52 protein-coding genes and 2 tRNA genes (2 of these 54 running past the window's edge) are annotated in these 56,863 nt (G+C 69.7%); 31 read left to right on the top strand and 23 right to left on the bottom strand.

All coding sequences use genetic code 11. The features are described 5' to 3' along the window. The 3 genes in view from AERO9AM_RS05040 to speB are tightly spaced (at most 13 nt apart) and all read left to right on the top strand, a layout consistent with a single transcriptional unit that may run on beyond the window. Positions 1-1,032, top strand: the 3' portion of a protein-coding gene (locus AERO9AM_RS05040) for an amidohydrolase (RefSeq protein WP_159575163.1). The gene continues 639 nt to the left of window position 1, outside the view; the window shows 1,032 of its 1,671 coding nt (coding positions 640-1,671); the start codon falls outside the window, past its left edge; the stop codon is at positions 1,030-1,032. Between the two features lie 13 nt (positions 1,033-1,045). Further along, positions 1,046-2,677, top strand: a complete 1,632-nt coding sequence (locus AERO9AM_RS05035) for a thiamine pyrophosphate-binding protein (protein ID WP_159575162.1) — start codon at positions 1,046-1,048, stop codon at positions 2,675-2,677. A 2-nt stretch (positions 2,678-2,679) separates the two neighbouring features. Further along, positions 2,680-3,633 carry an agmatinase gene (speB, locus tag AERO9AM_RS05030; RefSeq protein ID WP_159575161.1) on the top strand — a complete coding sequence of 318 codons (954 nt, stop codon included), beginning with the start codon at positions 2,680-2,682 and terminating at the stop codon, positions 3,631-3,633. Positions 3,634-3,647: 14 nt separating this feature from the next. Here speB and AERO9AM_RS05025 read toward each other — a convergent pair whose 3' ends face one another. The 4 genes from AERO9AM_RS05025 to AERO9AM_RS05010 form a co-directional block, all read right to left on the bottom strand. Beyond that, the gene (locus AERO9AM_RS05025) at positions 3,648-4,028 is read right to left on the bottom strand and encodes a DUF779 domain-containing protein (RefSeq protein ID WP_159575160.1); all 381 of its coding nucleotides are present in this window, start codon (positions 4,026-4,028) and stop codon (positions 3,648-3,650) included. A 70-nt stretch (positions 4,029-4,098) separates the two neighbouring features. Beyond that, entirely contained in the window at positions 4,099-5,646 is a 1,548-nt protein-coding gene (gene exaC / locus AERO9AM_RS05020; RefSeq protein WP_159575159.1) for an acetaldehyde dehydrogenase ExaC, read from the bottom strand. Positions 5,647-5,824: 178 nt separating this feature from the next. Then, entirely contained in the window at positions 5,825-7,150 is a 1,326-nt protein-coding gene (locus AERO9AM_RS05015) for a helix-turn-helix domain-containing protein (protein ID WP_159575158.1), read from the bottom strand. 150 nt (positions 7,151-7,300) lie between these two features. Continuing rightward, complete coding sequence (locus tag AERO9AM_RS05010; RefSeq protein WP_159575157.1) at positions 7,301-8,764, bottom strand: MFS transporter; 1,464 nt, start codon at positions 8,762-8,764, stop codon at positions 7,301-7,303. Between the two features lie 131 nt (positions 8,765-8,895). Between AERO9AM_RS05010 and AERO9AM_RS05005 the strand changes: the two genes are divergently transcribed. After that, positions 8,896-9,618, top strand: coding sequence for a TetR/AcrR family transcriptional regulator (locus AERO9AM_RS05005; protein WP_159575156.1), 723 nt, complete (start codon positions 8,896-8,898; stop codon positions 9,616-9,618). Positions 9,619-9,636: 18 nt separating this feature from the next. Here the strand turns inward: AERO9AM_RS05005 and AERO9AM_RS05000 are convergent, their stop codons facing one another. After that, positions 9,637-11,064 carry a CCA tRNA nucleotidyltransferase gene (locus AERO9AM_RS05000; RefSeq protein ID WP_159575155.1) on the bottom strand — a complete coding sequence of 476 codons (1,428 nt, stop codon included), beginning with the start codon at positions 11,062-11,064 and terminating at the stop codon, positions 9,637-9,639. Between the two features lie 68 nt (positions 11,065-11,132). After that, the gene (locus tag AERO9AM_RS04995; protein ID WP_159575154.1) at positions 11,133-11,444 is read right to left on the bottom strand and encodes a hypothetical protein; all 312 of its coding nucleotides are present in this window, start codon (positions 11,442-11,444) and stop codon (positions 11,133-11,135) included. A 110-nt stretch (positions 11,445-11,554) separates the two neighbouring features. Here AERO9AM_RS04995 and AERO9AM_RS04990 point away from each other — a divergent pair, with 110 nt between their 5' ends. After that, the gene (locus AERO9AM_RS04990) at positions 11,555-13,336 is read left to right on the top strand and encodes an alkaline phosphatase family protein (RefSeq protein WP_159575153.1); all 1,782 of its coding nucleotides are present in this window, start codon (positions 11,555-11,557) and stop codon (positions 13,334-13,336) included. 190 nt (positions 13,337-13,526) lie between these two features. On the opposite strand, the gene AERO9AM_RS04985 is transcribed toward AERO9AM_RS04990, so the two are convergent. Next, complete coding sequence (locus AERO9AM_RS04985; RefSeq protein ID WP_159575152.1) at positions 13,527-14,582, bottom strand: LLM class flavin-dependent oxidoreductase; 1,056 nt, start codon at positions 14,580-14,582, stop codon at positions 13,527-13,529. Positions 14,583-14,610: 28 nt separating this feature from the next. Next, positions 14,611-16,161 carry a N5-glutamine methyltransferase family protein gene (locus AERO9AM_RS04980; protein WP_159575151.1) on the bottom strand — a complete coding sequence of 517 codons (1,551 nt, stop codon included), beginning with the start codon at positions 16,159-16,161 and terminating at the stop codon, positions 14,611-14,613. 166 nt (positions 16,162-16,327) lie between these two features. Here AERO9AM_RS04980 and AERO9AM_RS04975 point away from each other — a divergent pair, with 166 nt between their 5' ends. The 5 genes from AERO9AM_RS04975 (at position 16,328) to trxA (ending at position 22,268) form a co-directional block, all read left to right on the top strand. Continuing rightward, on the top strand, positions 16,328-18,544 hold the full coding sequence (locus AERO9AM_RS04975; protein WP_159575150.1) for a DUF6049 family protein: 2,217 nt from the start codon (positions 16,328-16,330) through the stop codon (positions 18,542-18,544). Further along, entirely contained in the window at positions 18,537-20,153 is a 1,617-nt protein-coding gene (gene murJ / locus AERO9AM_RS04970) for a murein biosynthesis integral membrane protein MurJ (RefSeq protein WP_159575149.1), read from the top strand. The genes AERO9AM_RS04975 and murJ overlap by 8 nt, the downstream gene beginning before the upstream one ends. Positions 20,154-20,166: 13 nt before the next feature. Beyond that, positions 20,167-20,814 (top strand): IMPACT family protein, encoded by a 648-nt coding sequence (locus AERO9AM_RS04965; protein ID WP_159575148.1) that lies wholly within the window; start codon positions 20,167-20,169, stop codon positions 20,812-20,814. A gap of 102 nt (positions 20,815-20,916) precedes the next feature. Beyond that, positions 20,917-21,870, top strand: coding sequence for a thioredoxin-disulfide reductase (trxB, locus tag AERO9AM_RS04960; RefSeq protein WP_159575147.1), 954 nt, complete (start codon positions 20,917-20,919; stop codon positions 21,868-21,870). Between the two features lie 74 nt (positions 21,871-21,944). Beyond that, positions 21,945-22,268, top strand: coding sequence for a thioredoxin (gene trxA, locus AERO9AM_RS04955; RefSeq protein WP_159575146.1), 324 nt, complete (start codon positions 21,945-21,947; stop codon positions 22,266-22,268). Between the two features lie 72 nt (positions 22,269-22,340). Here trxA and AERO9AM_RS04950 read toward each other — a convergent pair whose 3' ends face one another. The 11 genes from AERO9AM_RS04950 to rpmH all read right to left on the bottom strand — a co-directional run bounded on the left by AERO9AM_RS04950 (position 22,341) and on the right by rpmH (position 30,721). After that, a complete protein-coding gene (locus AERO9AM_RS04950; protein WP_159575145.1) occupies positions 22,341-22,670 on the bottom strand; it encodes a hypothetical protein in 330 nt (109 codons plus the stop codon). A 301-nt stretch (positions 22,671-22,971) separates the two neighbouring features. Next, positions 22,972-23,310 (bottom strand): tryptophan synthase subunit alpha, encoded by a 339-nt coding sequence (locus AERO9AM_RS04945; RefSeq protein WP_159575144.1) that lies wholly within the window; start codon positions 23,308-23,310, stop codon positions 22,972-22,974. Between the two features lie 97 nt (positions 23,311-23,407). Continuing rightward, positions 23,408-24,385 (bottom strand): ParB/RepB/Spo0J family partition protein, encoded by a 978-nt coding sequence (locus tag AERO9AM_RS04940; protein ID WP_159575143.1) that lies wholly within the window; start codon positions 24,383-24,385, stop codon positions 23,408-23,410. Beyond that, entirely contained in the window at positions 24,385-25,311 is a 927-nt protein-coding gene (locus AERO9AM_RS04935) for a ParA family protein (RefSeq protein ID WP_159577377.1), read from the bottom strand. Before AERO9AM_RS04935 ends, AERO9AM_RS04940 begins: the two co-directional genes overlap by 1 nt. A 1,512-nt stretch (positions 25,312-26,823) precedes the next feature. Then, complete coding sequence (locus AERO9AM_RS04930; protein ID WP_159575142.1) at positions 26,824-27,057, bottom strand: hypothetical protein; 234 nt, start codon at positions 27,055-27,057, stop codon at positions 26,824-26,826. A gap of 597 nt (positions 27,058-27,654) precedes the next feature. Further along, a complete protein-coding gene (gene rsmG / locus AERO9AM_RS04925) occupies positions 27,655-28,302 on the bottom strand; it encodes a 16S rRNA (guanine(527)-N(7))-methyltransferase RsmG (protein WP_159575141.1) in 648 nt (215 codons plus the stop codon). A gap of 15 nt (positions 28,303-28,317) precedes the next feature. After that, a complete protein-coding gene (locus AERO9AM_RS04920; RefSeq protein ID WP_159575140.1) occupies positions 28,318-28,803 on the bottom strand; it encodes a Jag family protein in 486 nt (161 codons plus the stop codon). Then, entirely contained in the window at positions 28,800-29,897 is a 1,098-nt protein-coding gene (gene yidC, locus AERO9AM_RS04915; protein ID WP_159575139.1) for a membrane protein insertase YidC, read from the bottom strand. Before yidC ends, AERO9AM_RS04920 begins: the two co-directional genes overlap by 4 nt. A gap of 3 nt (positions 29,898-29,900) precedes the next feature. After that, positions 29,901-30,251, bottom strand: a complete 351-nt coding sequence (gene yidD, locus AERO9AM_RS04910) for a membrane protein insertion efficiency factor YidD (protein ID WP_159575138.1) — start codon at positions 30,249-30,251, stop codon at positions 29,901-29,903. Further along, positions 30,248-30,580: a ribonuclease P protein component gene (gene rnpA / locus AERO9AM_RS04905; protein ID WP_159575137.1), complete on the bottom strand. Its 333-nt coding sequence runs from the start codon at positions 30,578-30,580 to the stop codon at positions 30,248-30,250. The genes yidD and rnpA overlap by 4 nt, the downstream gene beginning before the upstream one ends. 3 nt (positions 30,581-30,583) lie before the next feature. Continuing rightward, complete coding sequence (rpmH, locus tag AERO9AM_RS04900; RefSeq protein WP_045250217.1) at positions 30,584-30,721, bottom strand: 50S ribosomal protein L34; 138 nt, start codon at positions 30,719-30,721, stop codon at positions 30,584-30,586. Between the two features lie 300 nt (positions 30,722-31,021). On the opposite strand from rpmH, the gene dnaA reads away from it, so the two are divergent. From dnaA to AERO9AM_RS04860, 8 genes are all read left to right on the top strand, one after another. Then, positions 31,022-32,422, top strand: coding sequence for a chromosomal replication initiator protein DnaA (dnaA, locus tag AERO9AM_RS04895; protein WP_159575136.1), 1,401 nt, complete (start codon positions 31,022-31,024; stop codon positions 32,420-32,422). A 545-nt stretch (positions 32,423-32,967) separates the two neighbouring features. Continuing rightward, entirely contained in the window at positions 32,968-34,107 is a 1,140-nt protein-coding gene (gene dnaN / locus AERO9AM_RS04890; RefSeq protein WP_159575135.1) for a DNA polymerase III subunit beta, read from the top strand. Continuing rightward, positions 34,107-34,559 (top strand): GNAT family N-acetyltransferase, encoded by a 453-nt coding sequence (locus AERO9AM_RS04885; protein ID WP_159575134.1) that lies wholly within the window; start codon positions 34,107-34,109, stop codon positions 34,557-34,559. Before dnaN ends, AERO9AM_RS04885 begins: the two co-directional genes overlap by 1 nt. An 85-nt stretch (positions 34,560-34,644) precedes the next feature. Then, positions 34,645-35,913 (top strand): DNA replication/repair protein RecF, encoded by a 1,269-nt coding sequence (recF, locus tag AERO9AM_RS04880; protein ID WP_159575133.1) that lies wholly within the window; start codon positions 34,645-34,647, stop codon positions 35,911-35,913. After that, the gene (locus tag AERO9AM_RS04875) at positions 35,906-36,397 is read left to right on the top strand and encodes a DUF721 domain-containing protein (RefSeq protein WP_159575132.1); all 492 of its coding nucleotides are present in this window, start codon (positions 35,906-35,908) and stop codon (positions 36,395-36,397) included. Before recF ends, AERO9AM_RS04875 begins: the two co-directional genes overlap by 8 nt. A 118-nt stretch (positions 36,398-36,515) precedes the next feature. Next, on the top strand, positions 36,516-38,600 hold the full coding sequence (gene gyrB, locus AERO9AM_RS04870) for a DNA topoisomerase (ATP-hydrolyzing) subunit B (RefSeq protein WP_159575131.1): 2,085 nt from the start codon (positions 36,516-36,518) through the stop codon (positions 38,598-38,600). A 247-nt stretch (positions 38,601-38,847) separates the two neighbouring features. After that, positions 38,848-41,400: a DNA gyrase subunit A gene (gene gyrA / locus AERO9AM_RS04865; RefSeq protein WP_159575130.1), complete on the top strand. Its 2,553-nt coding sequence runs from the start codon at positions 38,848-38,850 to the stop codon at positions 41,398-41,400. Further along, positions 41,397-41,798 carry a DUF3566 domain-containing protein gene (locus AERO9AM_RS04860; RefSeq protein WP_159575129.1) on the top strand — a complete coding sequence of 134 codons (402 nt, stop codon included), beginning with the start codon at positions 41,397-41,399 and terminating at the stop codon, positions 41,796-41,798. Before gyrA ends, AERO9AM_RS04860 begins: the two co-directional genes overlap by 4 nt. 90 nt (positions 41,799-41,888) lie before the next feature. Here the strand turns inward: AERO9AM_RS04860 and AERO9AM_RS04855 are convergent, their stop codons facing one another. Then, positions 41,889-42,635, bottom strand: coding sequence for a VIT1/CCC1 transporter family protein (locus AERO9AM_RS04855; RefSeq protein ID WP_159575128.1), 747 nt, complete (start codon positions 42,633-42,635; stop codon positions 41,889-41,891). Between the two features lie 265 nt (positions 42,636-42,900). Between AERO9AM_RS04855 and AERO9AM_RS04850 the strand changes: the two genes are divergently transcribed. The 5 genes from AERO9AM_RS04850 to AERO9AM_RS04830 all read left to right on the top strand — a co-directional run bounded on the left by AERO9AM_RS04850 (position 42,901) and on the right by AERO9AM_RS04830 (position 46,139). Then, positions 42,901-44,193 (top strand): sensor histidine kinase, encoded by a 1,293-nt coding sequence (locus AERO9AM_RS04850; RefSeq protein WP_159575127.1) that lies wholly within the window; start codon positions 42,901-42,903, stop codon positions 44,191-44,193. 52 nt (positions 44,194-44,245) lie between these two features. Continuing rightward, positions 44,246-44,947: a LuxR C-terminal-related transcriptional regulator gene (locus AERO9AM_RS04845; RefSeq protein WP_159575126.1), complete on the top strand. Its 702-nt coding sequence runs from the start codon at positions 44,246-44,248 to the stop codon at positions 44,945-44,947. Further along, the gene (locus AERO9AM_RS04840; RefSeq protein WP_159575125.1) at positions 44,944-45,870 is read left to right on the top strand and encodes a hypothetical protein; all 927 of its coding nucleotides are present in this window, start codon (positions 44,944-44,946) and stop codon (positions 45,868-45,870) included. The genes AERO9AM_RS04845 and AERO9AM_RS04840 overlap by 4 nt, the downstream gene beginning before the upstream one ends. A gap of 55 nt (positions 45,871-45,925) precedes the next feature. Next, positions 45,926-45,999: transfer RNA gene (locus tag AERO9AM_RS04835), tRNA-Ile, on the top strand. A 67-nt stretch (positions 46,000-46,066) separates the two neighbouring features. Then, positions 46,067-46,139 (top strand) — tRNA-Ala (locus tag AERO9AM_RS04830). A gap of 59 nt (positions 46,140-46,198) precedes the next feature. Here the strand turns inward: AERO9AM_RS04830 and yczR are convergent. Next, on the bottom strand, positions 46,199-47,620 hold the full coding sequence (yczR, locus tag AERO9AM_RS04825; protein WP_159575124.1) for a MocR-like transcription factor YczR: 1,422 nt from the start codon (positions 47,618-47,620) through the stop codon (positions 46,199-46,201). 61 nt (positions 47,621-47,681) lie between these two features. Between yczR and yczE the strand changes: the two genes are divergently transcribed. From yczE to AERO9AM_RS04810, 3 genes are all read left to right on the top strand, one after another. Beyond that, the gene (gene yczE, locus AERO9AM_RS04820; protein ID WP_236602486.1) at positions 47,682-48,422 is read left to right on the top strand and encodes a membrane protein YczE; all 741 of its coding nucleotides are present in this window, start codon (positions 47,682-47,684) and stop codon (positions 48,420-48,422) included. Positions 48,423-48,494: 72 nt separating this feature from the next. Further along, a complete protein-coding gene (locus AERO9AM_RS04815) occupies positions 48,495-49,316 on the top strand; it encodes a phosphatase PAP2 family protein (protein WP_159575123.1) in 822 nt (273 codons plus the stop codon). Between the two features lie 359 nt (positions 49,317-49,675). Continuing rightward, the gene (locus tag AERO9AM_RS04810; RefSeq protein WP_236602485.1) at positions 49,676-50,017 is read left to right on the top strand and encodes a hypothetical protein; all 342 of its coding nucleotides are present in this window, start codon (positions 49,676-49,678) and stop codon (positions 50,015-50,017) included. Between the two features lie 145 nt (positions 50,018-50,162). Here AERO9AM_RS04810 and AERO9AM_RS04805 read toward each other — a convergent pair whose 3' ends face one another. Next, positions 50,163-50,738 (bottom strand): Lrp/AsnC family transcriptional regulator, encoded by a 576-nt coding sequence (locus AERO9AM_RS04805; protein WP_236602484.1) that lies wholly within the window; start codon positions 50,736-50,738, stop codon positions 50,163-50,165. Positions 50,739-50,869: 131 nt separating this feature from the next. On the opposite strand from AERO9AM_RS04805, the gene AERO9AM_RS04800 reads away from it, so the two are divergent. The 5 genes from AERO9AM_RS04800 to AERO9AM_RS04780 all read left to right on the top strand — a co-directional run bounded on the left by AERO9AM_RS04800 (position 50,870) and on the right by AERO9AM_RS04780 (position 56,341). Next, positions 50,870-52,459 (top strand): ABC transporter substrate-binding protein, encoded by a 1,590-nt coding sequence (locus AERO9AM_RS04800; RefSeq protein ID WP_159575122.1) that lies wholly within the window; start codon positions 50,870-50,872, stop codon positions 52,457-52,459. Between the two features lie 91 nt (positions 52,460-52,550). Then, the gene (locus AERO9AM_RS04795) at positions 52,551-53,618 is read left to right on the top strand and encodes an ABC transporter permease (RefSeq protein ID WP_236602483.1); all 1,068 of its coding nucleotides are present in this window, start codon (positions 52,551-52,553) and stop codon (positions 53,616-53,618) included. Next, on the top strand, positions 53,615-54,541 hold the full coding sequence (locus AERO9AM_RS04790) for an ABC transporter permease (RefSeq protein WP_201298588.1): 927 nt from the start codon (positions 53,615-53,617) through the stop codon (positions 54,539-54,541). Before AERO9AM_RS04795 ends, AERO9AM_RS04790 begins: the two co-directional genes overlap by 4 nt. A 31-nt stretch (positions 54,542-54,572) precedes the next feature. Then, positions 54,573-55,490 carry an ABC transporter ATP-binding protein gene (locus AERO9AM_RS04785; RefSeq protein WP_159575121.1) on the top strand — a complete coding sequence of 306 codons (918 nt, stop codon included), beginning with the start codon at positions 54,573-54,575 and terminating at the stop codon, positions 55,488-55,490. Then, positions 55,487-56,341, top strand: a complete 855-nt coding sequence (locus AERO9AM_RS04780; RefSeq protein ID WP_159575120.1) for an ABC transporter ATP-binding protein — start codon at positions 55,487-55,489, stop codon at positions 56,339-56,341. Before AERO9AM_RS04785 ends, AERO9AM_RS04780 begins: the two co-directional genes overlap by 4 nt. A gap of 109 nt (positions 56,342-56,450) precedes the next feature. Here the strand turns inward: AERO9AM_RS04780 and AERO9AM_RS04775 are convergent, their stop codons facing one another. Further along, positions 56,451-56,863, bottom strand: the 3' portion of a protein-coding gene (locus tag AERO9AM_RS04775; protein WP_159575119.1) for a hypothetical protein. It continues 97 nt past the right edge of the window; the window shows 413 of its 510 coding nt (coding positions 98-510); the start codon falls outside the window, past its right edge — the gene reads right to left on this strand; its stop codon occupies positions 56,451-56,453.

Below are 56,863 nucleotides of genomic sequence, written 5' to 3'. Positions count from 1 at the left end.
GTGAAGGTGGGGCACCACGGGCCGAACTTCCACCTCGGCGACGAGCCGGAGGAGCACCTGCGTCAGCTCGACGCGGCGACCTCGCGCTTCCTCGCCGGGGGCGTGACGACGATCGGCGACGCGCAGGTGAGCCGTCGCGAGTTCGACATGTACCTCCGCCTCGCGCAGGCGGGGCGCCTGCAGCTGCGGGTGTCGATGTACCTGCTCTCGCACCTGCTCGACGAGGCGCTGGAGATGGGGCTCGTCGGGCAGTTCGGCAACGCGCACCTGAGCTTCGCGGGCATCAAGTTCTACGCGGACGGCACCCTGGGCGGGTGGACGGCGTACTTCCCCGACGGCTACGTCGGGGACCCCTGCCGCACCGGCCAGCTGTACCACGAGCCCGCCGAGTACGCGGAGCTCATCCGCCGCGCGCACGCCGCGGGCCTGCAGACCGCGACGCACGCGCAGTCCCCCACGGCGATCGAGATGGTCGTGTCGGCGATCGAGAGCGCCCTCGCGGAGAACCCCGACGACGACGCACGCCACCGCATCGAGCACTGCGGCCTGCCCACCCCCGCGCAGATCGAGCGCATGGCGGCCGCGGGCATCCGCCCGGTGAACCAGCCCCAGCACTACTACAACTGGGGCGAGGGGGTCGAGGAGGCGATCGGCACGCCCGGTGAGCGCTTCAACCCCCTCGGCGAGTTCGAGCGCGCCGGGGTGCCGGTCACGATCTCGTCCGATGCACCCGTCGCCGAGCCGATCCCGCTCGAGGCGATCCAGGCGGCCGTGACCCGGGTGACCCGACGTGGGCACCGACTCGGTCCGGACGACCTGCGCATCTCCGCGCTGTCCGCTCTGCGCGCGCACACGATCGAGGGCGCCGTCTCGCTCGGCCGCGAGGACGACCTCGGCAGCCTCGAGGTCGGCAAGCTCGCCGACTTCGTCGTGCTGGACGACGACGTGCTCGAGGCGGATCCTGAGCGGATCGGATCCATCCGCGTGCTGCAGACCTGGGTGGACGGGGAACCCCGTCACCGTGCCGAGTGAGAGAGGGCAGGAGATGACGACCACGGACGCCTACGCGGACACCACGGGTCGCGCCGTTCTGGAGACGATCCGGAACTACGGCGTCTCGGCCGTGTTCGGGATCCCCGGCACGCACAACCTCGAGTTCTACCGCCCCCTCGCCGACCTCGGCTTCCGCGTCGTGACGAACCGGCACGAACAGGGCTCGGGCTACGGCGCCGACGGCTGGTCCCAGCAGACCGGCCTGCCCGGCGTGGTCATCACGACCTCGGGTCCGGGCCTGCAGAACGCGATGAGCGCGGTCGGCACGGCCTTCTGCGAGTCCCGCCCGATGATCGTGCTCTCGCCCGGGGTCGCCCGCGGCGCCGAGTTCGCCGACGTGGGGACGCTGCACGAGACCAAGGACGCATCGGCCATGGTCGCCGCGATCGCCGAATGGTCGCGGCGCGTCGGCTCCGCCGCGGAGGCGGTCGCCGCCGTGCACGACGCGTTCGCGCTGTTCCGGAGCGGCCGACCGCGCCCCGTGCACATCGAGGTGCCCCTCGACGTGCTCGAGAGTGCGGCCGATGTCCCCGCGGCGGACCGCGCCGCCCGTCCGCTGCCCGCACCGGCCGACGGGGAGGACCCCCTGATCGCCGAGGCGGCCGCCGTGCTCAGGACGGCGCAGCGACCCGTCATCGTGGCCGGTGGCGGTGCCACCCGCGCGAGCGCCGAGCTGACCGCGCTCGCGGAGCGGCTCGGTGCACCGGTGCTGACCACGCTGAACGGCAAGGGCGCGGTCGACGAGCACCATCCGCTTTCGCTCGGGGCGAATCTGCGTCTTGCCGCTGCCCGGGAGGTCGCGGAGGACGCCGACGTGCTCCTCGTGGTGGGATCCAAGCTCGGCGAGGCGGAGCTCTGGGCGCCGCGGCTGGCGGCGAAGGGCGGCGTCGTGCGCGTCGACATCTCCCCCGCCCAGCTCGCCAAGAACCTCGAGCCGCGGATCGGCATCGTGGGCGACGCGGCCGCCGTGCTCGCGCGGATCCGCACCGCGCTGCCGGGCGACGCTGCGGCACCACCGGTCCTCGACACGGCCCGGGAGCGCATCCTCCAGGAGATCCGCGACACCGCGCCGTCGACCGTCGCGCTCGCGGAGACGATCGCCGCCGCCATCCCGGAGGACGCGGTCGTGGCCGGCGACTCCTCGCAGATCGTCTATCTGGCGCTCGCGAACGTGCTGCGTCGCTCCCGTCCGCACGCCCTGCTGTACACCCCCACGTACGCGACGCTGGGGTACGGTCTGCCCGCCGCGATCGGCGCGAAGGTCGCCCTGCCGGACCGCCCGGTGGTCGCCGTCGTCGGCGACGGTGCGCTCATGTTCGCCGTCAACGAGATCGCGACCGCGGTCGAGCAGCGCCTCGACCTGACCATCGTCTGCGTCGACAACGGCGGCTATGCCGAGATCCGGCAGAACGAGCTCGATCGCGGGATGCCGCCCATCGGCGTCGACCTGGTGCAGCCCGATTGGGCCGCCCTCGCCCGTGCCTTCGGCGCGCACGGAGTCCGTGTCGACGACGCCGACGACCTCGTGCCCGCCCTCCGCGCCGCGATCTCGGCCGGGGGCGTGCAGCTCGTGCACGTCGCCCCGGAGACCTCCGACCGACCGAACCCCGAAGACAAGGACTGACCATGACGACTCCGATCGGCCCCGTCGACGCCTCCGTGAACCCGCGGTACTCCGGATTCGCGACGTTCGCGCGCCTGCCTCGTCTGGAGGAGGTCGAGCACGCCGACATCGCCGTGGTCGGCGCGCCCTTCGACTCCGGCGTGAGCTACCGTCCCGGCACGCGGTTCGGACCGTCGCACGTGCGCGAGTCCTCGCGCCTGCTGCGCCCGTACAACCCCGCCCAGGACTTCTCGCCGTTCGCCCGCGCCCAGGTCGTGGACGCCGGGGACATCGCCCTCAATCCGTTCGACATCACGGCGGCGGTGGAGGAGACGGACCGCGCCGCCACCGCCCTCGGCGAGCGCGCGTCCCGCCTCGTCACGATCGGGGGCGATCACACCCTCGCGCTGCCGCTGCTGCGCTCGGTCGCCCGTAAGCACGGTCCGGTCGCGGTGCTGCACTTCGACGCGCACCTCGACACCTGGGACACCTACTTCGGCGCCCCGATCACGCACGGCACGCCCTTCCGCCGCGCGAGCGAGGAGGGCCTCATCGACATGACCGCCAGCTGCCACGTCGGCACGCGCGGCCCGCTCTACGACAAGAGCGACCTCGAGGACGACGCGCGCCTGGGCTTCTCCATCGTCACCAGCGAGGCGATCGAGGAGCACGGCGTCGAGGCCGCGATCGAGCGGATCCTCACCCGCATCGGCGACGCGCCCCTCTACGTGTCGATCGACATCGACGTGCTCGACCCGGCCCACGCGCCGGGCACCGGCACCCCGGAGGCCGGTGGCCTCACCAGCCGGGAGCTGCTGCGGATCCTGCGGAGCCTGCGCGACACGAACATCGTCGGCGCGGACGTCGTCGAGGTCTCCCCCGCCTACGACCACGCGCAGATGACCGGCATCGCCGCGAGCCACGTGGTCTACGAGCTCATCACGCTCCTGGCGATGCAGATCGACCGCGACCGCTGAATCACCGGGCTCGATCAGGCCAGGGCGAAGTGCTCGAGCTCGGCCTGATCGAGCATCCGGGAGCGGGTCAGGAACCTCTTCCCCGTCGGCGACTCGACGCTGAACCCGGATCCGCGTCCGTCCACGACGTCGATCGTGAGGTGCGTGTACTTCCAGTACTCGAACTGCGACTCGGACATGTACACCGGCACGGCGTCGTCCAGTCCGATGTCCAGAGCGCCGAGGAGCACGTCCCCCGGCCCGGTGAGGAACATCCCCACCGGGTAGCACATGGGTGCGGATCCGTCGCAGCAGCCGCCGGACTGGTGGAACATCAGGGGTCCGTGCTGCGCGGTCAGCTCGCGCAGCAGCGCCGCCGCCTCCGCGGTGACGTCGACCCGGTGGAACTCGGGCATCGCCCGCTCCTCTCGTGATTCCGGGCGGGCGCCCTTTCGCAGAGCGCCCGCCCGTTCCCTGGGATCCGGATCAGAAGAAGCCCATCGGCCCCTCGGCGTAGGAGACGAGGAGGTTCTTCGTCTGCTGGTAGTGGTCGAGCATCATCCGGTGGTTCTCGCGTCCGACGCCCGACTGCTTGTAGCCGCCGAACGCCGCGTGCGCCGGGTACTGGTGGTAGGTGTTCGTCCAGACCCGGCCGGCCTCGATCGCCCGGCCCGCGCGGTACGCGGTGTCGCCGATGCGGCTCCACACGCCGGCGCCGAGCCCGTAGAGGGTGTCGTTCGCGATCGAGATGGCGTCGTCGAAGTCGGAGAAGCTCGTCACCGACAGCACCGGGCCGAAGATCTCCTCCTGGAAGATCCGCATGTCGTTGGTGCCCTCGAACACCGTCGGCGCGATGTAGTAGCCCTCGCTGAGGTCGCCGCCCAGGTCGACCCGCTCACCGCCGGTGAGCAGGCGCGCACCGCCCTGCTTGCCGATGTCGATGTAGCTGAGGATCTTCTCGAGCTGATCGTTCGAGGCCTGGGCGCCGATCATGGTGTTCAGGTCGAGCGGGTTGCCCTGCACGACCTTCTTCACCCGCTCCAGGCCGTCGGCGAGGAAGCCGTCGTAGATCGAGCGCTGGATGAGTGCGCGCGAGGGGCAGGTGCAGACCTCGCCCTGGTTCAGCGCGAACATCGTGAAGCCCTCGAGCGCCTTGTCGTAGAACGAGTCCTTCGCGGAGGCGACGTCCTCGAAGAAGACGTTCGGGCTCTTGCCGCCGAGCTCGAGGGTCACCGGGATGAGGTTCTGCGACGCGTACTGCATGATGAGGCGCCCCGTGGTGGTCTCTCCCGTGAAGGCGACCTTGCGGATCCGCTTGTGCTGCGCGAGCGGCGCGCCCGCCTCGATGCCGAAGCCGTTCACGATGTTCACGACGCCGGCCGGCAGCAGGTCGCCGATGATCTCGAACAGGAACAGGATCGACGCAGGGGTCTGCTCCGCCGGCTTGATGACGACGCAGTTGCCCGCGGCGAGTGCGGGAGCGAGCTTCCACGTCGCCATGAGGAGGGGGAAGTTCCACGGGATGATCTGCCCGACCACGCCGAGCGGCTCGTGGAAGTGATAGGCGACGGTGTTGTCGTCGAGCTGGCTGATACCGCCCTCCTGCGCGCGCAGGACGCCCGCGAAGTAGCGGAAGTGGTCGACCGCGAGCGGGATGTCGGCCGCGAGCGTCTCGCGGATCGGCTTGCCGTTCTCCCAGGTCTCGGCGATCGCGATGATCTCGAGGTTCTCCTCGATGCGGTCGGCGATCTTGTTCAGGATGTTCGCGCGCTCGGTCGGACTGGTCTTGCCCCAGCTAGCGAAGGCCTTCCAGGCCACGTCGACGGCACGGTCGATGTCCTCGCTCGTGCCGCGGCCGACCTCGGTGAACGGCTTGCCGTTCACGGGGCTGACGTTCTCGAAGTACTGCCCCTTGACGGGTTCGACGAACTCGCCTCCGATGTAGTGCCCGTAGCGCGGGCGGTAGTTCGCGAGCGCGCCCGGCTGCCCCGGCGCCGCGTAGGCGGTCGACACGCTCTCCTCGATGATGGTCATCGCGTCTCCTTCGACGTACCGCGGCTGCGATGCCGCGCGGGTTGATGTGACTCGAAGGTAGGCGCCCGCCCGTTGCACGCCGGTGCGTCACGTTGCATCGGGTTGCACCGGGCCGCACCCCGGCGGGCGGCGCGCCGCACTCCCGGTCCCAGAGCGAGCGACGCGAGACGAAGGGCGGTCAGACCTGCCCGAGCCGCTCGATCCGGCTCACCAGCCCCGCCCGCTTCGGCGAGCGCGCCGGCAGCAGCTCCAGGCAGAGCCGCAGGATCTCGGTGTCATCGGCGCCCTCGGGGATCTCCGCATAGCTCAGCAGCACGTCGATGCTGGCCTCGGTGCGCATGGTCTCGCGCAGAGTCGAGCGGACCGACTCGCGGTACTCCTCCACCCCCGGGGCCATCGAGTCCGGCAGCACGGGGCCGCGGTAGGCGCTCAGCGCCACACGGTGCGCGCCCCGGTCGAGCAGCGACAGCACGTCCTGCGCGTCGGTCTCCAGCGGCACGGTCAGCCGGTAGGGGCGCGACTCCGGCACGAGTGCGGGCCAGATCCGCTCCAGCACCTTGCGCAGGCGCACCATCTCCGGCCGCAGCGTGTCGGCCGACGAGCCTTCGCCGTACACGAGCTCCGCGAGCCGCTCGGCGGACAGCCCCTGTCGGTGCACGGCGAGCAGCAGCAGGATCTCGGCGTGCCGCGCGCTGAGCTCCACGGACCGCTCGCCGCCGTCGCCGGTCACCTCGAGCCGCGCCCGGTCACGGCCCAGCACCCGCAGCGCCGCCCGGTCCGGGGTCTGCCGTCGCCGCGGGACCGACGCGGGAGCCGCCGGCTCCGCCCTGGCACGCAGCCGGGCGACGAGCAGTTCCGCCTCGACCGCCCGCGCGGTGGCGTCCACGAGCATGCGGGCGTGCGGGCTCGCCGCCTCGGATCCGCCCGTCACGTCGATCACCCCGAGGATGCGGCGGTCCTCGGGGTCGAACACCGGCGCGGCCGTGCACGACCACGGCTGGACGAGCCGGTTGTAGTGCTCGGCCCCGTGGATCTGCACGGAGGCGCCGAGCTCGAGCGCAGTGCCGGGTGCGGAGGTGCCGACCGACCGCTCCGACCAGTTCGCGCCCTCGACGAAGCCCATCTCGCCGGACAGGATCCGCTGGTTCAGGTCTCCCTCCACCCACAGCAGCCGCCCGGCGTGGTCGCCGACGGCGACGATGACGCCCGAGTCCTCCGCGGATCCCGGCAGCAGCAGCGCGCGGATCGTGTCCATCGCGCCCGCGAGCGGGTGCGCCAGCCGGTACGCGTCGAGCGCCTCCTGCGTGAAGTCGAGCGGAGGCAGGCCTTCGGCTCCGACGCGCTGCCGCCACGAGCGCTCCCACGACTCGCGCACGAGCGACCGCACGCTCTGCAGCCGGCTGTCGTCGATGTTGCCGGCCACGAGCTCCTCGTGGGCGCGCTCGATGAGCAGGCGCGACGCAGCCGGGGAGGGTTCCCGGGAGGACTGCCAGGGCGAGGACACGAGGCCTCCGATCGTCGGCGACGGAGTGGATCCAGTGTACGGCGACCGGATCGGGCTGTCGCCGTACCGCGGGCAGGGGCAGCGGGAGCTCAGCCCCGCGCCTCCAGAGGTACGCGCCCCGCGCCGCGGCGCCGCGCTCCTCTGGCCGCGTCAGGCCGGAGCCTCGTGCTCGTCGACGGTGCGCGCGTCGGTCAGGCTGAAGGCGCCGATGCCCGCGATGATCCCGACCGCCACCGCGAGCACCGCGAACACGACCTGCTCTCCGTGGAAGAAGGATGCCACGAGCGCAGGACCCCACGCGCCCACGGGAAGAATCACCGTGACGAGCGCGGCGATGAGCGTGCCGACGACGGCGGTGCCGATGCTGGCGCCGAGCTCCTGCGCGGTGTCGTTCATCGCCGCACCCATAGAGGTGCGGTTCTCCGGCATCGCGCCGACGAGCGCGACCGCGCAGATCGTCATGACCGTGCGCAGGCCTGCGGTCATCACCACCATCGCGAGCGCGATCGCGAGGTAGGCCTGCTCGACCGCCCAGGCCATCAGGCCGAGTCCCGTGGCGAGCATCCCCGCGCCGATGAGGCACGCGACACGGTGCCCGAATCTGCGGACCAGCCACTCGGTGAGGGGCGTGGCGAGGATCATCGTCGCGATGAGCGGCAGATTGGCGAGGCCCGCCTGGAGTGGAGACCAGCCCCACGCGTACTGGAAATGCAGGATCAGCGCGAACATCACGCCTGCCATCGCGACGGAGGTGCCGATCTGGGCGATGGCAGCTCCGCGCACGGTCCCGCTGCGGAACAGGGACAGATCGAGCATCGGCGCGGCCGCCCGCCATTCCCGGAGGACGAAGAGCATGAGCGCGATGACGGCGCCGACACCCACCGCCAGGGTGATCGGAGAGGTCCAGCCGTTCTGGATGCCGCTCGTGAGGAGGTAGCAGGCGAGGCCGATCGTGAGGATGCTGAGGGCCGCACCGGGCAGATCCAGCCGGTCCTTGGTGAGGCCGTCCGGCGCGTCGGCGGGCACGCCGAAGTGCACGCCCGCGGCGGCGATGAGCGCGATGGGCGCGTTCACGAGCAGCAGCCATTGCCAGGGCAGGTGGGCGAGCATGGTTCCGCCCAGGAGCGGACCCAGGACGAGGCCCGACATCCCGACGACCATCATGAGCGTGATGGCCCGCATCCGCAGCTTCTCGTCGTCGAACAGGCGGAAGACCAGGGAGTTGGTGATGGGGGCCATCGCGGCGGCGGCGATGCCGAGCAGAGCACGCAGCGCGATCAGCTCGCCGGTGTTGCCGACGAGCAGCACCGCGAGGCTGATCAGCCCGAACAGGCCCAGGCCGATCTGCAGCACACGTCGGCGGCCGAATCGGTCGGCGATCGACCCGGCCGTCAGCAGCAGGCCGCCGAAGGTGAGCGAGTACGCCCCGGTGATCCACTGCAGTGACGTCGTGTCACCGCCCAGCTCCCGTCCGATCGTCGGCAGCGCGATCGACAGCAGCGTGTTGTCGACCATCTCGACGAAGAAGGCGAGACAGAGCGCGGCGAGCGGGATCCAGGCAGCCCGCAGGGAGGAGTAGGTGCGTGAGGGGGCGAGAACGGGTGTGCCGGTCATGGTGATTCCTCTGGTCGACGAGCGAATCGAACAACGTTCGATGATCGAACGCCGTTCGATAGAATAGAACGATGTTCGATGATGCGCAAGCGCCTCCGCCCGCGGCCCGATTCGCATGGTGGGATGGAGCCATGGCAACCACACCGCAGCGGAGCGACGAGCCCTCGAGGTCACGCGGTCCGCGGGGCCGCTCTCGCGCCTCCCACTCGCTCGAGTCCGTCCTCGCCGGCGCGGTGGAGATCCTCGACGAATCGGGCGCGCAGGGCCTGACGATCCGCGCCCTGGCCGCCCGGCTCGGCGGCGGGGTCGCGAGCGTGTACTGGTACGTGTCGGGGCGCGACGAGCTGCTCGATCTCGCCGCCGACTCCGTGCTCGGCGGCGTGCTCGAGGCGACCGCGGACGTGGGCGGCCCGGATCCGATCGAGGACATCCGCACGATCGCGCTCGCCATGTTCGATGCGATCGTCGACCGCCCCTGGCTCGGTGCGTACGCGCTGCGAGACACGGCGAGCCAGATCCATTCGCTGCGGCTCTACGAGCGGATCGGCGAGCACGTGATGCGGCTCGACCTCACCGCGCGCCAGACCTTCCACGCGACCTCGGCCGTGGTGGGCTATGTGATCGGCACAGCCGCGGATCTCGGCCAGGAGCCGCCGGCCGCTGTCGTGTCGGGCGAGGTGAGCCGTGAGCAGTACATGGCCGCGGCCGCCGAGCAGTGGCGCGCGCTCGACGCGGCCGAGTACCCCTTCATCCATCACATCGTCGACGAGTTCGACGGTCACGACGACCGCGACCAGTTCCTCGGCGGGCTCGACCTGCTGCTCGCCGGACTCCGCCTGCAGGCAGGGCGCTAGACACGCCGTCTCCCGGTCTCAGCCGCGCGCGGCCCACCAGTCGCGCAGGCGCTGCTCGGCGGCCTCACGTCCGATGACGCCCTCGTCGAGGCGCAGCTCGAGCAGGAACCGGTACGCCTCGCCGACCTCGCGCCCGGGCGTGATGCCGAGGATCCGCTGCACGTCGTTGCCGTCGAGCTCCGGACGGATCGCGTCGATCTCCTCCTGCTCGCGCAGGGCGGTGATGCGCTGCTCGATGTCGTCGTACGCCGCGGCGAGCCGGGCTGCCTTGCGCTTGTTGCGCGTGGTGACGTCGGCACGGGTGAGGATGTGCAGGCGCTCGAGCTGGTCGCCGGCGTCGCGCACGTAGCGGCGCACGGCGGAGTCCGTCCACGCTCCCTCCGCATAGCCGAAGAAGCGCAGGTGCAGCTCGATGAGCTTCGCCACGGCGTCGGTGGTCTCCTTGTCGAACCGCAGGGCCTGCAGTCGCTTGCGGGCGAGGCGGGATCCGACCACGTCGTGGTGGTGGAAGCTCACCGCACCCCCGGGCTCGAGCTTGCGGGTGCGCGGCTTGCCGATGTCGTGCAGCAGCACCGCGAGGCGCAGGACCGCGTCGGCCGGCTCACCGGGATGCCGCGCGTGCTCCAGGGCGATGGCCTGCTCCAGCGCGGTAAGCGAGTGCTCGTAGACGTCCTTGTGGTGATGGTGCTCGTCGATCTCGAGCTTCAGCGCGCTCACCTCGGGCAGGAACTCGTCGATGAGCCCGGTGTCGACCAGCACGCGGATGCCGCGCACCGGGTCGTCCGACTGGAGCAGGCGGATGAGCTCGGCCTGGATCCGCTCGGGGCTCACGATCGACAGGGTCTGCCGCAGCTCGGCGATCGCGGCGAGGGTTCGCTCCTCGATCCCGAAGCCCAGCTGCGCGCTGAACCGGGCCGCCCGCAGCATGCGCAGCGGGTCGTCGCCGAAGCTCACGTGCGGATCGGTCGGGGTGCGCAGGAGCCCGGCGAGCAGATCCTCCACGCCTCCGGTCGGATCCACGAGCTTCTGCTGTGGAACCAGGAACGCCATCGCGTTCACGCTGAAATCGCGGCGCACCAGGTCGCCGTCGATGTCGTCGCCGAAGGAGACCACGGGCTTGCGGGTCATGCCGTCGTACGCGTCGGCACGGTAGGTCGTGATCTCGACCTGCTCGCCCTGCACCCGGGCGCCGATCGTGCCGAACTCGCGCCCGATGTCCCAGTGCGCGGTCGAGATCGGCATGACGATGCGCAGGATGTCGTCGGGGCGGGCGTTCGTGGTGAAGTCGAGGTCGTGCGTGGCGCGGCCGAGCAGCGCGTCGCGCACCGGACCGCCGACCACCGCGAGGTCGAACCCCGCATCGGCGAAGGCGTCGGCCAGGATCCGGACGACCGGATCCTCGGCGAGGGCGCCCAGGCGCGCAAGGGAATCGGCCATGTTGAGCATGGGTTCCAGGGTACCGGGGCGTCCGGGCCCGCGTCGGGGCGGGGGCACCGGCGGAGGCCGCCCGAGAGTCAGAAGGTCGGGCCGCTCGAAGGCGGGAAGGGCGTCCCGCCGACATCGCGGATGGCCTGCTGCTCGGCCTTGGCGTGGCCGATGATCAGAGCACTCAGGCAGAGCCCGCTGAGCAGGGCCACAGCGAGGATGATCCACAGACCGAACTGCGGATCCACCAGCTTCAGCACGTACACGACCACGATCGCGCCGAGCAGCACGGGTCCCTCGACGCACGCGAAGGCGAGGAACATCCGAGCCCGCCGGCGCGCGAAGTCGGCGGAGATGCGACGCACCTGCGCCTCGGTCGAGTAGTCGGTGGGATCCGTCATGTCCCCGACCCTATCGAGGGGCCGCAGATGGTTCTGCGTGATCCCGCCGGCACTCCGACGATCCGGGCGGCTGCGCGGGTCGCCCTTCGGCGCCTCAGTAGGATCGCGGCATGGCCAGACGACAGAGCTCCCCTGGACCCGGCGACGTGAACGGCAGCGATGCACCGAAGACCGAGGGGCGCTCCCGTCGCGACTTCCTCCGCATCGGCGGGCTGACGGCCGCCGGCGCGGTCGTGGGCGGTGGGGCCGGGGCGGCGGCCGGCTACGCGCTGGGCCAGCGCACCGGGTTCGCCGAGGCGCTGGAGGACTACGGCGCGCTCGCACCGCGGCACGCTCCGGGCTTCGACCACATCGTGGTGGTGATGGGCGAGAACCGCTCCTTCGACAACCTGCTCGGCTACCTGTACACCAAGGAGAACCTGCCCGAGGGCAAGGAGTTCGAGGGACTCGACTTCGGCGAGTACTACAACGAGCTCGACGGCGTGCGCTACGACGCCCATGTCTACGACGGGCCGACGGACCAGATCATGACGTGGCCGGATCCGGATCCGGGCGAGATGTATCCGCACGTCAACACGCAGCTGTACAACACGATCAACCCGGCCGAGAACGCGTTCCTCTACGAGGGCGGCTTCCACCCGCCGTACAACCACCCGGGACCGGGCGAGGAGCCGACCATGAGCGGCTTCGTCACGGACTACCAGGTGAACCTCATGCGCCTCAAGCACGGCATCGAGCCCACCGACGCCGAGCGCAAGCGCATCATGGGCTCCTTCTCGCCGGAGATGCTGCCCACCGTGTCGACCCTGGCGCGCGAGTTCGCCGTGTTCGACCACTGGTTCTGCGCGGTGCCGTCGCAGACGTTCTGCAACCGCACCTTCTTCAACGCGTCGACCTCGCACGGCTTCGTCACCAACCACGAGGGCGGCGACTACGACAAGTGGCTGAACGCGCCGAAGGCGCCCACGATCTTCAACCGCCTGGAAGAGGCCGGCCTGACCTGGAAGGTCTACTTCGACGAGCTGCAGATGGTCTCGTTCACAGGGGTGCTGCACGCGCCGGTGCTGGAGAAGTTCTGGCGCACCGAGCACTTCGGCACCATGGACGACTTCTACGCCGACGTCGAGCACGGCGAACTGCCCGCATACGCGTTCATCGAGCCGCGCATGATCTACAACCACAACGACTTCCACCCGCCGTTCGGGGCGCGCCGGGAGAGCGACGTGGACGGATCCGACATCATCAACAGCGCGTTCTCGGACGTTCGCGCCGGCGACGACCTCATCCACGACATCTACGACGCGATCCGCACCAGCAAGTCGACGAAGGGATCCAATGCGATCAACACGCTACTGCTGATCACCTTCGACGAGCACGGGGGCACCTACGACCACGTCGTCCCGCCGAAGGCTTCGCCGCCCGATGACTCCGGCGCCGGTGAGATGGGGTTCGAGTTCGACCGGCTCGGCTGCCGTGTGCCGGCGATCGCCGTCTCGGCCTACACGCGCAAGGGCACGATCGTCAACGATGAGATGCATCACGGATCCGTGATCGCGACGCTCACCCGGCTGCACGGGCTCAAGCCGCTCACCCGCCGCGACGCGACCGCGAACGACCTGTTCCAGATCATCAACCTGGACAAGCCGCGGCACCCGGCCGATTGGCCGGTGACGACCTCGCTGTACACGCCGCCGAACCCGGAGGCGAAGCCGCCGCATCCCGCGCACGCGCACGCGAACAAGCCGCTGACCCCGCCCGCGCAGGGGCTGCTCGGCCTGCTGCTGGCGCGCTACGGGCTCCCGGAGGACAAGCAGCCGCAGACGTTCATGGACGCGTACAACCTGCTGCACAAGCACGGCAAAGGCCTGTTCGGCCCGCCCGACGAGGACTGACGCCGCCCGGTCGCCCCCTCCGCGCGACGTCTGCAGGACCGCGCGGCGCCTGCAGGACCACGCGACGTCTGCAGGACCACGCGACGTCTGCGGGACCGCGCGACATCTGCACGACTGAACCACGGATCTGATCCTGCCGGCGTCGCCGGATCCTGCATTCGTCGCGGGTTGCGTCCGCGGCGGCGACGTGTCAGACCGGGTCGCCCTGCACGGGTCCTTCGGTGTTCGGCTTCCAGCCCAGGGCCGGCGCGACGTGCTCGGCGAAGGCCTGCAGCACGTGCAGGTTGTACTCCGGACCCAGCTGATTCGGGATCGTCAGCATGAGGGTGTCAGCCGCCATCACGGCCTCGTCCTGCTTCAGCTGCGAGATGAGCACGTCCGGCTCGGCGGCATAGGTCTTGCCGAACGTGGAGCGGAAGCCGTCGATCACGCCGATCTGGTCGTGGTTCTCCTCCGAGCGCAGCCCGAAGTACGCGCGATCCCGATCCGAGACGAGGGGGAACACGCTGCGGCTCACCGAGACCCGGGGCGCGCCGGTGTGGCCCGCCTCCTTGTATGCGGCGCGGAACAGGTCGATCTGCTCCCGCTGCAGCTCGTGGAACGGCTGACCCGTGGCCTCGGTGAGCAGCGTCGAGCTCATCAGGTTCAGGCCCTTGCGCCCGGTCTCCTCCGCCGTGGCGCGGGAACCGGCTCCCCACCAGATGTGGTCTCGCAGCGTCGGCGACTGCGGCTCGATCGCCAGGTACTGCCCCGCGCCTACCATCCGCGGGTCACCGGGAGCCACGCGGGCCCCGTCGATCACCTGGAGGAACAGGTCGAACTTCTCGCGGGCCATCGCGCCGCCGCGCTCCGGATCCTCCTCGTCGTGGAAGCCGAACGTCTCGTAGCCGCGCAGCGCCGTCTCGGGTGAGCCCCGGCTCACGCCGAGCGCGATGCGACCATCGGCGATCCAGTCGAGCGCGGCGGCCTCCTCGGCGAACTGGAACGGGTTCTCGTAGCGCATGTCGATGACGCCGGTGCCCACCTCGATGCGTCGGGTGCGCGCCGCCATCGCCGAGAGCAGCGGCATCGGCGACGCGGCCTGGCGCGCCCAGTGGTGCACGCGCACGTACGCGCCGTTGACGCCGATCTCGTCGGCCCCCTCGGCCAGCTCGATGGTCTGGCGCAGCATGTCGCCGGCCGTGCGCGTGGCGGATCCGGGCACGTCGCCGTAGTGCCCGAAGGAGAGGAATCCGAAAGCCTTCATGATGTATTCGAACGCATAGATCTTGGATCTATTCCGTTCCGCCTCCCGCCGGGATCAGGAAGCCGTCGGTCACCAGACCGCGCAGCCTCGGTTCGAGATCGGCCCAGAGGTCGGCGAGCGGCACCTCGAACAGGTCGGCGAGTGCTGCGGCGATCTGGGTGACCGTGAGCTCGCCGTCGCAGGCGCCGACGAATCCGGCGAGCGCGGGATCCACCGATACGGTGCGGCCGAAGCCGCCGCCCTGGCGCAGCTCGATCACGCTCGGCGCGTCCTGACCCGGCAGGTGGTGACGGGCCTCGGTGACATCGGGGGCCACGAGCAGCACGTCGGGCAGGCCGTCGGCGAGCGCGTCATGTCCGGCGAGCCCGTCGCGGAACGCCCGGCCGACGCTGGTCACGGGCTGGGTGAGCGTCTCGAAGCGACGCAGCGGCGCAGGCGGCGCCCCCTCCGGCTCCGCCACGTCCGGGCGCCGGATCAGCACGTACCCGAACCCGATCTCGGTGACCCCGCGCACGGCGAAGTCGTCGAGCCACGCGTCCAGCAGCGGCTCGAAGCCGGCATCGCGGGGCGTGGTGCCGCCGTCGCGGATCCAGAGCTCCGCGTAGGCGAGCGGCGAGAGCGTCTCGCGCTGCACGACCCAGGCGTCGAGCGCCGGGTCGATCCACGACTCCATCCGGCGCATGCCGAGCTCGGCGCCGATCGACTCCCAATTGCCGAGCAGCTGCGCCGCCCCGCCGGGGACGAGATGCGCGGGCGCCGTGCGCACGAACGCCTCGACGAGCGCATCCCCGATGAGACCGCCGTCGCGATACTCGTACTCGGGCACATCGGCGCCCCGCGGCGTGATCACGAACGGCGGATTCGAGACGATCAGACCGAAGCTCTCGCCCGCCACGGGCTCGAACAGGCTCCCGCAGCGGAACTCGATGTTCTGCACGCCGGCGAGCATCGCGTTCAGCTCGGCGTATGCGAGCGCCCGGGCCGAGATGTCCGTCGCGATGACGGATCCGGCATGCCGCGACACGAGCAGCGCCTGGATCCCGCAGCCCGTGCCGAGATCCAGGGCGCGCTCGACCTCGATCGGCATCACGAGCGACGCGAGCGTGCGCGAGGCACCGCCCACGCCGAGGACGTGGTCGGGCGGAAGCACGCCGTCGGCGTCGAGGTGGTGCAGCGCCAGCTCGTCGAGGTCGCTCGCGATCCACCACTCCCCCACGCCATCGGCATCCACGAAGGACTGCGGACGGATGAGCGCCGCGGGGACGACGAGTCCGCCGTCGCGGTACGCCAGCCCCAGTGCCTCGATGCCGTCCACGCCGGTGCGGGCGAGGGCTGCGGCGACCTCGGCCTCCGGCTGCGGCATCCCGAGGACGAACAGCCGCCCGAGCGTCGCCAGGGCGTCGGTGCGTCCGGCGATCGCCCGCAGCAGCGGGGACCGGACACCGCGGGCGAGCGCGTCGTCGGCCTCCGCACCCCAGGCGGCGCGCAGCGGCTCCGAACGGAGATCGGCGGCGTCCAGGTCGGCGGCGAGCGCCGCGCAGAGCAGCGGGTCGGGGCGGGGCGTGAGGTGTCGGACCACGGCGTCAGCCTACGCGTGCGAGAGAGCGTGCGAGAGAGCAGGCTCCGCCGGTGAGCGCGCCCCTCCTACCGATGCGCACCCTGCCCGCCTCCAGGGATCGGCGGTGCGCGCCGCCTAGAATCTCAGGGCCAGCACTCGCCGCGCCTCGTGCGCCCGACGGATCCCCATGACTGCGACCACGACAGCGAACTCCCCCCTCCGACTGCGCCTCCGCCGCGCCGCAGGGGCCGTCGCCGTCGCCCTGGGGCTGGCGCTGCCGCTCGCGGTGCCGACGCCGGCCGCCGCGGAGAGCACCCCCACCCCGAGCCCTACGCAGACGCCCGAGCACGAGGGAGTGCAGGTCGCGCTGCTTCCCGACGCGAAAGGCTCCTACATCTCCGGCACTCCGCTGAGCGCCACTCTGGCGCTGCGCAACGACGCCACCACGGGCCTCGGCGTCGGCACCGTCCACCTGGAACTGGGCCGCACCGCCCTGGGCGACCGGCACGCCGTGAGCGCGTGGCTGGACGGTTCCGCGGATACGCCGGCACTCAGCCCGATCGGGGATGTCCGCACCACGGCCGTCGGCGCCGAGGGCACGTCCCGCACGCAAGTCGTCGTGCCCGCCGGTGACGTCGGCGCGCTCGCCCCCGGCGTGTACCCGCTGCGCGCGCGCTTCGAGGCGCCCGCCGCGGCCGGCGCCCCCGCCCCCGCGGCCGACTCGCGCACCGTGCTGGTCGTGGCCCAGGGCGCACCCGCGACCGTCATCACGGTGGTGCCGATCACGGCCGCGCCCAAGGGCGACCTGCTGAGCGCCGCGGAGCTCACCGCCCTGACCGCGCCGGAGGGCGCTCTCACCGCGCAGTTGGACGGCGTGGCCGGCACGCCAGCCGTGCTCGCGATCGACCCGTCGATCCCCACGGCGATCCGGGTTCTGGGCACGGCGGCGCCCGCCACCGCGACCGCATGGCTTGCGCGCCTCGAGGCCCTGCCCAACGAGCGCTTCACGCTGCAGTTCGGCGATGCAGACGCGACCGCCCAGGCCGCAGCAGGGCTGACCGCACCACTCACCGTCGACGACTTCGCCCCGTTCCTGGGCCCCGCCGGCAGCCCGCCGTCCACCCCCACGCCGACCCCGACCGCGACGGCGACCACGACGGCGCCCGCCGAGCCTTCGCCCGATGCGATCACCGGAGCGCGCTCCGACATCCTGTGGCCGCGGGGCGAGGTGACGCCGGCGCAGATCGCGACGATGTCGCACTACGGTGAGGCCGGATCCACCACTATCCCGATCCTCCCCTCGACCGCCTTCACCGCGGGCGCGGAGGGTGGCGCGGTCGCGACGCGCGGCACGGTCGGCGGATCCGCCGTGCTCGTCTCGGACGAGGCCGTGTCGGCCGCCCTCAGCGACGTCGCCGCGCAGTCCGATGCGAACGCCCGTGGGAGCGCGCTCACGGCGGCGAACGCGATGCTCTGGTTCGACGCCCCCGGCTCGACCGTTCTCGCGGGTCTCTCCCGCGCGGACAGCCGTCCCGCGCAGGGTCTCGCCGATGCCGTGACCGCGTTCAGCGGAGGGCTGGACGGCCGCCTCGACCGCGTGCTGTCCGCCCCGCCCGTCGAACTGAGCGTGGCGACCGAGTCCGCCGAGGACCGCGCCGCTGCCGTGCTCGCGCTGCAGCAGGACGCCGACCGTCTCGCCCAGTTCGCGACGATCCTCGAGCGCCCGGCCGACCTCACGGTGCGCGAGCGCATCTCGATGATGCGGCTGCTCGGCGTCGGTGTGCACACCACCCCGGAAGACTTCGCCGCCGCACTCAACGGGCACCGCACCGCGACGCAGAAGACCATGGAGGCGGTCGGGATCCAGCCGTCCAACCCGATCCTGATCAGTCCCAAGGTGAACGTTCCGGTGTGGGTGCGCAACGATCTGCCCTACCCCGTGCGCGTGCGGCTGCACGTCGTGCCCAGCGACTCCCGGATCGAAGTGCCGGCGGCGACGGACGTCGAGGCGCTGCCGTCCAGCACCACGCCGGTGCGCCTCCCGCTGGAGTCGCACGTGGCCAACGCCGAGATCACCCTGTCCATGTCGCTGACGAGCCCGACCGGCGTGGCGATCGGACCGCAGCAGACCGCGCGCCTGACGATCCGCGCCGAGTGGGAGACGATCGGTCTCATCGTGTTCGGCACCCTCGGGCTGCTCCTGATCGGCGCCGGCATCTTCCGCACCGTCCGCCGCCGGAAGGCCGTTGCGAAGACGCATGCCGCCGAAGGCATGGAAGGGTCCGTCGGAGGTCAGCAACAGGATGATGCGCCGCCGTCCGAGGCGATGGAGAGGTCCGGATCCGCTTCGGCGTCATCCGCTTCGGCAGAACCCGAATCGTCTCGCGAGGAGGCGCATGAGTAGTCTCGGCCGCGCGAGCGCCGTCCTCGCCGCCGGAACCATGGTGTCGCGGATCACAGGTCTGCTCCGCACGATCGTGCTGGTGGGCGTGATCGGCGCCGTCGGCAAGGCTCCGGACGCGTTCAGCATCGCGAATCAGCTGCCGAACGACGTCTTCTCACTGATCTCCGTCGGCGTGCTCACCGCAGTCCTCGTCCCGCAGATCGTGCGGGCCGTCGCCGGCGAGGACGGCGGCAGCGCCTTCATCTCGAAGATCTTCACCGCCGGCACCGTCGTGCTGGTCGGCGCGACCGTGATCGCGACGCTGGCCACGCCCGCACTGGTCTCGCTGATCATCCCACCCGAGTTCTCCGAGGCGCAGCAGGCGCTCGCCATCGCGTTCGGGTACTGGTGCATGCCGCAGATCCTGTTCTACGGCCTTTACGCGCTCATCGGCGAGACACTGAATGCGCGCAGGATCTTCGGCCCGTTCACCTGGGCTCCCGTCGTGAACAACCTCATCTCGATCGCCGGGTTCCTGGTGATCGGGGCGATGTTCGGCTCGCCCCTCAGCGACATCTCCGACTGGACCCCCGATCGCATCGCCTGGCTCGGCGGCACCGCCACGCTCGGCATAGCGCTCCAGGCGGCCGTCCTGCTCGCGTTCTGGCCGCGCACCCGGCTGGCGCTGCGCATCGATTTCCGCTGGCGTGGAGTGGGGCTGGGCAACATCGTGAAGCTCGCCGGGTGGACCATGCTGATGGCCCTCTCCAGCCTGGCCGCGGGCTTCTACCAGCACCGGATCGCGATCAACGCCTCGGGCCACGATCCGTCGATCACGGTCATGAACAACGCCTGGCTGATCTTCATGCTCCCGTACTCGGTGATCGTACTCTCGATCGGCACGCCCTACTTCACCCAGCTCAGCGAGCACGCCCATGCGGGGCGGATTGCGGAGGTGCGCGCCGACATCGCGCGCAGCATCCGCACGCTCGGGTTCTTCCTCATGGGCGCGCTGGCGGCGGTCCTCGCCGCCGCCGTGCCTGCGTCCCGCATCTTCACCGATGACCGCGACGAAGCGCAGATGGCCGCCCCCGTGCTGATCGGCTACCTCGTGGCTCTGGTCCCGCTCGCCGTGCTGTTCATCGTCCAGCGCACGTTCTATGCACTCGGCGACACCCGCACACCATTCTTCTTCACGATTTTCCAATGCGTGCTCATCGTCGCCACAGCGTTCGGCGCGCAGCTGCTGAACCACACCGGTGTCGTGCCGCTCTCCCTGCTCGCGGCCACCATCGCCCTCGGACAGTCGATCTCGAGCATCCTGCAGACGATCGTCGCGAGCGCGCTGCTGTCGCGCCGCCTCGGTGGAATCGGGGCCGGTGACTGGATCCCTGCCCTGCTCCGCTTTCTCGGTGCCGCGCTTCCCGCATCCGCAGCGGGCTGGGGGGTCTTCGTGCTGCTCGGCGGCGCAAGTGGATGGACGGCGGTCGACCGGATCCCCGCCGCGATCGGCTGCCTGATCATCGCCACGGTGGTTCTCGCCGTCTACATCGGCGTCCTCGCCGTCTTCCGCGCTCCCGAGCTCGACGCGCTCAAGGGCCTCGCACGCCGGTTCGTGCCGAGCCGCTGAGCGCATCCTCGTCATGACGCGTTCCTACCCCGACACCCTCGCCGCGCCGATCGTCCGCGAGCTCGTCGTCAAGAAGTCGCGCTTCATCGCTCGCATCGCACCGGTTCGCTCCGTCGACGAGGCCGAAGCCGTCATCGCCGCGGTGCGGCGCCAGTATTGGGACGCCCGCCACAACTGCACCGCGATGGTGACGGGGCTCGCCGGCGATCAGGCGCGATCCTCGGACGACGGCGAGCCGTCCGGCACTGCAGGGATGCCCATGCTGGAGGTGCTGCGCCGGCGCGGTCTCACCGACGTCGTCGCCGTGGTGACCCGCTACTTCGGCGGCGTGAAGCTCGGGGCGGGCGGTCTCATCCGCGCGTACTCGACCGCGGTCTCCGAGGCGCTGGACGAAGCGGCGCTGCTGCACCGGCGGGAGCTGCTCGAGGCGCGGGTCGAGGTGCCGCACGGCGAAGCGGGACGCATCGACAACGCCCTGCGGGACTGGGCCGCCGCGCACGGATCGACCTTCGGCGACGTCGCCTACGGGGCGTCCGCCTCGTTCACCCTGTGGATCCCGTCCGCCGACCGGGACGCGCTGGTCGATGACGTCGCCGCCCTCTCGGCCGGCGCCCTCTCGCCCGTCTTCGGCAACACGCGCGTCGTCGACGTCCCCGCCTGAGACGCGGGGCCGGCCTGCCGCCGTGAGGCGCCGGCGACCTCCAGGTCCGCGGAATGCCGCGCCGGTACCATGTGTTGAAGCGTGCGACAGCAAGGAGAAGCAATGCGACAGGTCATCATCATCGGTTCGGGACCTGCGGGGTTCACCGCGGCGATCTACGCGGCCCGCGCGAACCTGAACCCGGTGCTCGTGGCGAGCTCGGTCGAGGTCGGCGGCGAGCTGATGAAGACCACCGAGGTCGAGAACTTCCCCGGCTTCCCCGAAGGCATCCAGGGCCCCGACCTGATGGCCAAGATGCAGGAGCAGGCCGAGCGCTTCGGCACCGAGGTGCTCTACGACGACGTCACGGAGCTGGACCTCGATGGCGACGTCAAGAAGGTGACTCTCGGCAGCGGCACCGTGCTCGAGGCCGCCTCCATCATCTACGCCACCGGATCCGCCTACCGCACGCTCGGCATCCCCGGTGAGGAGCGCCTCTCCGGTCACGGCGTCTCGTGGTGCGCGACCTGTGACGGCTTCTTCTTCCGCGACCGCACGATCGCGGTCGTCGGGGGCGGCGACTCGGCCATGGAGGAGGCCACCTTCCTGACGAAGTTCGCGTCCAAGGTGTACGTCATCCACCGCAAGGACACGCTGCGCGCCTCGAAGATCATGCAGGAGCGCGCGTTCGCGAACGACAAGATCGAGTTCATCTGGAACAGCGCGGTCGAGGAGGTCCTCGGCGAGGATGCCACCACCGGCGTGCGCCTGCGCAACACGGTCGACGGCACCGTCACCGACCTTCCTGTCGACGGCCTCTTCATCGCGATCGGCAACGACCCCCGTACGCACCTCGTGCACGGCAAGCTCGACCTCACGCCCGAGGGCACGATCTGGGTCGACGGCCGCAGCTCCCGCACCTCCGTGCCCGGAGTCTTCGCCGCCGGCGACGTCATCGACCCGACGTACCGGCAGGCCGTCACTGCTGCTGGATCCGGGACCGTCGCCGCCCTCGACGTCGAGCACTTCCTGGCCGCGCTGTCGGACGGAACCGCGGCGGAAGCTGCCCTCGCCTGATCGGCGGGAACAGTTCAGGCCTCATCGCTGTTGACCTCACCGAGCGTCTCGCGCTCACACGAACAAGGAGAATCATGACTGCCAAGGCAACCAGCCAGGCGACCTGGGAGCAGGACGTGCTTCAGGCCGAAGGCCCCGTTCTGGTCGACTTCTGGGCCGCGTGGTGCGGACCGTGTCGCATGGTCGCGCCCGTGCTGGACGAGATCCAGTCGGAGAACCCGGACAAGATCACCATCCTCAAGCTCAACGTGGACGAGAATCCGGATCTGGCGATGAAGTACCAGATCACGTCGATTCCGGCCATGAAGGTCTTCCAGGGCGGCGAGGTCAAGACCACGATCATCGGCGCCAAGCCGAAGTTCGCGCTCGAGCAGGATCTGGCCGCGTTCCTCGGCTGACGACACGCTGACGAAGCCCGCCCTCGCCACGGAGGGCGGGCTTTTTCGTGCTCTGCAGTCCATCCCGGCTTGCTACTCCCCTGCTTCGGATGCGTCATCCTCCGGATCGGCGTGCGCGGACAAGGCCGGAGACGGGTCGCTCGGCGGGGTCCCGACCGCGCTGTGCGTGCCGCCCTCCGCGACGTAGGTCACCACGACCCGTGACCAGCTTTCGACGAGGCTCCCGGCAGGGGCGTCCTGGGATGTCACCCAGAACAACCCTGGCCACGTTCGCGCAAGCAGACTCGGACCGTCGAGGTCGTCGCTCGTGAGGAGGATGCGCTTCTCAGCGGCCTCGTCACTCGCCACGTGGACTGCCTTACCGACGAAGTCCGGCACGACGACCCGGTCCTGCTCCGGCATGTCGTCGTCCTCCCTTTTGGCCCAAACATGGAGGATCCTTCTCTCGCCCCCATTTCGCACTCTACGCCCCCGTTTCACGTGAAACATCCCTGCAGTCAGCCTCGCAGTGCCACCTCGTGGCTCGCGGCCGCGCATCGGGCTGAGGGCGGAGGGGTGCCTACTTCGGGTGCATCGGGAGGGTCCCCTGAAGCGGGAAGGAACCCGCTCTGCACCTGAAGACAGCACCCCGGAGCCCGGCCGCACTACGCGGTACCGACCACGTTTCACGTGAAACCACGACGCGCTGGGGAACGTGCGCGTTCTAGGAACGTGCTTCGTCGGCGAGGAGATCCCAGCGACGGTACTTCGGGCCATCGCCGAGCAGCCCCCACACGATCGGTGTCAGCTCCGGGTAGTCCAGGGCGATACGGCGCAGAACCTCGAAGTTGCGGGCGTCGTCGGGACGGACGCCGCCGCTCTCGACGATCTCGTCGGCGCGCAGCAGGAAGACCACGAGCTCGTCGACGCTGGGCAGCTCTTCCATGAACGCCCAGGGATCCTCTCCCCCGAGCAGCCGCTCCTGGACGAGGACGGCCAGCTCGTCCGCCGCTTCCGCGCGCAGCACTTCCAGGCTTGCGCGTCGCGTCGGGGATTCACTCACCTGCCAAGCCTACGCGGGACCGGGGACACGAAGGCCCGGACGGGATCCGCTTTCAGCGAATGCCTTCCGGGCCGGTGTGCACGTCGGTGCTCGGACGTCAGGCGCCGAAACCTTCCTGCCCGATCTCCGCGAGGATCCGGTTCAGATCCTGAATCGACGCGAATTCGATCTTGACCTGGCCTTTCCTTGCCCCGAGAGCGATCTGGACGCGGGTGTTGAGGCGGTCTCCGAGCTTGCCCGCGACGTCGTCGAGGTAGGCGCGGCGCGCTCCTGCCTGCGGCTTGGGCGACTTCGTGACCGTGCCCGCGGCGGCGATGGTCTTCGCCGCCTCCTCGGTGGCCCGCACGGAGAGGTCCTCATTCACGACCTTGTCCGCGAGCCGCTGCATGAGCTCGGGGTCGTCGAGTGAGAGGATCGCACGCGCGTGACCGGCGGTCAGGACGCCGGCCGCGACCCGCTGCTGCACAGGGACGGGCAGCCGCAGCAGCCGGATGGTGTTGCTCACCTGGGGGCGTGAACGCCCGATCCGCGCTGCGAGCGCCTCCTGAGTGATCCCGAAGTCCTCGAGCAGCTGCTGGTAGGCCGATGCCTCCTCCAGCGGGTTCAGCTGCGAGCGGTGCAGGTTCTCGAGAAGCGCGTCGCGCAGCAGATCCTCGTCGGCGGTCTCACGGAGGATGGCGGGAATGGAGTCGAGGCCGGCCTCGCGGGCGGCGCGCGTGCGCCGCTCCCCCATGATCAGCTCGTACTGACCCTCGGCGTTCTCGCGCACCACGACGGGCTGCAGCACGCCGAACTCCCGCACGCTGTGCACCAGCTCGGCCAGATCGTCCTCGTTGAAGTGGGTGCGCGGCTGGCGCGGGTTCGGGACGATATCCCGCGGATCGACGCGGATGAGGCGAGCACCCGGAACCGCGACGAGATCCGCTTCTTCCTCGGCGGTCACCGCCGGGGCGGACTCCTTCACCGCCTCAGCGACGCGTGCACCGGGGAAGAAGACGTCGACGGGACGCTCCGCTGCATCCGAAGTGGGGATGAGCGCCCCGATCCCCCGGCCGAGTCCCGTGCGTTTGGCCATCAGTGCCCCTTCTCGTTGTCGTCGGTCGCCCGGCGGGCGATCTCCACTGCTGCTTCGCGGTAGGCGACGGCGCCCACCGACTGTCCGTCATACGCGATCACCGTCTGGCCGAAGCTGGGCGCCTCCGATACGCGGACGGAACGCGGGATCACGGTGTCCAGCACCTCGCGCGGGAAGTGACCGCGCACCTCCTCGGCGACCTGCTGCGCAAGACGAGTCCGACCGTCGAACATGGTCAGGAGGATGGTGGACATCGTGAGCTGCGGATTGAGGTGCTTCTGGATCATCCGGATGTTCCCGAGAAGCTGGCTCAGCCCCTCGAGGGCGTAATACTCGCACTGGATCGGGATCATCACCTCGGTCGCGGCCGTGAAGGCGTTGATGGTCAGCAGCCCCAGCGACGGTGGGCAGTCGATGATGACGATGTCAATGGGGTGCGCGGCGAGATAGTCGTTCAGCGCGGTGCGAAGCCGATGCTCCCGAGCGACTTGGGAGACCAGTTCGATCTCCGCGCCGGCGAGGTGGATGGTGCTCGGTGCGCACAGGAGATTCGGGGACTCCGGGCTCACCTGCACCACATCAGCAAGGGGCACGTCGCTGATGAGTACGTCGTAGATGCTCTGCAGGTCCGCCGTGTGAGGTACCCCGAGAGCTGTGGATGCGTTTCCCTGCGGATCCAGGTCGATCACGAGGACCTTCGCGCCGAGTTCCGCCATCGCTGACGCGACGTTCACCGCCGTCGTCGTCTTACCGACGCCGCCCTTCTGGTTCGAGATCGTGAAGATGCGCGTAGGGCCATCGAAGGAGACAGTGACCGCCTCCAATGCCTTGCGGCGAGCGGCCAGATCCGCGATCTCCCGAGCCAGAGGGGTGTCCACGCCGTAATCAGCAGTCGAGGTGTTCGAGGACTGTTTCACGTGAAACATCCACTCCTTTCGACGATCTCCGACGGGGGAACGACGGAATCTCCACTCTAACCGGCGCGGCTGACAATCCCGTCCCTCATGCCCCGATCTGCGTGATGTTTCACGTGAAACCTGCTTGTGTGGACCGATCACCCACCCGCGCCCGGAGAGCCCCCGTGCGCGTCTGCCGCGGGCGGCAGGACGGTGCGCCGTCAACGAGCTGAACGTGCCCCTCCCGTCGGCTGTCCACTCCGCATTGCCAGGCGCGTCACTGAATGAGCCGTAATGGAGCCTCTTCGGCTTCGTTCATGCTGCGAGCGATCCCGCCGATCGCTACCACCTGCACACCCGCCGTCCGCAGGCAACGGAAGCGCAGGGGTGGCTACTACACGGTCCGCAGGGTCTGCCTCCCTTTGTCCCTCAGCCTGGCGTGCGACGGATGTTTCACGTGAAACACCCTGTGCGGTGGCCCATGGGGGAAGCGCAGTGCTCGTTGGTGGAGGTGCAGTGCTCGTTGGGGATGGGTAGGCAGGTGGACCACGGTTGACCGCGAGTTTTGAGCGCCCAGCTGATGACGAACGAGGACTCGGCGCGCCGGAACCACCCGTCATCGCCGCCGCACCCGGCTCCACCCGCGTGGCCGAGGGATCTTGACAGTACGCGCGTAGTCGCCGCAGCGAGTGCGGACTCCCCTGCGCCTGTCACACTGCCTGCAGGTACCGCCCAGCTCGCGCCTACACCTTGCGGGGGCTCAACCCGCGACAAGGCGGCAAGTAGACTCCGTCGCGGGACACTCGCACGAGCTCAGCCTCGTGACAGGCAACGGCTCACCATCGGCGTATCCGCGCAGCTCATCTCAGAGCGTCTTCTGAACCTCGGAGCCCGCCGAAGAACCGATGGAGCACTGACTCCTGTGTATCTTCCGCCGACCGTCGCGTGAATCGGCTCTCCCTGCATCCGAAGCGGCTCCGTTCTGTTCTGTTCTGCGATGCACACTCGACTCGGCGCTGCTGTGCTCTGCGATGCTCGGCTCGGCCGTGCTCGGCCGTGCTGCGCTGTGCGATTCTCGACTCTGCTCTGCGATGCTCGGCGCTGCATTGCGATGCTCGACTGCGCTCTACGAAGCTCGGCTCGGCTCCGCTGGAGCGAGCAAGAGCTCCGACGGGCCACTGGCGCGATCCGGACCCGTGCGGCGTCGCAAATGGCGGGTCTTCCGCCGATCCGCTCGAGCCGCGCAGTGCTCGTCAAATCGGTCAAACACCCGTCGTCGTCTAGGAACCCCTAGTCATCCTTACGACTTGGTACAGCCTTCGGCTCTCGCGCTCCGTTTCACGTGAAACATCCGCGCCTCACGCTCCACCAGTCACGGAATGCGATCCCCACGTGCCTCCGTCGCCCACCACACGACGCAGCAACACGGGCCACTCGATCGATCCAGCGGAACGGATCAGGTCGACCACTCACGCAAGGCGCGAGCGTCTCCGTACCAAAGCCGCGACTAAGCACTCATTCCACACCAGGCCAACGCAGACATCAATCCAGCCTCGACACCCACCCCGCGCGGACACCACCCAGCGTGAGCACCAAGAACGGCGGAAGCACCAGACCCGGCGCAACCACCAGATCCAGCGCAACCACCAGATCCAGCGCAACCACCAGATCCAGCGCAACCACCAGATCCAGCGTGAGCACCCGATTGCGGGCGCTAGCATCAGAACCCAGCGCGCGCACCAAACCCAGCGCGCGAACAGGACCCAGCGTGAGCACCAGAACCAGCGGCAGCCGTGACCCACAGCGTGAGCCAGTCCCAGCACCAGCCACACGCCGTTTCACGTGAAACATCCGCTGGAACGACGCTGCGCGGAATGGATAGCCCGACAAACGGCTCACTAGCGCGACACACGTGAGCTTTCCGCCGCTCCGCGGATCAGCAGAAGGTAGCAGCATCACGACGTCGGGAACATCGGGAGCCTCTCGGCAAGGCGCGGGAGGTCACGTGCTGAGCGCCCACATCGCGACGCAGGGCCCGACTCATCGACATAGACGAACACGGATGCGCTCGCAAGCCGGCACGGAAGTACGCCAGCGACGTCAGTGAGAGCGAATCACGAGGAAGACGAAGGCGGTCTGACCTCAGAAGACGATTGCCCGTGCGTCACGAAGCGGGCCGGACCCGCCTACTCCTCCGAAGCCGCATCGCGCCGGCCAGAGGTTGTGTCTACAGGATCGGCGAGGACTACCGGTAGCCGCAGGATCCGACGATGCGGCTCCCGCGACTGCCCGATCTTCCGACACGACGTCGGTCACGGCAGTACCCCACACGGGGACACGCGGGTCAGGCGCGAACGGCAGGGGACACGCGGGTCAGGCGCGAACGGTAGCGCGGAAGACGCGCGTCGTCTCGGCGAGCACGCCCTCCCCCAGGGTCTCCACGCGCACATCGCTGAGCAGGAACTTGCGGATCTGTTTCTGCGCCGCGCTGATCTCGTTCTCCGCGTTGGCACCCTTCAGGAGGGCCAACTCTCCCCCGTTGCGGACCAGGGGCGCGGTCCACGGCAGCAGGGTGCGCAGTGCACTCACCGCGCGGGCGGTCACCATGTCGAAACGCGCGCTAAGGCCGACCTCCTCAGCCCGGCCACGCACCACCGTGACGTTCGAAAGGCCGAGCGCGGCCACCTGCTCATCGAGCCACGCGACGCGGCGCTCCATCGGCTCGATGAGCGTCCAGCTCACGTCCGGGCGTGCGATCGCGAGGACGATACCGGGCAGCCCTGCCCCGGAGCCGACGTCCGCGACCTCCCCGCGGAAGAGCGGGGCGGCGATCGCGCTGTTGAGGATATGGCGGGTCCACAGTCGCGGGACCTCCAGGGGGCCGATCAGCCCGCGCTCTTCACCCTGCTCCGCGAGCGCCGAGGTGAAAGCACGTGCGAGCTCGATGCGGTCGCCGAACAGCGCCGCGGCGGCCGCGGGTTCCGGTTCGAGCCCCGAGGCACCGGTCGCGAGATCAGCCATGTTTCACGTGAAACGTCAGTGCCGACGGATGACCGTGTGGCGCGCCGGTCCGTCGCCGTACGACTCGGAGACGAGGCCGCGCTCAGCCACGATGTCGTGGACCAGCTTGCGCTCATAGCTCGACATCGACGGCAGCGACGCCTGGGACGCGCCCTCGTCGAGCTTCGCCACGGCGGAATCCACCAGACGCTCGAGCTGCGAGCGCCGTGCATCACGCGAGCCGGCCACGTCCAGGATCACGCGGGAGAACGTGCCGGTGCTGGTCTGCACCGCGAGGCGCGTCAGCTCCTGCAGAGCCTGGACCGTCTCGGGCGCGGAGAGCAGGCGCAGACCGTCACCCTCGGCCTCGACCGACACGTAAGCCCGGCCCTGCTTGACGTCGAGCGTCAGATCGCCGTCGATGTCGGCGATGTCCAGCAGCCCCTCGATGAAGTCGGCCGCGACGTCGCCCTCATGCTCGAGGTCCGAGACGGTCGGCTCAGACAGGCTCTGCTCGCTCATGACTGATCTCCGCTCTGGGGCTTGGTCCCCTGTTCCTTCTTGGCACGCTTGGCGCTCTTCGGCTGCTGCCTCTTGGGCTGCTGCGCGCGCAGACGCTCCGCGTCCTCGAGCATCTTCTGCTGCTCCGCCTCGTACACCGCCATCGGGACGACCTTGCCCTCGGAGTTGATGGCCTTGCCCTTCCGCGCCAGACGCTCCTCACGTGCCTTGGCGGCGTCGGATCCGGGAGTCGGCATCTCTCGCAGAACCAGGAACTGCTGGCCCATGGTCCACAGGTTGCTGACGAACCAGTAGATGACCACGCCGAGCGGGAAGAACAGACCCGAGAAGATGAAGCCCAGCGGCAGGATGTACAGCATGATCTTCTGCATCTGATACGCCTGGCCGGTCTTGGCCTCGGGCGACAGGTTCTTCGAGATGATCTGCAGCTGGGTGAAGAACTGGGATCCGATCATGAGGATCACCAGGACGATGAGGATCGCGACCGTGGCCTCCCAGCCGGCCGGCTTGTGCTGCACCGCGTCGACGAGGCTGGTGTGCAGCGGCGCCACTCCGAAGAGGGTCGCGTCGTAGAACTGCTTGGTGAGCTCCTTCGTGAGAAGCCACACGCCGCCGACACCGGCCTCCGCGTGCTTCTTGACATCGCTCAGGGTGTAGAACATGCCGAGCAGGAAGGGCATCTGCACCAGCAGCGGAAGACAGCTCGACATCGGGGTCGTGCCGTGCTTCTTGTACAGGGCCATGGTCTCGCGACTCATCGCCTCGCGACTCAGCTGATCCCGCTTGCCCTTGTACTTCTCCTGAACTTTTCGCAGTTCAGGAGCGATTTCCATCATCTTGCGCTGGCTCTTGATCTGCCGCACGAAGAGCGGGAAGACCGCCGCGCGGATCACCAGCACCAGGCCGACGATCGACAGGACCCAGGTGAGGCCCGCCGCCCCCGGGAGACCGATCGTGGTGAACAGCCAATGCCAGGCGACGAGGATCGCCTCGACCAGTGCCTTGAACGGCCACATGATGGTGCCGAGGAGATCGAAGCCGCCGCTCGAGGCAGCGGGCGTCGTTGACGCGGCAAACAGGAGGTCGGAACCCACTGATCAGTCCTTTCGGGAGGGTACGACGAATCCTCGAGGCGTGAGGGCGTGTCGGAAGTTCTTGTGCAGCGGCACGTCGTCCACGCCGCCGTGGCTCCAGGGATTGCAGCGCAGGATCCGCCACGCCGAAAGGCCTGCGCCTTTCACCGCGCCATGCTGTTGCACCGCACCTACAGCGTATGCGGAGCAGCTGGGGTAATACGCACAGACGTCGCCATAGAGCGGCGAGATGACCGCGCGGTACGCCGTGAGGAAGCCCAGCACCAGGTTCCGCGGCAGCAGCGGCGCCGCCCGCAGCAGATCCGCGGCGTGCAGATGCGCCGTGCCGCGTGAGTAGGCCGGCAGTGCGCTCATCGCACACCCCGGGCGACCGCACGGTCCACGTCGGCCAGCAGCTCGGCGAAGGGCGCCGCGGCTGCGGAGGGGAGTGCCCGGATGACCACGTCGATGCCGTCGGGCAGAGGGAGCTGACGGGCGCAGGCATCCTTCAGGCGTCGCCGCACAGTGTTGCGGGTCACTGCGTTCCCCACCTGCTTGCTCACGATGAAACCGAAGCGCACGGGGCGCTGCTCACCGGTGTCGAGCACCGAGACGATCAACCGGGGCCCGCCGTATCGCCGCCCGCGCCGAACCACCGTGCGGTAGTCGGACCCGCGGGTGAGTCGATGCGGGCGGGCGAGCACGGATTACGCCGAGAGCTCGGCACGGCCCTTCGAGCGGCGTGCCGACAGGATGGCGCGGCCGGCGCGGGTGCGCATGCGGGCGCGGAAGCCGTGCTTCTTGGCGCGGCGGCGGTTGTTGGGCTGGAACGTGCGCTTGCTCATGATTTCTCCGGAAAGGGAAGCTGTCACCGGGATCGATGCGGCCGGAGACGGGTGGACAAAGACTGCCGAAATGGCATAAGTCAACCGATTAAGGCTACGACGTCGCTTCCCACATCGCAAACTGAGCGGGCGAAAGCACCATTATCCACACCTGTGGACGGATCCCCCCACAGGGACACGCCGCCGCTGAGCCCCCGTCACGGCTTGCCCTCGCGGCCCTCGCTGACTACCGTGGCACGAGCAGTTATCCACAGGAGCGAGATCGAAATCCGCCGCTGTGCCGAGTCACCCGGGGGAACCATGTCAGCATCCGCAGCGTCCGACGTCCCGATCTGGGACGAGCTGCTCGCCGAGCTGGCCGGCGATGAGCGCGTCACCGCCCCGCTGCAGGGGTTCCTCAACCTCGCCGTCCCCGCCGGCGTGATGACTGCGACGCTCTACCTCGAGGTCCCCAACGACCTCACCGCCGGACAGATCAACAAGCGCCTCCGCCTGCCGATCATGGAGGCGCTCGCCCGGATCGGCGACGAGGTCACCTCCTTCCGCGTCACCGTGAACCACGACATGGTCGAGCAGCAGACGGTGCCCATCCCCGTCGCCGACTTCGCGTCCGCCCGCCAGGAGCCGGCCCGCGTCGAGTCCCCCATCGAGCAGCAGCCCACGCCGATCCGCCACGAGTCGCGGCTCAACCCGAAGTACACCTTCGACAACTTCGTCATCGGGCAGTCCAACCGCTTCGCGCACGCGGCAGCCGTCGCCGTGGCAGAGGCGCCGGCGAAGGCCTACAACCCGCTGTTCATCTACGGCGGGCCGGGCCTCGGCAAGACGCACCTGCTGCACGCGATCGGCGACTACGCGCAGTCCCTGTACGCCGGGGTCAAGGTGCGCTACGTGTCGAGCGAGGAGTTCACCAACGACTTCATCAACTCGATCGCCAACAACCGCGGATCCGCCTTCCAGGCGCGCTACCGCGAGGTCGACATCCTGATGATCGACGACATCCAGTTCCTGCAGGGCCGTGCGGAGACCCAGGAGGCGTTCTTCCACACCTTCAACCAGCTGCACGACCACAACAAGCAGGTCGTGATCACCAGCGACGTGCCGCCCAAGCACCTCACCGGCTTCGAGGAGCGGATGCGCAGCCGCTTCGAGTGGGGTCTCATCACCGACGTGCAGGCACCCGACCTCGAGACCCGCATCGCGATCCTGCGCAAGAAGGCGCAGAGCGAGCAGCTGCATGTGCCCGACGACGTGCTCGAGTACATCGCGACCAAGGTCTCCTCGAACATCCGCGAGCTCGAGGGCGCCCTCATCCGAGCCACGGCGTTCGCGAACCTGAACCGCTCCGCCCTCGACATCGCCACCGCGCAGACCGCGCTGCGCGACATCGTGGACCAGGACGAGGACAGCATCGTCTCGCCGACCGACATCATCACCACCACGGCGAACTACTTCAAGCTCACCGAGGACGACCTGTACGGATCCAGCCGGTCGCAGCAGATCGCGACCGCCCGTCAGATCGCGATGTACCTGTGCCGGGAGCGCACCAACCTCTCCCTGCCGAAGATCGGGCAGCTCTTCGGCAACCGCGATCACACCACCGTGATGTACGCGTACAAGAAGATCAGCGAGCTCATGAAGGAGCGCCGCGCGATCTTCAACCAGGTGACCGAGATCACCGCTCAGCTCAGCCGGCGCTGACCGAGCCCATCCCACGGCGTCCTGCCCCCTCGAAGGGGTCCCCCTCCCACAGCGATCGCCCCGGAACGGCCCCAGGAGCGCCGAGGACGGAACAGCGGCGATCGGGTGGCGCATTCTGGCATGCGCGCTCTCCGCGTGTCCACATGTGGATAACTTGGGGATATCTCCCCGGCCGGACGGCGTGGATTCCCCACACAGCACCCGGATCTGTGGATAACTCGGCGGACAGGATCCGCTCGCCCTCCCCCACGACCCCCGTGTTTCCGCACGATCTCCACAAGTCACAGACGTGTAGTTCCCTACGGCCGCAAAGCATCCCCAGAGTTATCCACAGTATCCACAGGCGTTAACACCGTTAAGAACTCCTTTCGAATCTCCGGCCATCGATCACCTCCCGGAGCCGGGCTGGGGATGGATCCGAATCCGGAAGGCTGCGATCTGGACGCGACGCCCCGTGGCATTAGCATGGGATCCCCTGGTGTGTGCCAGCGGACCGCGGGCGCGTTCGACGCGACCCTGCGGAATCAGACGACGGAGGAGCGCCGGTGAGGTTCCAGGTCAATCGCGATGTCTTCAGCGAAGCAGTGTCCTTCGTCGTCAAGCTCCTGCCCCAGCGCAACCCGCAGCCGATCCTGGCCGGTGTGCTGATCGAGGCCGGCGACGACGGCCTCACCCTCTCCGCGTTCGACTACGAGGCCTCGGCCCGGACAACCATCGAGGCGACGGTCGACGAGCCCGGCACGATCCTCGTGCACGGGCGGCTGCTCTCCGACATCGCGAGCCGCCTGCCCAACGCGCCGATCGAGATCGCGGTCGAGGAGGACGGCGGTGTCGCCGTGCGATGCGGATCCGCGCGGTTCACCCTCGCCGCCATGCCGGTCGAGGAGTACCCGTCGATCCCCGAGGTGTCCGGCACCAGCGGCCTGGTCCCGGCCGAGGAGTTCGGCACCGCGATCGCCCAGGTGGCCTTCGCCGCCTCGCGCGACGACGTCACCCCCGTGCTGACCGGTGTGCAGCTCGAGGTCAGCGAGAACACGCTGAGCCTCGTGGCCACCGACCGCTACCGGGTGTCCCTGCGCGACGTGCCATGGGACGGCGAGGCCTCCGAGCAGACCGCGCTCGTCCCCGCCCGCACTCTGCAGGAGGTCGGCAAGACCTTCGGGCACGCCGGCACCATCCAGATCTCGTTCTCCGGCGCCGGCGACCGCGAGATCATCGCGTTCACCGCGGGCAACAAGACCGTCACCTCGCTGCTCATCAAGGGCAACTTCCCGCCGGTGCGCCGTCTCTTCCCCGAGCAGACCGACCACCACGCCGTCGTCAACACCGCCGACCTCACCGAGGCGGTCCGCCGCGTGGCCCTGGTGCTGGACCGCTCCGCGCCACTGCGGTTCACGTTCGACACGTCGTCGGTCACGATGGACGCCTCAGGCGGCGAGCAGGCGCGAGCCTCCGAGTCGGTCGACGCGCACCTGAACGGCGAGGACGTCACGCTCGGCCTCAACCCGCAGTACCTGCTGGAGGCGCTGGGCGCTGTGAAGAGCGAGTTCGTGCGCGTCACGTTCACCTCCTCGGACAACGCGAACAAGCTCAGCCCCGTGCTGATCACCAGCCAGACCTCGGTCGACAAGGCCGGCCTGGACTCGTTCAAGTACCTGCTGCAGCCCAACCTGCTGCTGCGGTGATGCGGCTGGATCCGATAGATCCCGCGCTCGCGGCGCGCATCATCGCGCGCGAGGAGCGCCCCGGCGACGATTGGCATCCGGAGTACCCGTTCGAGGACGAACTCGTGCCGCTGCGCTCGCTGGCCGCGCGTGACAGCGCGGATCCGGTGTTCACGCTGTACGCGATCCGGGACGACGACGGCCTCGCGGTCGGCGGATTCGGCTTCTTCGGACCGCCCGACGAGAGCGGCACCGTCGAGTTCGGCTACGGCCTCGTGCCCTCGGCGCGCGGACGCGGCCTCGCAACCGCCGCGGTGACCGAGGGCCTGCGGATCGCCGCCGCGAACGGTGCCGTCCGCGCCATCGCCGACACCGAGGAGAGCAACGCGGCCTCGCTCGCCGTGCTGACCCGCGCGGGGATGACCGAGATGCGCCGCGAGGGCGGCGTGGTCTACGTCGCCCGCGAGCTCTGACCCCGTTCCGCAGGCAGGATCGCCGCCGTCTCGGTCGCCGGAACCGGACCCCGCGCTGTCGGGGGCCGCGGGTAAGGTTGCTCGGGTGATTGTGGAGCACCTCAGCCTCGTGGACTTCCGCAATTACGCGACCGCCGAGCTCGCGCTGCATCGCGGTCCGAACGTCCTCGTCGGCCGCAACGGCCAGGGCAAGACCAACCTCGCCGAGGCCATCGTCTTCCTCGCGACGCTGGGGTCGCACCGCGTCTCGTCGGATGCGCCGATGGTGCGCGACGGCCAGGAGGCCGCGATCGTCCGCGCCCGGCTGGCGCACGGTCAGCGGAAGGTGCTGATCGAGGTGCAGATCAACCGGCAGGGGTCCAACAAGGCGCGGATCAACGGCGCGCCTGGCCGCACCGCGGATCTCCCCCGCTACGCCCACGTCGTGCTCTTCGCACCGGAGGATCTGCAGATCGTCCGAGGGGATCCATCCGCACGGCGGCGCTTCGCCGACCAGCTGCTGATCCAGCGCACCCCGCGGATGTCCGCCGTGCTCGGCGACTACGACCGCGTGCTCCGACAGCGCACGGCGCTACTGAAATCGGCGCGGGCGCGCGGCATCAAGACCGAGGCCCTGAGCACGCTGGACGTCTGGGACGACAAGCTCATCGCCCTCGGATCTGAGATCATCGACGCCCGCTCCCGGCTCGCCGCGGACCTGCAGCCCGGACTCACCGACGCCTATGCCGCGATCGCCGGCGCCGACCACGATCCGCGGCTGCACTGGGCCCAGTCGATCCGCGGCGGCGACCCCGAGGAGGGCGACGACGCCGAGACCTCGGACAGCGGCGGCAGCACGGCCGACCTGTTCCGTGCGGCGCTCGCGGCGAAGCGCTCGGCCGAGCTCGAGCGCGGCTTGACGCTCGTCGGCCCGCATCGCGACGACCTCGTGCTGCGGGTGCGCGACCTCCCGGTCAAGGGGTACGCCTCGCACGGAGAGTCCTGGTCGATCGCCCTCGCGCTGCGGCTCGCGTCCGCGGAGCTGCTGCGCGCGGAGTCGCCCGCCGGGGATCCGGTGCTCATCCTCGACGACGTCTTCGCCGAGCTCGACGCCGAGCGCCGACGCCGGCTCGCAGGCATCACGTCGGGGTACGAGCAGGTGCTCGTGACCGCCGCCGTCGAGGAGGACATCCCCGAGGTGTTGCACCGGCATGTGGTCCGCATCTCTGCCGGCACCATCACGGACGAGCGGGAGGCGAACCCGGTCCCTGAGCCTGTCGAAGGGACGCCGCGTCCGCCGTCCGTCGCTTCGACGGGCTCAGCGACCGGGGTCGCGGTCGACGGGACGCAGAACGGGGAGGTGGACGATGACTGAGCAGGGCGAGCCCGACGTCCCGGAGACCGTCGCGACCTACCTGCGCCTGCGCGGACTCAAGCCCAGCTCGAAGAACTGGAAGCGCAAGAAGCGCATCGTCGACGACGAGAACGCACCGTTCACGCCGGGGCGGGATCCGGGATCCCTCGGCGACGTCCTCGCCAAGCTCACCCGCGACGCCGGATGGGAGGCCGCACTGAGCCGCGAGGACCTGGTGCTGCAGTGGGCCGAGCTCGCCGGTCCCGATACCGCGAAGCACTCCGAGCCGGTGTCGCTCGAGGGCGGGATGCTCACCGTGAAGTGCGATTCGACGGCCTGGGCGAAGAACCTGCAGTACATGCGCGCGGTGATCATCACCGAGATCGGGCGCCGGTACCCTGAGGCCGGCGTCGAGAACATCCGCTTCGTCGGGCCGGACGTCCCTTCCTGGAAATGGGGTCCCAGAGTCGCTCCAGGGCGCGGTCCGCGCGATACCTACGGGTGAGGCAGGATCCATCCTGTTTCATGGCCGTTAAGGCGCGCAGAAGCGCGTACAACGAGACAGGAAGGGGTCTTTCCGATAGACTGGGCGCCTAGATCTTCGATGTGGAGCCACCCCTCAGATGACGCCTGAAACCCCCTCTGACGCGAACGAATCGACCCAGACGGGGGCTGAAGCACCCGGATCCGCGAAGACCGGCAACAGCTCGGGTGCTCCCGCAGGCCAGGCCGCGGAGTACGGGGCCGACTCGATCCAGATCCTCGAGGGTCTGGAGGCCGTCCGCAAGCGCCCCGGCATGTACATCGGGTCCACCGGACCGCGCGGGCTCCACCACCTCGTCTACGAGATCGTCGACAACTCGGTCGACGAGGCACTCGCCGGCTATGCCGACACGATCCTCGTCACCCTGCTCGCCGACGGCGGCGTCCGCGTCGTCGACAACGGCCGCGGCATCCCGGTCGATCCGCACTCCTCCGACCCGACCAAGTCGACCGTCGAGGTGGTGCTGACCATCCTGCACGCCGGCGGCAAGTTCGGCGGAGGCGCGTACGCGGTCTCCGGTGGCCTGCACGGTGTCGGCTCCTCCGTGGTGAACGCCCTCTCCACCCGCTTCGAGGTCGAGGTCAAGCAGAAGGGCTTCGTCTGGCGGCACAGCTTCGCCGACGGCGGCGCCCCGCAGCAGCAGCTCGAGAAGGGCGAGGCCACGACCGAGACCGGGACGGCGATCACGTTCTGGCCGGACGCGAGCATCTTCCAGGAGACGGTCGAGTTCGACTACGACACCCTGCGCACCCGCTTCCAGCAGATGGCGTTCCTGAACAAGGGCCTGCGCATCGAGCTGCACGACGAGCGCGAGGGCGCGACGGTCGACGAGGAGGTCGAGGGCACGGTCGTGACGCGCCAGCGCTCCGACGTGTTCTTCTACGAGCGCGGTCTCGTCGACTACGTCGAATACCTCAACCACGTGCGCAAGGCCGATGTGGTCAACGACGAGATCATCGCCTTCGAGTCCGAGGACACGGCCCGCAAGATCTCCCTCGAGGTCGCAATGCAGTGGACCACCGGATACACCGAGAACGTGTTCACCTACGCGAACACGATCAACACGCATGAGGGCGGCACCCACGAGGAGGGCTTCCGCGCGGCGCTGACGACGCTCGTCAACCGCTACGCGCGCGCGAACAACATCCTCAAGGAGAAGGACGACAACCTCACCGGCGACGACGTGCGCGAGGGCCTCACCGCCGTCATCTCGATCAAGCTCGGCGAGCCCCAGTTCGAGGGACAGACCAAGACCAAGCTCGGCAACACCGAGGCGAAGGCGTTCACGCAGAAGGTCGTCGGCGATCAGCTCGGCGACTGGTTCGACCGCAACCCGAAGCAGGCCAGGAACGTGGTGACCAAGGCCGTCGAGGCCGCGACCGCCCGCCTGGCCGCGCGCAAGGCGCGTGAGACGGCCCGGCGCAAGAGCGTCTTCGAGTCCGCCGCCATGCCCGACAAGCTCAAGGACTGCACGAGCAAGGATCCGTCGATCTCCGAGATCTTCCTCGTGGAGGGCGACTCGGCCGGCGGCTCCGCCGTGCAGGGCCGCGACCCGCACACGCAGGCGATCCTGGCGCTGCGCGGCAAGATCCTGAACGTCGAGCGCGCACGTCTGGACAAGGCCCTGGCCAACAAGGAGGTCCAGGCGATGATCCAGGCCTTCGGCACGGGCATCGGCGAGGACTTCGACCTCGAGAAGGCGCGCTATCACAAGATCGTGCTGATGGCGGATGCCGATGTCGACGGCCAGCACATCACGACGCTGCTGCTCACGCTGCTGTTCCGCTACATGCGCGGTCTCATCGAGGCGGGCTACGTGTTCCTCGCGATGCCGCCGCTGTACCGCCTGAAGTGGACCAACTCGCCGCACGAGTACGTGTACTCCGATGCGGAGCGCGACGCGCTGCTCGAGCACGGGCTGGCCAACGGCAAGCGGATCCCCAAGGAGGCGGGCATCCAGCGCTACAAGGGTCTCGGCGAGATGAACGCCAAGGAGCTGTGGGAGACCACCATGGACCACACGACGCGCACGCTGCGGCAGATCACGATCGACGACGCCGCCGCGGCGGACGAGATCTTCAGCGTGCTGATGGGCGAGGACGTCGAGTCGCGCCGCAGCTTCATCCAGCGCAACGCCAAGGACGTCCGCTTCCTGGACATCTGACCCCACGACAAGCGAAGACTCGGGTTGCGCCCCTCTGGACGACGCGGAGCGCAGCGCGGAAACGACAAGCAGACGAGAGAAGGGCGGAGGGGGTGTGATCTCCGGGAGCAGAGGGAGGGGCCCGCGAAGCGGGAAGGAACCCGCTCTGCTCCCGGAGATCACACACCCGGAGCCCGGCCGCACAACGACCGCACTGCGGATCGCACCCCGGCCCTGACATGAATGACCGGCAGGACGAAGAGAAGACATGACTGACGAACAGCAGCCCGACGCCGAGCACAACCACGGCAAGATCGACCAGGTCGACCTGCAGTCGGAGATGCAGCGGTCGTACCTCGACTACGCGATGGCGGTCATCGTCGGGCGTGCGCTGCCGGATGTGCGCGACGGCCTCAAGCCCGTGCACCGCCGGGTGATCTACGGCATGTACGACGGCGGCTTCCGCCCCGACAAGTCGTTCTCCAAGTGTGCCCGCGTGGTCGGCGAGGTCATGGGTCAGTACCACCCGCACGGCGACTCGGCGATCTACGACACCCTCGTCCGCCTGGTGCAACCGTGGTCGCTGCGCTACCCGCTCGCACTGGGTCAGGGCAACTTCGGCTCCCCCGGCAACATGGGCGCCGCGGCCCCGCGGTACACCGAGACGAAGATGGCCCCGCTCGCGCTGGAGATGGTGCGCGACATCGAAGAGGAGACCGTCGACTTCTCGCCGAACTACGACGGCCAGACCGAGGAACCCGACGTTCTGCCGTCGCGCTTCCCGAACCTGCTCGTCAACGGCTCGATCGGCATCGCCGTCGGCATGGCCACGAACATCCCGCCGCACAACCTGCGCGAGGTCGCGGACGCCGCGCTGTGGGCGCTGGAGAACCCGGGGCTCCCCCGCGAGGAGCTGCTCGACGGGCTCATCCAGCGCATCCCCGGTCCCGACTTCCCCACCGGCGCCCAGATCCTCGGGACCAAGGGGATCCACGAGGCCTACCGCACCGGACGCGGATCCATCACGATGCGCGCGGTGGTCGGCGTCGAGGAGATCCAGGGCCGCACGTGCCTGGTGATCACCGAGCTGCCGTACCAGGTGAACCCCGACAACCTCGCGGTGAAGATCGGCGACCTGGCCCGCGAGGGCAAGATCACCGGGATCGCCGACATCCGCGACGAGTCCAGCGACCGCACCGGGCAGCGCCTGGTGATCGTGCTCAAGCGCGACGCCGTGGCCAAGGTCGTGCTGAACAACCTGTACAAGCACACGCAGCTGCAGGACAACTTCGGCGCGAACATGCTGGCGATCGTCGACGGCGTGCCCCGCACCCTCGCGCTCGACGGCTTCATCACGCACTGGCTCGACCACCAGATCGACGTCATCGTGCGCCGCACGAAGTTCCGCCTGGCCAAGGCCGAGGCGCGCATGCACATCCTGCGCGGCTACCTCAAGGCGCTCGACGCGCTCGACGAGGTCATCGCCCTGATCCGCCGTTCGCCCACCGTGCAGGAGGCGAACGAGGGCCTGCAGAAGCTCCTCGACATCGACGAGGTCCAGGCCGACGCCATCCTGCAGATGCAGCTGCGCCGGCTCGCCGCCCTGGAGCGCCAGAAGATCATCGACGAGGCCACCGAGCTCGAGGCCCAGATCATCGAGTACAACGCGATCATCGCGGACCCGGCCCGCCAGCGCGCGATCATCCGCGAGGAGCTCACCGCGATCGTGGAGCGCTTCGGCGACGAGCGCCGCACGCACATCCTGCACGGCTTCGACGGCGACGTGTCGATGGAAGACCTCATCGCCGAGGAGGAGATGGTCGTCACGGTCACCCGTGAGGGCTACATCAAGCGCACCCGCAGCGACAACTACCGCTCGCAGCACCGCGGCGGCAAGGGCGTGAAGGGCGCGCAGCTGCGCGCCGACGACCTCGTCGAGCACTTCTTCGTGACGACCACGCACCACTGGCTGCTGTTCTTCACCGACAAGGGCCGCGTCTACCGCACCAAGGCGTACGAGATCCCCGAGGCCGGCCGCGACGCGAAGGGCCAGCACGTGGCGAACCTCCTCGCGCTGCAGCCGGAGGAGAAGATCGCGCAGATCCTCGACATCCGCGACTACGACGCGGCGCAGTACCTGGTGCTCGCCACCCGCGGTGGCCTGGTGAAGAAGAGCCGTCTCGGCGACTACGACACCAACCGCCAGGGCGGCGTCATCGCGATCCGCCTGCGCGAGGACGACGAGCTGGTCAGTGCGTTCCTCGCCGACGCCACCGACGACATCCTGCTCATCAGCCGGCACGGCATGTCGGTGCGGTTCCACGCCACCGACGAGGCGCTGCGGCCGATGGGCCGGGCGACCGAGGGCGTCAAGGGCATGCGGTTCAACGGTGACGACAGCCTGCTGTCCGCGTCCCTGGTCACCGAGGGCGGGTTCGTGTTCGTCGTCACCGACGGCGGCTACGCCAAGCGCACCTCGGTCGACGAGTATCGGGTGCAGGGCCGTGGCGGACAGGGCATCAAGGTCGCGAAACTGAACGACGACCGGGGCATTCTGGCGGGGGGTCTGATCGTCCAGGAGGACGATGAGGTCCTTGTGGTTCTTGCCAGCGGCAAGGTGGTACGCTCTGCCGTGGCCGAGGTGCCGGCGAAGGGTCGCAACACCATGGGCGTGGTTTTCGCCCGGACGGACGAGGACGATCGGATCCTTGCGATCGCCCGGAACACCGAGCGAGGCCTGGCCGACAGCGATGAGTCCGAGGACTCCGGTGCCGCCCCCGAGACCGAAACCCCCGAAGCCCCCGAAGGAACTGACGCATGAGCACGGTAGCCGACAAGCTCGCGAAGAAGTCGTCCCGGAAGACCTCCAGCAAGCAGGTGCGTCTGCGCCTGGTCTACATCGACTTCTGGTCGGCTGTGAAGCTGTCGTTCCTGGGCGCGATCGCGATCGCGATCGTCACGCTCGTGTCGTTCCTGCTGATCTACCTGGTGGTGGATGCGACCGGGCTGATGGGCAAGGCCGACGAGTTCGTCGCGGGCATCGCCGACGGCGCCAAGCTGAGCGCGGTGATCGGCCTGCCTCAGGTGCTCGCCTTCGGATCCGTCTGCGCGATCCTGAACCTCATCGTCTTCACCGTGATGGGTGCGGTCATCGCCGGCATCTACAACTTCGCCGTGAAGATCACCGGCGGGCTGCTGGTCGGGTTCACCTCGAACTGACCCTGTCGCGGAGGTCCGGTCCCTGAGCTCGTCGAAGGGCCCGGACCTCCGTCGTTCCCGGCGGGCGTCAGGCCGGCGGATGGATCACCCTCACACCACGCCGGTGGTGCCGAGCAGCGTGCCGATGAGCCACGTCGCGGCGAGGGCGAGCGCCCCGCCGATGACCAGCCGGATCGACGAGCGCACCGGGCTCGAGCCGCCGATCCGCGCCGCGAGGGCCCCGGTCGCGGCAAGCGCGACGAGCACCGCCGCGAACGTCACCGGCACGCGCCACGCCGGCGGCGGCAGCAGGATCGCCAGCAGCGGCAGGATCGCTCCGGCCGTGAACGCGATCGCCGAGGAGAGCGCGGCGTGCCAGGGGTTGACGAGGTCGTCCTGATCGATGCCCAGCTCGACCTCGAGGTGCGCGGCGAGGGCGTCGTGGGCGGTGAGCTCGACGGCGACCTGATGCGCCGTCTGCTCGCTCAGCCCGCGCTGCCGGTAGAGCTCGGTCAGCTCGGCGAGCTCCTGCTCGGGCATCGTGCGCAGCTCCTCCCGCTCCTTCGCGATGAGGGCGTGCTCGCTGTCGCGCTGGCTGCTGACCGAGACGTACTCGCCGAGCGCCATCGAGATCGCGCCACCGATGAGGCCGGCGAGACCGGCGATCAGCAGGGCGGCGTTGTCCGTCGTCGCGCCGGCGACGCCCACCACGAGGGACGCGACCGAGACGATGCCGTCGTTCGCGCCGAGCACCCCGGCGCGCAGCCAGTTCAGGCGCTGCCCCAGTCCGGTGCCGTGCGGCTCGTCGGTGTGCGTCTGGCTCACCACGGTCTCCTCTCGATCGCCCTGTGCATGCATGGATCCAAGTAAGCACGTGCGCGCGCCCGCGTCCATCGAGGGTAGGCATGCATAACCGGCCGGGCCCCGGACGAATGCGGTGACATCCGGTCGCTGAGATCGTCGAAGGGCCGGGATCCCGGGGGGCGGACGCTTCGACGGGCTCAGCGGCCGGTTCCGCTTACGGAAAACCCGAACCGGTTCCTCCGGATGCCTCCGTTCCACGCCCGCAGGCGCGCCCGTAGCGTGGAGCCATGCTTGCACTGAGCGAACGGAGAGAGTCGAAGTGACTACCGCACCGTCCTACGCCCCGCCCCCGGTGACCCCCGCCGGTCCGACCCCGGCGTCCGTCGCGCGCACCCCGCTGCGCCTGTCCCTCACGATCCTGGAGCTCGCCGCCCTCGGCGTCGTCGGCTCCGGAGTGGTCGGGATCCTCGGCGGCGCCCTCGGCATCGGGTTCGGGCTGAGCATCTTCGGCGTCGGCCTGGTCGTGCTGGTCGGTCTCGTGTACGCCCTGTTCGGCCTCGGCTGGTTCGAGATCGCCCGCCTGAACGGGCTGTACGGGTTCGACCTGCCGGCGCTGCGCTGGCGGCCCCGGGAGCGTACGGGATTCGGCGGCTGGCTGCTGTCGCTCTGGCGGCAGGCCTACAACGGCCGGATGTGGCGGGCGCTGGCGAACTTCGCCATCGCGTGCGTTCTGGGATCCCTCGTCCTGCGCCTCATGACCTGGTTCGGCTGGTCGGCCGTGACGGCGTTCGCGCCCGTGTTCACCGGCGGCGACGTCGACACCGGCTGGGGCACGCGGTACCCGAGTGCTTGGGCGCCGCTCATCGGCGGCGCCGGTGCGATCGCGGCGGTCGCCGGAATGATCGGCCTGGCGCTGCTGCACCGCGTGATCTCCCGCGGGATCGTGGCGACCCCGGACCGCAACCTCGACCTCAGCGAGCAGGTGCGCACCACCACCGCGCAGCGAGCCGGCGCCGTGCGCGCCGCCGATGTGGAGCGCACCCGGATCGAACGCGATCTGCACGACGGCGTTCAGCCGCGGCTGGTTTCGGTGGGGATGACCCTCGGCATGGCCCAGCAGAAGATCGACACGGATCCGGAGGCGGCGAAGGCGCTCATCGCCGAGGCGCACACCTCGACGAAGGCGGCGATCACCGAGCTGCGTCAACTCGCTCGCGGGATCCACGCGTCGGTGCTCGACGACCGCGGACTCGACGCCGCCCTCTCGGCGCTGGCCGGCCGGTCGCCGGTGCCCGTCGTCCTCGACGTGCGGCTCGACGGCCGCTGCTCCCGCGACGCCGAAGCGGCCGTGTACTTCGCCATCGCGGAGTCGCTGACGAACGCGGCCAAGCACTCCCGCGCGAGCGAGTGCCGCGTGGTCGTGCGGGTGCGAGACGGCGGCACGCTGTGGGCGCGCGTGGAGGACAACGGCGTGGGCGGCGCGACCGTCGTGCCCGGTGGCGGCCTCGACGGCATCGGCAACCGCGTGCTCGCTGCGGGCGGCACCATCCGCCTGGACAGCCCGTCGGGCGGTCCGACCAGCCTGGAGGTGAGCGTCCCGTGCGCATCGTGATCGTCACACTCGTCCACGACCGCCGTGGGACCGCCCAGAAGGAGGAACGCTCGTGAAGATCCTGATCGTCGAGGACTCCGTGCTGCTGCGCGAGGGGCTCGTCCGCCTCCTCGAGGACGCGGGCCACACCGTGGTCGCCGCGCTCCCTGACGCCACCGCGCTCGACGAGACCGTCGACGACACCGACCCCGAGCTCTGCATCCTCGACGTGCGCCTGCCACCCACGTTCGTGGACGAGGGGATCCGCGCCGCGCTGTCCCTGCGCCGGCGCCTCCCCCAGCTTCCGCTGCTCGTGCTCTCGCAGTACGTCGAGGAGCGGTACGCATCGGACCTCATCGTGGCGCAGGGCTCCGCGGGGCCGCTCGGCTACCTGCTCAAGGACCGGGTCGCCGACGTGACCGAGTTCATCGAATCGGTCGAGCGCATCGCGTCCGGATCCACGGTGCTGGATCCCGAGGTCGTCGCGCAACTGCTCACCCGGCGCAACCAGGACGACCGGATGCGCAGCCTCACCGAGCGCGAGCGCACCGTGCTCGCCATGATCGCCGAGGGCCGGTCGAACCAGGCGATCGCCGGGACGCTGTTCCTCTCCGAGGCCAGCGTCGAGAAGCACATCACCGCCATCTTCCAGAAGCTCGGGCTCGAACCCGACGAGTCCGGCAACCGCCGGGTGCTCGCCGCGATCGCCCACATCTCCAGCACCGGCCTGGGCGCAGGCCCGGCCGGGCACGCACAGACGGGAACGAACCGATGACGAACCTCACTCCTCCTGCCCCCGGACAGGATCCGCTCGGCGCGGTGCCGCCGGACCACGACGCACCTCCGGCGACGCCGCAGACCCCGGTCGCGCCGTCGGCGGCCGCGGCGCCTCCCGCTCGCGGCGCTCTCACCGCCATCACGATCGCCGCGGCGATCATCGGCGGCGGCGCGCTCGTCACCGTCGGCGGCACCTCGGCCTTCGCTGCGATGAACCAGGTCGCGGCGGGCGACGGCGCGGTGTTCCGCAGCAGCACCGCCGACGCGGACGGGGTCACCACCCTGAAGGTCGACGTCGGCCGGGGCGACGCCACGATCCGCTTCGGCGATGTGACGGAGGCGCAGATGAGCGTCAGCGGTCAGGGCGGAGGGGACTGGACCTTGCGCCGCGTGGGCGACGTGCTCCGCGTCGACCGGCCTGGGGCTCCCTTCGGCTGGTGGATCGGCGGCTGGTTCGGGGCGGATCCGCAGATGACGCTCACCCTCCCCCGCGAGCTGGAAGGGGAGCTCACGGGCGACCTGTCGCTCGACGCCGGATCCCTGACCTCCGAGGGGCGCTTCGACACGCTCTCGGCGACGGTGAGTGCGGGATCGCTGACGGTCGACGGCGGCGCCGACTCGGTCACCACGCGGATCAGCGCGGGCTCCGCCACACTGCGCCTGGAGGATGTGACCACGGCGAACCTGTCGATGTCGGCCGGTGACATGAACGCCGTCCTCACCGGATCCCAGCCCGACCTCGTGCGGCTCGACGTCAGCGCCGGGGCCATGGACGTCACGGTGCCGTCCGGACGGTACGACCTGTCCAAGGACACCTCCGCGGGGAACCTGGACGCGCGGATCCAGACGGACCCGTCGTCGTCGCACCGGGTGGAGTCTCACCTGTCCGCGGGCAGCATCACGATCCGCGAGGGGAGCTGAGCCGCCTCGATTTCGTGATCGCGCCGCCGTCGGGTAAAGTCTTGGAGGTTGATACGGGGCTATAGCTCAGGCGGTTAGAGCGCTTCACTGATAATGAAGAGGTCCCAGGTTCAAGTCCTGGTAGCCCCACCGACGAGATGAGCGGATCCGAGAAATCGGATCCGCTCATTCGGTCGAAACCCGCCGTATCAGGCACGGGGCCTTAGCTCAGTTGGTAGAGCGCCTGCTTTGCAAGCAGGATGTCAGGAGTTCGAATCTCCTAGGCTCCACAGTGTGAGGAGGGCCGGCGCGTGAGCGCGGGCCCTCCTTCGTCGTTTCCCGCCACGGGTCACACCAGGGCCTCCGCCAGTGCCGGCTGCGTGACGGCGACCGAGGTGCCCGCGGTCACGCGCGCCCAGGACTCCGCCAGGATCTCCACGGCGCGCTCGAGCTCCAGCGGCTCGGCGGTGAACGGGATCCGCAGGTGGCGCTCCTGACCACCGTCGACCGCGAAGCGCGGGCCCGCGCTCAGGTGCAGGCCGTGCTGTCCGGCGTCGATGACGAGTGCTGAGCTGAGCGGTGCGCCAAGGCCCACCCAGAGCGCCACGCCGCCGCGTACCTGCGGCACCGACCAGCCGGGCAGCGCCCGCTCGATCGCCGAGACGAGCGCGTCGCGCCCCGAGCGCAGCAGGGCGGAGCGCTGCGGCAGGATCTCGTCGAGCCGCTCGACCACGCGGGTGGCGATGGCCTGCTCCAGATCGGGCGTGCCGAGGTCGAACGAGGTGCGGGCGGCGCGGAGCCGCCGGATCATGTCCTCGGTGGCGCGGATCCACCCGACGCGCAGACCTCCCCACACCGACTTGCCCAGCGACCCCACCCGGATCGCCGACGGATGTCCGGCGAACAGACCGTCGCGCGGCGGCGCGTCGATGCCGAGGTCGGCCGTCGTCTCGTCGATCACCAGCACGGATCCGGCATCGTGCGCCGCGCGTCCGATCACAGCGCGCTCCGTCTCGGTCATGGAACGGCCCGTCGGGTTCTGGAACTCGGGCATCAGATAGGCCAGGATCGGCCGGGTCCGGCCGAACGCCTGCACGGCGCGATCGAGGTCCCAGCCGTCGGCGACGTCGACCGGCACGCTCACGAGCCGCGCGCCGGTGCGCCGAAAGGTCTCGGCGGCGTGGGGGTAGGTGGGCGTCTCGATGAGCACACGGTCCGCCCTGCGGATGAGAGTGCCCGCGAGCAGGTTGATCGCGTGCTGCGCGCCGTTGGTCACCATGATCTGCTCCGGCGTCGTGCGGATGCCCTGCCGGGTGTACCGCTCCGCGATGGCCGCTCGCAGCTCCGCGTGCCCGAGGATGTCGTAGCCGGAGCGGGAGGCGAGGGCGGTCGCCGCGGCCGCGACCTCCGCCACCACTCCGGGCAGTCCCGGCCAGGCGGGCGGGCTGGCCTGCTGCAGGTCGATGCCGTCGCGGTCGAACCAGCGCGACGCCGTGGTGCGCCCCAGCGGACGGGTCACGCTGCCGGATCCCTGTCGGCTGACGATGTGCCCGGTGCTGCGCAGTGCGCGGTACGCGGCGGCGACCGTGGTGCGGCTCACGCCCAGCGCCGCGGCGAGCTCGCGCTCTGCGGGCAGCGCCGTCTCAGGGGCGATGCGGTTGTCGAGGCAGAGCAGGCGGATGGCGTCGGCGAGGGCGTCGAAGGCCGGTTCGCTGGTGCGCCACAGACCGAGCAGCTCGACCAGGGCGCGCGCGGAGAGACGGGAGTCCATGAGGCCAGCTTAGGCGGATTGGACTGATCAGAACAGTCCAGTTGTGCGGGAACATGGACGCATGACACGAAGGGTGCTGCAGCTGCTGATCGGACTCGTGCTCTACGGAGTGGGCGACGGGCTCATGATCACGGCCGGTCTGGGCGTCGACCCGTGGACGGTGTTCGCCCAGGGGGTCGCCCGGCACACGGGCATCGGCGTGGGCTGGATCACGAACATCGTTGGCCTGCTGGTGCTGCTGCTGTGGATCCCGCTGCGCCAGAAGCCTGGGATCGGGACGCTGCTGAACGTGCTCCTCGTCGGCACCGCGATCCAGGCGACCGTCACCGTGGTCCCGCCGGCGCACGGGCTCTTCGCGCAGGTGCTCGTGCTCCTCGCGGGCGTGGTCGTCGTCGCGATCGCGAGCGGTCTGTACATCGGCGCTCACTTCGGCCCCGGGCCGCGGGACGGTCTGATGACGGGAATGCACGCACGCCTGGGCTGGCCGATCTGGGTCTCCCGCTTGAGCGTGGAGCTGACCGTGCTCGTGATCGGCTGGCTGCTGGGCGGCACGGTCGGTCTCGGCACCGTGGTGTTCGCGCTCGGGATCGGTCCGCTGGTGCACATCGCCCTGCCGTTGTTCGACACGCGCCGCGCGCGCCGCAGGGAGACATCGGCGCCGGAGCGGCGGATGAGGGCTGCGCGACCCGGTGCGGGCACGTTGGTCCCCCGTCCGATCCTGCAGCGCGGCGGCCTCGCGACATACGACGACGAGCGCGCCCGCAACGACCTGCGCGCCGCCCGCGACCGCAGCGATTGGTGAGCCCAGCGATACGGGTGAGCGGCCATCGCGACGGATGAGCGCTCGCACAGGTGGAGCCTGCATGATGGACGCATGGCGGCGAGACGTGGAACCAGGGCGTTCGCTGCTGCCGCCGTCCTGCTCGCGGCCGCATTCGTGGGGACGTATTGGTTCTTCGTGCGCACCTACGTCGGCCAGATCGTGGACGAGCGCGCGTTCGTCGGCGCCTCTGCGCAGCACGACGCCGTCTACCGTCTTGCCGGAGTGGTGCTGGGCAACGTGCCCGTCGTCGCGGTCGGCGGCGGGATCCTGATCTCGCTCGGCATCGGCCTGGCCACACGACGCTTCCGGCACCTGCTCGTGGCGCTCGGCGTCGGCGTCGTCGCGGTGATCGCGGCGGAGCTCGCCAAGCACGTGTTCCTGGAGCGCGCCGAGACCGGCGCGACCGACCTGTTCGACAACTCATTCCCATCCGGGCATGCAACTGTCGCCGCAGCCGCTGCGTTCGCTGTCTTCGTCGTGTGCCCACCGCGCTGGCGGCCGCTCGCTGCCGTCATCGGCGGAGCGTTCGCCGTGCTGACGGGCGTCGGCCTCGTGATCCAGCAGTGGCACCGCCCGAGCGACGTCGTCGCGGCATTCATGCTCGTCGCGGTATGCGGTTGCCTCGGAGGGATGGCGCTGGTGTGGTGGCGGGTGCCGGAGGCGGTTCCCCCGGCCCGCTCGCTGCCGGGGCTGTGGTGGCTGGCGGGCGCGAGCGCGCTTGCGTCGGGGATCGCGTTCGTCATCATCTTCATCACCGTCGAGAACCACGGCAGCCATCTGCAGATCGCTTACGCGGGTGGCAGCGCTGCGATCCTCGCCGTGGGCAGCGCGTTGGCGACCGCGGGGAATTCCCTCTTCCGGCGGATTTCCTGACGCGCGCTCTCGCCACTGCGTGAGGTCGATCGGCGCACGGCTGCAGGGGGCACCGAAATATCGGATGCGGCAATTCTCGGATGGGCAGACGCTTTCCGGGCGCTGACAAGAAAACAGCCGGTGAACAGCGGGTATACCGGAGCACGCCCTTCGCGGCTGCGGCGGGACGGGATCATTTCCGCATTCACCGAGTAATCCACATGTGGATGAACCTGTTAATAGATTCGGGCGTCTCCGGGATTGTCATTCCTGGGCTGCCGAAGAGCTCCGAATCGTGCCCGTGATGGGATCCGATCACGGTCGCTCCGCGCCGTCGCCGGTTTGCGCGGACACCCGGGCACGGGTCCATACTCGTCGTCATGCCTTCCACGCTCTCCCTCGATGGACTGCGCTTCGCCATGGTCTCCTCGACCGCGAGCGCCGTCGATGCCGACGCACCCACGACCTTCGACTACCACCAGGACGGCAGCCTCATCTGGGGCGAGTACACCGGCGACACCGTGACCGCCGGCCGCTTCGTGGGCGAGGTCGCCGGCGCGGAAGTGCGGGTGTCGTTCGCCCATGCGCTGGCGAGCGATGGCAGCGTCGTGCGCGGCGATGCGGTCAGCCGCGCAGAGCGCGCCGAGGACGGACGGATCCGGCTCGTCGAGGACTTCGCCGTCGACGGCGTCGACCACGTCAGCGTCTGCCTGCAGGTCTGAGCGTCCGGCGCTGAGCGGGCGGCGTCCTTCGTCTCGCCTTCGGCTCGCTCAGGAACCGGTGGCGTTGCGCTCGCTCGGGAACCGGTGGCGCTGCGCTCGCTCGGGAACCGGTGGCGCTGCGCTGGGAACCGGTGCAGGGTGTCGGTCAGATCCGGGTGCTGCGACTGCCGTCGGTGCGGGTGAACCGCATCAGGCCGCTGTCCACCCCGATCGCGGCGCGCTCCGGGATCTCGTCCGGCAGCACGAACGGGCGGCGGAACACCTCGCCCATCACGATCGCGGTCTCGACCTTGGTGACCTCCGGGCGGTCCGCGATCGTCCCGATCACGAGCGACTGCATGCGCTCCATGTCCACGCTGCGCACGATCAGCATCACGTCGTGCTCGCCGGTCATGACCATCGCCGACTCGACGTCCGGCATGTCGCCGATCGCCTGCAGGAACGACGTCCATGACTGCGGCTGGATCGTGCAGAACACGAGCGCGCTCACGCCGAGGCCCAGCCGGGTGGTGTCGACCTCCGCGGTGTACCCCGTGATGATGCCGGCGCGGGTCAGGGACTCGACGCGCGAGTAGGCACTGGCCCGGGAGATGCCGACCTCCTGGGCGAGCGCCGCGATCGAGATCCGTCCGTTGCGACGCAGCGCACGGAGGATGTCGTACGCGATTTCGTCGATCGCAGGCGCGGATCGTCCAGACGCGGCGGGCTGATCTTCGGTCATGCTGGACATATTGCCGTAGTGATGCAAGCGTGACAATGGATTGCTCGAAATCGCGGCGAACTGTCGGATATAGTGCCGGGAAACCCGATCCGGTCGTCTGACCTGTCCATTTTTCAATGAGGAGGAAAGCCGTGGCCCGTTCCTACCGCCACGTCGCCGCAGCGCTCATCGCCGCGGCCGCCATCGCGCTCGCCGGCTGCTCCGGCGGCAACTCCGCGAGCAACAACTCGAGCGGATCCTCCTCGGGCGGCACGCTCGTGGTCGACACCGCGTTCTCCCTCGAGACGGGCGACCCCGGTCGCAACTACGTGCCGACGGGCAACCTCGTCCTGCACGCGGTCTACGACACCCTGCTCACCTTCCAGGGCGCCGACTCGAGCACTCCGAAGCCCGACCTCGCCACGATGAAGCAGAACGCGGACGCGACCGAGTTCACGTTCACGATCCAAGACGGCCGGAAGTTCTCGGACGGCACCCCGGTGACCGCCGATGACGTCGTCTTCTCCCTCGACCGCGTCGCCGGCATCACCGACTCCAAGGCGAACTTCCTGATGGCGGGGATCACCGTCGCCAAGGTCGACGACAAGACGGTGAAGCTGACGACCAAGACGCCGTCGCTGCAGCTGCCCGCGATCGTGACCAACCCGTCGCTCGCGATCCTGAACTCCAAGGTCGTGAAGAAGAACGGCGGCACCACCGACGACAAGGACGGCGCGAAGAGCTGGCTCGACGCCCACTCCGCCGGGTCCGGCCCGTACACGCTGCAGTCCCTCGACCTCACCACGCAGGCGGTTCTCGTGAAGAACGACAAGTACGACGGCGAGGACAAGCCCGCCTACGACAAGATCGTGGTGCGCAACATCTCCCAGTCCTCGACGCAGCTGACCAACCTCAAGGGCGGCGACTCGAACGTGGCGGTCGACCTCTCCGGCGACCAGGTGAAGAACCTCGGCGACGGTTTCACCGTGAACTCCGCGCCCTCGGCCCAGACGCTCTTCCTGCTCATCAACCAGGACAAGAACGTGGGCGGCGTCACCGCCAACCCGAAGTTCGCCGAGGCGGTGCGCTACGCCCTCGACTACGACAAGCTGCTCGAGCTCGCCGGATCCGGATCCGTGCAGGCCACCGGCGTCATCCCGCCGATGTTCCCCGGGGCGAACAAGTCCGGCGTGAAGCAGGACCTGGACAAGGCCAAGGCGGCGCTCGCCGCTTCTGGCTACACCGGCCAGGAGGTCAAGCTGCAGTTCCCCAACGACAACCCGGTCGGCGGCGTGGAGTTCACCCCGGTCGCCGAGCGCGTGCAGGAGCAGCTGAAGGCCGTCGGCATCAACGCCACCCTGGCCCCGGCTCCGTTCGCGACCGAGGTGCAGCCCTACGTCAAGGCGCAGGAGGCGTTCTCGCTCTGGTACTGGGGCCCCGACTACGCCGACTCGTCCTCGTTCCTGCCGTTCGGTCCGGGCCAGAAGGTCGGCCTGCGCGCCGGCTGGCCCGCCGAGGCGGACACCGCGATCGCGGATCTGGTGACCAAGGCGCAGAACGCCACGACGGTCGACGCCCGCAACTCCGCGTTCAGCGACTACGCCAAGGCGATGCAGGAGTCCGGTCCGTTCGTGCCGCTGATCGTGCCCGGCATCAACCTCGCCAGCTCCACCAAGGTGGCCGGTCTCGAATACAACGTGACCTGGACGCTGGACCTGCGGACGCTGCACCCCGCCAAGTGAGCCCTGCGGGGCCGGACCCGCATCGGTCCGGCCCCGCAGTACCACCCCGCAGCACCCCCCGCCACCGCCTCGCAGACCTGGAAGCCTGACCTTGTCCGAGACCCAAGCCATCGCCACCCGCAGGACGCGGCAGTCGCAGCACACCCTGCTGCGCTTCCTCGCCCGCCGCGCCGTGACGAGCGTGATCCTGCTGTTCGGCATCGTCCTGGTGACGTTCTCCCTGACCGTGATCGTGCCGGGCGACCCCGTGCGTGCCGCCCTCGGCGAGGGCGCCGCGTCGAACCCCGCGACCGTGGCCGCGTTCCGGCAGAAGTTCGGACTGGACCAGCCCGTCTGGATCCGGTTCTGCATCTATGTCGGCAACCTGCTGCGCGGAGACCTCGGCACGTCGCTGAAGACGGGGCAGCCCGTGTCGGCCGATCTCGCCAAGGCCGTGCCGGCGACGGCGGAGATCGCCTTCTACGCCATCGTCGTCAGTCTCGCCGTCGCGATCGTGCTCGGCACGCTGGCCGCGTACCGGCGTGGCAAGGCCACCGACCAGGTGGTCCGTGTGGTGACCCTGATCGGCCTCAGCATCCCGACGTTCTGGATGGCGATCCTCACCTACCAGCTGTTCTTCATGAACCTGCACTGGGTGTCCGGATCCGGCCGGATCTCGCCGGCGATCACCCCGCCGCCGCGGATCACCGGCTTCTACACGATCGACTACATCCTGAACGGTGATTCCGTCGGCTTCTTCGACGCCGCCGGCCACCTCGCCCTGCCGGTGCTCGTGCTGAGCCTGTTCACGATCGCGACCCTCACCCGGTTCGTGCGCACGAGCGTGCTCGAGGTGCTGGACATGGACTACGCCCGCGCGGCCCGTGCCAAGGGGCTGAGCGGCCGGCGCGTCGTCATCGGCTACGTGCTGCGCGGTGCGGCGCTGCCCATCCTCACCCTGGTCGGCATCGCCTTCGGCAGCCTGCTCTCGGGCACCGTGCTCGTCGAGGCCGTCTTCGCCTGGCCGGGGCTGGGCACCTACGCCTACAACGCGTCGAAGAACCTCGACCTGCTCGCCGTCACCGGCGTCGGTCTCGTCGTGGGCGTGATCTACCTCGTCATCAACCTCGTCGTCGACGTGCTCTACGGCGTCCTGGACCCGCGAGTGAGGCTGTCGTGAACCTCGTCGTCCCCGAGATCGTCGCCCCGAAGCGGCGCAAGCCCTGGCTGCCGCGCGCCTGGCGCACGCCGCTCGCCCTCGTCGGCACCGTGATCGCGCTCGCCTGGATCGTCGTCGCGATCCTCGCGCCGTGGATCGCCCCGTACGACCCCCTCGCGCAGGACCTCCCGCGCCTGGCGGCGCCCAGTGGCGAGGCGATCATGGGCACCGATGTGAACGGCCGCGACCTGTTCTCCCGGCTGCTGCTGGGCGCTCAGACCACGATCCCGCTCGCGCTCCTGCTCGTGGTCTGCGCCATGATCGTCGGCACGGTCGTCGGAGCGGTCGCCGGCTACCTCGGCGGCTGGGTCGACGAGGTGCTCATGCGCATCACCGACATGGTGATGGCGTTCCCCACCGTGATCCTCGCCATGGTCATCGCGGCATCGCTCGGCCCGTCGATCCTGAACGCGGTGATCGCGGGCATCATCGTGGCCTGGCCGCCCTACGCCCGCATCACCCGATCGCTGGTGCTGGGTCTGCGCACGCAGAACTACGTGATCGCCGGCCGGCTGCTCGGATCCTCACCACTGCGCTCCCTCGTGCGCGACGTGCTGCCGAACATCGCCGGGCCCGTGCTCGTGCTCGCCTCGCTCGACATCGGCACCGCGATCCTGCTGCTCTCCGGTCTGTCGTTCCTGGGTCTCGGTGCGCAGCCGCCCACTCCGGAGTGGGGCACGATGATCGCGGCGGCGATGCAGAACCCCGCGGCCTGGTGGCTCGGCCTGTTCCCGGGGCTGGCGATCCTCAGCATCGTGATGGCCTTCAACTTCATCGGCGACTCGCTGCGCGACGCCCTCGACCCGCTCGCCGCGCGCGAGCGCGAGGCCGAGGCGCCCACCGCGGTGTCCGCCGCCGCCGCGACCGGGGAGGTGGCGCCATGACCACCGCACTGAGCGACCGGAGGGAGTCGAAGTGAGCACCGCACTCGCGATCCGCGACCTGCGCGTCGAACTCGGCCAGAGCAAGCGCAACCGCACCGAGGTCGTCAAAGGCATCTCGCTCGATCTGGTGCCGGGCCGGATCCAGGGTCTCGCCGGAGAGTCCGGATCCGGGAAGAGCATGACCGCGATGGCGATCCTGGGCCTGCTGCCCGCAGGCGGCACCGCATCCGGATCCATCCTCCTCGGCGATGACACCGAGCTCGTCGGCCTCGGGGCGAAGGCCTACCGGACCGTGCGGGGCCGCCGCGTCGGGATGGTGTTCCAGGATCCGTCCGCGAGCCTGCACCCGCAGATCACCGTCGGATCCCAGCTCGCCGACGGAATGCGAGCCCACCTCGGGCTCTCCCGCGCCGAGGCCCGCACGCGCGCGGCAGAGCTGCTCGCCCTGGTCCGGGTGCCGAACCCGGAGGAGGCGCTGCACAAGTATCCGCACCAGTTCTCCGGCGGGCAGCGGCAGCGCATCGCCATCGCGATCGCGCTGGCCTGCGAGCCCGAGGTGCTGCTCGCCGACGAGCCGACCACGGCGCTCGACGTGACCGTGCAGGCGGGCATCCTGCACCTGTTGCGCGACCTCGCCACCGAACGCGACCTCGCGGTGCTTCTCGTGACCCACGACCTCGGGGTGATGAGCGCGATCGCCGACGAGGTGGCCGTCATGCGCGGCGGGCTCATCGTCGAGTCCGGATCCCGTCAGCAGATCTTCCAGGATCCGCAGCATCCGTACACGCGCGAGCTCCTGGACGCCATGCCCGACGCGCAGGACTCGCTCGTCGACGGACCGGCTGCCGAGCGCAGCGACCCCGGCGCGGCTCCCCGGTCCCTGAGCGAGGAGCGCAGCGACGAGACGAAGGGCGCACCGTCCCCCGAAGCCTCCGAGGAGAACCGATGAGCGATCAGAAGCCGGTGCTGCACGTCGACTCCCTCGTCGTCGAGTACGGCGGACGCACGGCGTTCCGCGCCGTCGACGGCATCTCGTTCGACATCGCCGCCGGCGAGGTGCTCGCCCTGGTCGGCGAGAGCGGCTGCGGCAAGTCGTCGACCGCCCGCGCCGTGATCGGCATGGAGAAGCCCGCAGGCGGCACGGTGCTGTACCGCGATCGCCCCGTGCAGCCGCTCGGGCTGCGCACGCGGCCGAAGGAGCTCACCGCCATCCAGATGGTGTTCCAGGATCCGAACTCGTCGCTGAACCCGCGGATCCGCGTCGCGCAGCAGATCGCGGAGGGATCCCGGGCGGCACGCGCTCGCGGTGCCGACACCGAGGCTCCCTCGCACTGGCTGAAGGCCGTCGGCCTCTCCCCCGCGCTGGAGAACCGCTACCCGTACCAGCTCTCCGGGGGCCAGCGGCAGCGCGTCGCGATCGCCCGTGCGCTCGCCGCGAAGCCCGACCTCATCGTCGCCGACGAGCCGATCTCCGCGCTCGACGCCTCGGCGCAGGCGTCGGTCGCCGCGATGATGCGCGAGCTCTGCGTGGCCTCGGGCGCGGCGATGCTGTTCATCTCGCACGACCTGTCCGTGGTGCGGCTGATGGCCGACCGCGTCGCGGTGATGTACCGCGGTCGCATCGTGGAATCGGGCGCGACGCCGGTGGTGTGGGCGAACCCCGTGCACCCGTACACCGAGGCGCTGCTCGACGCGATCCCGCACCCCGACGGCGAGGGCGTGCTGCCCGCCGCCCCCGCGTCGGAGGCGCCGTCGTCGTGGCGGGCGGACATCCCCGAGGCGCTCGACCGGGTGCGCTGAGGAACGACACCGACTTCCCGGTGCGGGCCCGCCCCCTGCGCCCGCACCGGGAGACCCATGGCGGGGCGGCGTTCTCCGTGATGTGCCTGGAGGGGGCGTGCGGGTCGGGTCAGCCTCCGACGAAGCCTCGAGACCCGGTCGGAAAGCCCTCGGCCTGGCATGCCGCGGCCAGCGCCAGCGAGGCCTGGCCCCAGGCGACGCTCGTGGGATCCTGGGTCGTCGGATCGGCCTGCATCGGGGGTTGGATCGCCTGCAGCGCCGCCAGCGCCTTGGCGACCGGCCCGTCGCCGACGACAGGCGCGCGTCCTATGACGCGGAAGGCGAGGGAGTACCAGCCGGTTCGCTCCTGCGGACTGATCGCACCGCGATAGAAGGAGTAGTCGGTGTTGTGCAGGATGGTCAGCATGTCCGAGTAGGTGTCGCAGGCGACCTTGTCGGTCGCTGCAGGAGTGGCCGTCGGACTCGGGGCGGGAGACGTGGCTGTGACGGACGGCCGCGCAGAGGACTTTCCGTCCGTCGTGA

The sequence above is a fragment of the Microbacterium sp. 8M genome, from assembly GCF_902506375.1.
Taxonomy (GTDB): domain Bacteria; phylum Actinomycetota; class Actinomycetes; order Actinomycetales; family Microbacteriaceae; genus Microbacterium.
This window is presented reverse-complemented; position numbering and strand designations above follow the sequence as displayed.

Bases quoted from the DNA above. Each gene is read 5' to 3' on its own strand.
- AERO9AM_RS04810 (WP_236602485.1), top strand. From the start codon at position 49,676: ATGCCTTCCACGCTCTCCCTCGATGGACTGCGCTTCGCCATGGTCTCC.
- AERO9AM_RS04990 (WP_159575153.1), top strand. From the start codon at position 11,555: ATGGCCAGACGACAGAGCTCCCCTGGACCCGGCGACGTGAACGGCAGC.
- murJ (WP_159575149.1), top strand. From the start codon at position 18,537: ATGAGTAGTCTCGGCCGCGCGAGCGCCGTCCTCGCCGCCGGAACCATG.
- AERO9AM_RS05025 (WP_159575160.1), bottom strand. From the start codon at position 4,028: ATGCCCGAGTTCCACCGGGTCGACGTCACCGCGGAGGCGGCGGCGCTG.
- AERO9AM_RS04920 (WP_159575140.1), bottom strand. From the start codon at position 28,803: ATGAGCGAGCAGAGCCTGTCTGAGCCGACCGTCTCGGACCTCGAGCAT.
- yczR (WP_159575124.1), bottom strand. From the start codon at position 47,620: ATGGACTCCCGTCTCTCCGCGCGCGCCCTGGTCGAGCTGCTCGGTCTG.
- AERO9AM_RS04860 (WP_159575129.1), top strand. From the start codon at position 41,397: ATGAGCACGGTAGCCGACAAGCTCGCGAAGAAGTCGTCCCGGAAGACC.
- AERO9AM_RS05000 (WP_159575155.1), bottom strand. From the start codon at position 11,064: ATGCTCAACATGGCCGATTCCCTTGCGCGCCTGGGCGCCCTCGCCGAG.
- AERO9AM_RS04885 (WP_159575134.1), top strand. From the start codon at position 34,107: ATGCGGCTGGATCCGATAGATCCCGCGCTCGCGGCGCGCATCATCGCG.
- AERO9AM_RS04995 (WP_159575154.1), bottom strand. From the start codon at position 11,444: ATGACGGATCCCACCGACTACTCGACCGAGGCGCAGGTGCGTCGCATC.
- AERO9AM_RS04875 (WP_159575132.1), top strand. From the start codon at position 35,906: ATGACTGAGCAGGGCGAGCCCGACGTCCCGGAGACCGTCGCGACCTAC.
- exaC (WP_159575159.1), bottom strand. From the start codon at position 5,646: ATGACCATCATCGAGGAGAGCGTGTCGACCGCCTACGCGGCGCCGGGG.
- AERO9AM_RS04935 (WP_159577377.1), bottom strand. From the start codon at position 25,311: ATGTTTCACGTGAAACAGTCCTCGAACACCTCGACTGCTGATTACGGC.
- AERO9AM_RS04840 (WP_159575125.1), top strand. From the start codon at position 44,944: ATGACGAACCTCACTCCTCCTGCCCCCGGACAGGATCCGCTCGGCGCG.
- yczE (WP_236602486.1), top strand. From the start codon at position 47,682: ATGACACGAAGGGTGCTGCAGCTGCTGATCGGACTCGTGCTCTACGGA.
- AERO9AM_RS05005 (WP_159575156.1), top strand. From the start codon at position 8,896: ATGGCAACCACACCGCAGCGGAGCGACGAGCCCTCGAGGTCACGCGGT.
- AERO9AM_RS04815 (WP_159575123.1), top strand. From the start codon at position 48,495: ATGGCGGCGAGACGTGGAACCAGGGCGTTCGCTGCTGCCGCCGTCCTG.
- AERO9AM_RS04780 (WP_159575120.1), top strand. From the start codon at position 55,487: ATGAGCGATCAGAAGCCGGTGCTGCACGTCGACTCCCTCGTCGTCGAG.
- AERO9AM_RS05035 (WP_159575162.1), top strand. From the start codon at position 1,046: ATGACGACCACGGACGCCTACGCGGACACCACGGGTCGCGCCGTTCTG.
- gyrA (WP_159575130.1), top strand. From the start codon at position 38,848: ATGACTGACGAACAGCAGCCCGACGCCGAGCACAACCACGGCAAGATC.
- AERO9AM_RS04805 (WP_236602484.1), bottom strand. From the start codon at position 50,738: ATGACCGAAGATCAGCCCGCCGCGTCTGGACGATCCGCGCCTGCGATC.
- AERO9AM_RS04855 (WP_159575128.1), bottom strand. From the start codon at position 42,635: ATGCATGCACAGGGCGATCGAGAGGAGACCGTGGTGAGCCAGACGCAC.
- AERO9AM_RS05010 (WP_159575157.1), bottom strand. From the start codon at position 8,764: ATGACCGGCACACCCGTTCTCGCCCCCTCACGCACCTACTCCTCCCTG.
- AERO9AM_RS04975 (WP_159575150.1), top strand. From the start codon at position 16,328: ATGACTGCGACCACGACAGCGAACTCCCCCCTCCGACTGCGCCTCCGC.
- rpmH (WP_045250217.1), bottom strand. From the start codon at position 30,721: ATGAGCAAGCGCACGTTCCAGCCCAACAACCGCCGCCGCGCCAAGAAG.
- gyrB (WP_159575131.1), top strand. From the start codon at position 36,516: ATGACGCCTGAAACCCCCTCTGACGCGAACGAATCGACCCAGACGGGG.
- trxB (WP_159575147.1), top strand. From the start codon at position 20,917: ATGCGACAGGTCATCATCATCGGTTCGGGACCTGCGGGGTTCACCGCG.
- AERO9AM_RS04965 (WP_159575148.1), top strand. From the start codon at position 20,167: ATGACGCGTTCCTACCCCGACACCCTCGCCGCGCCGATCGTCCGCGAG.
- rsmG (WP_159575141.1), bottom strand. From the start codon at position 28,302: ATGGCTGATCTCGCGACCGGTGCCTCGGGGCTCGAACCGGAACCCGCG.
- speB (WP_159575161.1), top strand. From the start codon at position 2,680: ATGACGACTCCGATCGGCCCCGTCGACGCCTCCGTGAACCCGCGGTAC.
- dnaA (WP_159575136.1), top strand. From the start codon at position 31,022: ATGTCAGCATCCGCAGCGTCCGACGTCCCGATCTGGGACGAGCTGCTC.
- yidD (WP_159575138.1), bottom strand. From the start codon at position 30,251: ATGAGCGCACTGCCGGCCTACTCACGCGGCACGGCGCATCTGCACGCC.
- trxA (WP_159575146.1), top strand. From the start codon at position 21,945: ATGACTGCCAAGGCAACCAGCCAGGCGACCTGGGAGCAGGACGTGCTT.
- AERO9AM_RS04950 (WP_159575145.1), bottom strand. From the start codon at position 22,670: ATGCCGGAGCAGGACCGGGTCGTCGTGCCGGACTTCGTCGGTAAGGCA.
- AERO9AM_RS04985 (WP_159575152.1), bottom strand. From the start codon at position 14,582: ATGAAGGCTTTCGGATTCCTCTCCTTCGGGCACTACGGCGACGTGCCC.
- AERO9AM_RS04940 (WP_159575143.1), bottom strand. From the start codon at position 24,385: ATGGCCAAACGCACGGGACTCGGCCGGGGGATCGGGGCGCTCATCCCC.